Origin of the sequence: Acinetobacter chinensis (assembly GCF_002165375.2) — a bacterium.
GTDB lineage: Bacteria > Pseudomonadota > Gammaproteobacteria > Pseudomonadales > Moraxellaceae > Acinetobacter > Acinetobacter chinensis.
Genome location: NZ_CP032134.1, coordinates 403,701 through 461,371, shown reverse-complemented (window position 1 = coordinate 461,371; position 57,671 = coordinate 403,701). Strand labels below are relative to the sequence as shown.

The window sequence follows — 57,671 nt, the reverse complement described above, 5'->3', positions numbered from 1 at the left end:
AGAATTTATAAGTGTAGGTTGTTGCTACACGGTATTCTCTTAAATCAGACTTCCAGTCAAAATTGGTATCAATGAACATACCCTGCACACCCAGACCTTTCAGTTTCCCTTCTGGAACGATGTAATTCACAATCACATTCCATTCATCAGACTTCTGATCTTTTTTCCCAGCCACTTCTGCATCGTAGCCTGTGAAATAAATAGCAGTTGCATTCAGACCTTTTGCACCCAGTTCAGAGAAATCATAACCATAAGTAAAGCCCCATGATTTTTCATCCACATTGGTAAATGTCGCAATGCCCCAGTTCACCAGATAAGGCTGTGGCACCCATCCACCAATGGTTGGGAAGGTATTATCACCCATCATCTGCTGATAACCCAGACCCAGTGTATGTGCGCCATGTGTCAGTTTTGCACCCAGTGAAACGGCCTGATTATCAATTTTTCCGTACAGTTTGTCGCCAGATTCTGAATTATCAAAATAACGTGCATGGGTATTCAGCTTAGTCTTCTGTCCAAACTGATGGTTGTAGTTCAGCCCGACATAATGCTGCTGATAAATATCACGCACATCTGCATACCAGTAACTTGCACCGATATCTTTAGTAAACTGGTGATCCACACCCGCAATATACATGCCGTCTGCTTCTGCACCATTGTCATAGGCCGGCGGAGCAAACTTCGTCAGATCACGGAACTGGTTATCATAACGGTTGTTGATCCCATCAATATAAGCCAGAGTCAGCTTGGTATCTTTCAGATCTTTAGACTCCAGCCATGCGCCACTGTATGTAGTCAACAGCTGACGTGATGGGTCGAACACCAGCACAGGTGAAACAGGAAGTAACTCACCTACTTTTAATTCAGTCTGAGCTACTTTGGCTTTTAAAGTCGCACCGACTTTACCGAAATTGTCTTTAGATTCTTTACCATCATGAGGCAGAACCCAGTCTGGATTCTTATCACGACCATTCAGTTTGAAGGCATGCTGTACCAGTACATCTGCACCGACCTGAATGCCCGCACCGATATCCTGATAACCGGATTTGGCATCCAGTGTAATGCCTTGTGACCAGCTTCCCCAGTTATTCTGTGGAGCAGAATCATACTGACGGTCCAGATAAAAGTTTTTCAGTTTTAGCTGTACCTGGCTATCGTCAACAAAGTCTGCATAAGTTGCAGATGTTCCTAATGTTGCTGTCGCAGCAAGAATTGCTATCCATAAATTTTGACGACGCATGGCTTATTCCCAGTGATCAAATTAAGCTATAACGCCATCATGCTGAACTATAAAGTTAAAAAAAATCCGACCACAGTATTAAGGATTCTGTTAAATACTGAACCTGACTGTAAAAATAATCCCGGACTCAGAAATCTTAATATTTTTTAACAATAAGACATGATATGAAACGACTGCGGTTTATTGCATATTATGATTAAAGCTCAGATATTATGATGAATTGATTTATGTTTTTATATTTCCCTTAAGAGGCTATTAGCGTTTTTTTGTTTAAATCTTTTTTAAAATAATAAAATCCACACAACCGACTTATAAGTGAAAGATTGTTTATGACATTTTTTTTCTATAATTCTGCTTCAGTTATTTTAAAGCTGATTATCTTATTTAAAACAGCAGCATTTAAATAGCCACATAACAGCATTGATACAGCCCTGACTCAAACTGTCTATTTACTGTTTTTTATCCCGCAGAACTTAATATACTGCGCTCCTGCAATTAAAATGAAAAATGACTTCACACCATAACAGTTCCAAGGTGGTTGATTTCCCCATATAAAAAAGCGCCCTTTCGGACGCTTTCATTACTTTCATTTTCAATGCAATGACTGAAAATCAGGCATTGGCTTCTTTGGCTTTAGACATGGTCAAAGCTAAATCTTCGATCATATCTTCCTGACCGCCCACTGTACCACGGCGACCCAATTCAAGAAGAATTTCACGAGCCGATACGCCATATTTTGCTTCAGCACGTTTCGCAAATAATAAGAATGAAGAATACACGCCAGCATAACCCAAAGTCGCTGCATCACGATCCGCACGAATCGGTTGTTGCATCATCGGTACAATCAATTCTTCAGCAATATCCTGTACTTTGAACAGATCCACACCTGTTTCCATCTGCATACGGTTCGCCACAGCAACAAACAGCTCAAGTGGTGTATTACCCGCACCTGCACCTAAACCTGCAGAAGCCAAATCGACACGTTTTGCGCCTACATCAACTGCAGCCACAGAGTTTGCCACACCCATACCTAAGTTATGGTGACCGTGGAAACCAATTTCGATTTCTGCTGCTAAGTTTGCACGTAAAATTCCAACACGATCAGTTACGTCTTGCGGAAGCATATAACCTGCTGAGTCAGTCACGTAAATACAGTTTGCACCGTAAGACACCATTTTCTGTGCTTCTTCGAGTAATTTCTCAGGAGAAGCCATGTGTGCCATCATCAGGAAGCCCACAGTGTCCATACCGAGTTTACGTGCAGCAGTAATATGCTGTTCAGAAACATCCGCTTCAGTTGAATGCGTTGCCACACGAATGGTTGCGACACCTACATCATGTGCCATTTTTAAATGATCAACCGTACCAATACCTGGTAACAGTAAAGCTGAAACTTTGGCTTGTTTAAGGTTTGGAATCACCGCTTTTAAATATTCTTCATCTGTTGCAGCAGCAAAACCATAGTTAACCGAGTTACCACCTAGACCATCGCCATGTGTCACTTCGATTAACGGCACACCCGCATCATCCAGTGCCGTTGCAATCGCAACCATTTGTTCAGGTGTGGTTTGATGGCGCATTGGGTGCATACCATCACGTAAAGTCATATCATTAATAATAATCTTAGACATGAAAATGCTCCTTATGCTTCTATTTGGTTAGCGATCAGACGTTCTGCAAACATTTCTGCGGTACGTGCCGCAGCTGCAGTCATGATGTCAAGGTTGCCGGCATATTTAGGTAAATAGTCACCCAGACCTTCAACTTCCAGGAACATAGATACACGGTTACCATCAAATACAGGACCATTTACCAGTTTATAACCTGGGACGTATTTCTGAACTTCCTTAATCATGGCATGCACAGATTCAGTAATCGCTGCTTGATCAGGCTCACCTTCCACTAAGCAATGCACTGTGTCACGCATCATCAGTGGTGGCTCAGCTGGGTTAATGATAATGATCGCTTTACCCGCTTTTGCACCGCCTACCTGCTCAATTGCGCCCGCAGTCGTACGGGTAAATTCATCAATATTTTTACGTGTACCTGGACCGACTGATTTGGTCGATACAGTGGCAATAATTTCACCATACTCAACCGCCTGTACACGTGAAATCGCAGCCACCATTGGAATGGTTGCCTGACCACCACAAGTCACCATGTTCACGTTTGGCAAATCACCTGCTTCAAGCAAAGCTTCAAGATTCACAGGTGGAACACAGAATGGACCAATTGCCGCAGGCGTTAAGTCGATCATCTGTACGCCAAGTTCATTCAGTTTACGGCTATTTTCAGCATGTACGTATGCAGACGTTGCATCAAAAGCAATTTTAATGTCGTCAGCAATCACATGAGGAAGCAGACCATCAACACCTTCAGCAGTGGTTTTAATGCCCATTTTTGCAGCACGTGCCAGACCTTCAGATGTTGGGTCAATCCCCACCATCCATACAGGTTCTAAAAACTCACTGCGTTGTAATTTATAAAGTAAATCAGTACCAATATTCCCTGGACCGATCAATGCACATTTAATCTTTTTCATGAACAATATCTCTTAACGCTACGTTGTAAAATGCAAGGCACTGTAAAATTCAAAACCTGGTAAAATGCAGATTTATTCAGCTGCAAAAGCAGCAGTCACGGAACCAAAACCTTCTATTTCCACAACAAATTCATCACCTGCATGTGCCACAACCATTGGACCCAATGCACCAGTTAAAATAATGTCACCTGCCAGAAGTGGACGACCACGACGTACCATTTCATCGGCTAACCAAACAGCTGCATTCAATGGGTTAGAAAGACATGCTTTACCCACACCTTGAGAAACCACTTCACCACTACGCGTCATGGTCATTTTGCAATTTACAAGATCAAGACTTTCAAGTTTTACAGGCTTAGAGCCGAGGACATACGCCGCAGAAGACGCATTATCGGCAACAGTATCTATCAAACTGATTTTCCAGTTTTCGATACGGCTATCGACTACTTCAACCGCAGGCAAGGCATATTCAGTCGCACTGATAATGTCTGCATAGGTGTGTTTTTCCTGGGTTAGATCTTTATTGATTACTAACGCAATTTCAGCTTCAACTTTCGGTTGAATCAGTAATCCCGCAGGAATGGCTTCACCATCACCAAATGCCATATCTGCAAACAGCATTCCAAAATCTGGAGAATCAACACCTAACTGCTTTTGTACTGCAATCGACGTCAGACCAATTTTGCGCCCTACTAAACGACGACCCTCAGCAATCGCACGTTTAGTGTTTTCTTCCTGAACGGCATAGGCGATATCTACATCGGCACTTTCACCCCCAAGTTGTGGACGAACAGGCGCAATCGCCGTTTTTGATAATTCAGCTTCTCTTAAAGCCAAAGCAACCGTTTCAACAACAGCAGAATTCGACATCATGTTTCCTTAAACTGCAAAATGGACTGAATACCGTTTTAGATGGCTGAACCCCAGCATCAGCGAATGTGGGATTTTGCTTTGTATGAATCAGATCAATCTTTGCAGTTTCACTGCATCTGACCATGTATTTAAAACGTGTACTTTTATGAACAGTTTAAGCATCAATAAATTGCTGTTTTTGTGCCAATACTTATTTTATTTATGACAATAGTTAGAACCTATAAATTCACCGCAGTTTTTTATACCCATTTCACAAGACTTATAAATCAACAACAAACAAGACTGTTTCACTCAGAATTAGGAATATGGCTTTTTTTCAGGAAAACAGTATCTACGACTAAAAGCTAATACGAGGCTAAAAGAGCAACCCATTTTTTTAATTCAGATACAGGATGTGAATACAATGTTTCAGATATAAAAAAAAGAGCAAAACAAGTGGCTTTGCCCTTTTCAATGAGATGACAGATTGATCATTTCCAATACTTAAATCACTTGTTTAAGCTGGACCTGTTTAAGCAAAAAATCATGCAGTGCTTCGACATCATGAGCAATACTGAGCGGATTGAAACGCTGCAGAACTTCAATGCTATGCACCCCATAACTCACGCCGACACGTGGCATGGCAATATTTTTCGCCATTTCCAGATCATAGGAAGTATCACCGACCATAATCGCACGATCTGCCTGAATCCCTGTGTGCTGTAAAATTTCAGCTAACATCAACGGATCAGGTTTAGATTTAGTCTCACTTGCCGCACGGGTCACAGCGAACAGATCACGACTGTTCGTTTGCCCTAAAACACGATCTAAACCTTTACGGCTTTTACCTGTTGCCACTGCCAGTTTGATGTTTTTCGCATTCAGATCATTCAGCATTTCTGACACGCCTGCGAACCACTGATCTTCTGTAGAATGTGCAACATAATGATCGCCATAGGTTTTTAAAATTTCCGTATGCAGTTCAGGTACAGCTGGAAATAAAACCTGAGCCACTTCAGGTAAACCTAAACCAATAATACTTTTTGCAGCGTCATCCGTTAAAGGCTGTTCAAATTGCTGTGCTGCAAATTTCAGACTCGCCACAATCTGCCCGACAGAATCAAACAGTGTCCCATCCCAGTCAAAAATAATCAGTTCTACAGGTTTTTGCATGTTTATTTCCAATAAGTTCCCTCTCCTCTCAGGAGAGGGTTAGGGAGAGGTGAAGCCTAAATTTGACTCTTTCTTACATCCCTTCCCATCAGGAAGATAAAGAGTTCTCCTTTAAAAAAAGGAGAGAGGACCTTTCATTATTCGACAAATACTATCAATTTTAAAATTGAAATCCCCTCTCCTGAGCAAGTTTTAAAGCACTGCTTTAAAACGAAGTGCAAGTAAGGGTTCGGGAGAGGTAAAAAGCTATTAATTAAACAACAGGCTTATCCGCTTTCTGCGATCTTAACTGCGCCACCAGACTCTGCATATCTTCAGGCAAAGGCGCTTCAATCGTTTCATAACCCGGAATTTCCAGACGCATCGCATGCAAACACAAACGACGTGGATTAGGTCCACGATACTCAGTTTCATGACCATACTTATCATCCCCAACCAGCGGATGACCAATACTCAAACCATGTACACGAATCTGATGGGTACGCCCAGAAAGCGGTGAAGCATACACCAGCGTCGCATGCATAAAGCGTTCAGTAACTTTCCATTGTGTCTTAGAATCTTTACCGTCTTTTGACACACGTACACGACGTTCACCATTGGCCAGTTCATAACGTAGCAATGGCTGATCGATCAGCTGATTATCCAGACTGACCTGACCTTTAACGATTGCAGCATAGGTTTTCTGAATTTTGTGCTCACGCAGCAAATCCTGTAAGGTTTTTAAAGTACTACGCTTTTTAGAAATCATCACCAGACCTGAAGTATCACGGTCAATACGGTGAATCAATTCTAAATATTTTTTACCTGTCGCAGCACGCAAGCCTTCAATCAGACCATACGCCACACCACTGCCACCATGTACAGCAATGCCTGAAGGTTTATTGACCACCATCAGACCTTCATCCTCATAAACCACACGGGTTAACAGACTTTGTGCCACTTTATCTGACACCGGTACAGCACTTTCATCTTTCTGTTCAAAGCGGATCGGCGCAACACGGATCTGATCACCAATGGCAAGCTTCGTTTCAGCTTTAACGCGCTTTTTATTGACCCGAACCTGACCTTCACGGATCAGTCGGTAAATACGGCTTTTCGGCACACCTTTAAGACGGGAAAACAGAAAATTATCAATCCGTTGCCCTTCCTGGTGTTCATCCACTTCAAACCAGGTGACACTTTGCCAATCTTGCGTAGAATTCATACAGTTATGATGACCCAATAAAACGAAATTTTGATTAAAAAATGACCATTTAGACTATACTTTTCATACAAATTCACGGTATAGCCCATAGGCAGATGATGCAAGGTTTGCTATAGTCAGCGCACGGAAACCACCGAAGTGTAAAAATTTAATGCTGCCTGTGAAACAGGAACAACCGCTTAAATTTAAAACCCACCCAGAATCGGAAAGGTCCTTAAAGAATTATGCCGACGCCGAAGGCTTATTATATCGGCAAAAAAGCAGACTGTTGCGTTTAATTGTACCTCAGGTACATAAATCAGTCTGCCCAGAAAAATATGTCGCCAGTCTCAGACTGGTTTTAAACGTAAACTGATACAGAACAGATCAGTCGCTCCCTGACGTTACATTCAGGCTACGGCGTTGATGTACTGGAACTGCACAGATTGTAAAGATACGACGATAATTCCGTATCAAGATACTCTATCAGTTCATGAAGAGATGATCTTCGAGCATTGTGACAGTGAAAGTTGCATTACATCCAGTACACCGCCAGTCCGCCAGTGAATCACGCAGGAACTTTAACCGTTTAAAGGTGAAGTGCGCAAAGTCATCATCAGAACGTCAATCATGTACCAGACCCATAACTTAAGGCTGGTCGTTCTGTTCAGACATCTACAGTCATACTGTAAGTAGTCTGCACAGCTGATCCGTATATCTGATGTCCTCTGCGTAAAAGGCGGATCGTCTGTTGTGTATCACTATTAGGTGTTACACCCATGAAACGTATGTTGATTAATGCAACACATGCCGAAGAGATTCGCGTTGCACTTGTCACTGGTCAGCGTCTTTACGATTTCGATCTTGAAAATCGTACCCGTGAACAAAAAAAATCCAATATCTATAAAGGTCATGTGACCCGTGTAGAGCCTTCTCTTGAAGCCGTATTCGTTGAATATGGAGCACAGCGCCAGGGCTTCCTGTCCATGCGTGAGATTGCAAATTCTTACTTCAAGGCAGATCCACGTCAGACTTCAAACATCCGTGAACTGATCACTGAAGGTACTGAACTGCTGGTTCAGGTCGAAAAAGAAGAACGTGGCAACAAAGGTGCTGCCCTGTCCACGTTTATTTCTCTTGCTGGCCGTTATCTGGTTCTTATGCCAAACAACCCGAAAGGTGGCGGTATCAGCCGTCAGATTTCAGGTTCTGTCCGTGAAGAACTCAAAGAAATGCTGGCAGCACTGAATGTACCCCGCGGTATGAGCGTGATTGTCCGTACAGCAGGTATCGGTCGTTCTCAGGAAGAACTTCAGCTCGATCTTCAGCATCTGCTGGACTTATGGGCTCAGATTCAGAGCACTTCATCTTCAGGTCCATCTCCGATGCTGGTTCACCAGGAAGCCGGCGTTGTGACCCGTGCAATCCGTGATTATCTGCGTGATGATGTTGCTGAAATCCTGATTGACTCTGAGCAGGCTTATAACGAAGCATATAACTTTGTTAAAGCAGTCATGCCAAGTCAGTTGGACAAACTGAAAACTTACACGCTGAATGAGCCGCTATTTGCTCACTTTGGTATTGAAAGTCAGATTCAGACTGCCTATGAACGTGAAGTAAAACTTCCTTCAGGTGGTTCTATTGTCATTGACCAGACAGAAGCACTGGTTTCAATTGACATCAACTCTGCAAAATCCACACGTGGTCATGACGTAGAAGAAACTGCGCTGAACACCAACCTGGAAGCAGCAGAAGAAATTGCACGTCAGTTACGTCTACGTGATATCGGTGGTCTGGTTGTCATTGACTTTATTGATATGACCAAAGACCGTAACCAGCGTATGGTTGAAGCCAAACTTCGTGAAGCGACCCAGAGTGACCGCGCACGTATTCAGTTCGGTCAGCTGTCACGTTTTGGTTTAATGGAAATGAGCCGTCAGCGCTTACGCCCATCGCTTGAAGAAGCGACCGGTTATGTCTGCCCTCGCTGTCATGGCACAGGCATGGTTCGTGACCTGCGTTCTCTGTCCCTTTCCATCATGCGTAAAGTAGAAGAAATTGCACTTCGTGAACGTCATGGTGAAGTTCAGGTGGAAGTACCGGTTGAAATCGCTGCATTCCTCCTGAATGAAAAGCGTCACAGCCTTGTTTACCTGGAACAGACTTCAAATGTTCGTGTGACTGTATTACCACACCCACATTTAGAAACACCGCATTACGAAATTTCGTATAACCCTGAAGGTTTTGCTCCAACCAGTTACGAGCGTACAGAAGCAACCCGTTCAAGCGAAAAAGAACTGGGTTATGAAGCATCTGAATGGCACCTGGAAGAAGAACAGCATTTTGCTCAGACCGCTGCACCTCAGACTGAAAAAGGGCAAAAGAAAAAGCCTGCTCAGCAACAGTCTGCAGCAGCTGCATCTGTACAGCCATCAGCTGCTGCACAGTCTGCAAGCCCATGTGCATGGCTTGAAAATCTGTTCGTTCAGAAACAGGCTGCAACTGTAGATCAGTCCCGTACAGCAAACAATGCTGCGGCTGCGATTGAGCAGATGGTAAATAACGGCTCTGTCAGCCGTGGTCAGATGGGACAGATCAGTACTGCTCCTGCCCAGACAGCCGCGGCTGCACCTTCTGCAGGAAATGCCTACCTGGTACCAAGCACTGTTCAGAAGCCTGAACAGCGTGAGCAACCTGAAAAGCATGCTGACAAAGACGAAAGAAGTCAGCGTAACAATAAAAAACAGCGTAACAACAAGCACAGAGAATCACGTGAGCAACAGACTGAACAGAATACAGTCGTTGAAGAAGTGGTTCAGGTAACCCGTCAGGAGCAACGCCAAGAACAGCGTCAGGAAGCCCGTGACAACCGTCGTCAGGCTCGCCGTCAGCAAAACGACCAACAGCCACAGGCTGCTGAACAGAACGAACAGCAGAATGCCGTTCCCCGTCGTGACCGTCGCCAGCAGCGCCCTGAGCGTCCAAACCGTCACCGTGACCAGAGTGTTCTGAATGAGCCGCAAAATGCAGCTCCTGCAGCACAACCAGCTGACAACCAGCTGCCTAAAGTAGAAGTATTTGACGCACCTAAGCAGGATGTCATTTCTACTGCACTCGTGGTCAATGTTGAACAGGCTAAAAGTGAAATTATTGCACTGAACAGTAACGTTCAGGTCACTGAAACACCTGAGGTACAACAGGCCATTCAGGCAATGGCTGTTGCCAAAGCTGCTGAAATTCAGCCTGAAGAACCGCAGAATCAACCTGAAACAGCTCAGGCTCATGAAGAGCAGAAACCTCGTCAGCCTGTAAAACGCGCAAGCAATGACCCTCGTCAACGCCAGCGTCAACAGCGCCAGGCTCAGAACCAGAAAGCTGCTCCTGCACCACAACTGCGTCCTTCTCAGGTACCAACCCTGGGTCTGTACACCATCAGCAGTCTGATCCGCCATGTTTATGGTGATGACTGTGCGGTACTGATTGAACAGTTCGGTTTAATCCCAACATTCAATCGTGCATTGGAGAAGTTTACTTCTGAATATGCAGCAAGTCTGAGTGCTCAGCCTGAAGCAACTGCTGAAGCTGAGAGAAAACCGGTCACCCGTGATGCAAGCATCACTAAGGCTGCACCAGAAGCTGAACCAGCACCTGTACTTGATCTGACACCACCTAAACCGGAGTCAGACAAACGTGTAGCCAACGATCCTCGTGAACGTCGTCGTCTGGCTAAACAGGCTGCCGAACAGGCACGTAAAGCACAGACTGAGGAGACAGCAGCACCTGCAGCTGAATCCGTTGAACCCCCTGTTCAGGAAGTCGCTGAACCTGCTCCTGCTTTAGAAACACCGGTTGCAGCAGTGACTGAGCCTGAAGTTTCTGCAACTACTGAGACTGTGGAAGCATCAACTCCTGCTGAACCTGTTCAGGCAGAGCTTGAAGTGGAAGCTCCAGCAGAGGTCGCACTAGCTCCTGAAGCTGTGGTTGAAGCTGAAACAGCATCTGCTGATGCAGCAAGCGAAGAAAAAGCGAAAGACGATAAAGACAAACAGGCTCGCCCTCGTCGCCCTCGTGGTCGTCCACCAAAGAAAGCAACACCTGCTGCTGAGTAATTCATTTGCTCAATTGCAGCTGAATAAAAAAACCCGGTCATTCATATGATCGGGTTTTTTTGATATTTTTTGTCAGATTAGGTTGATTGCACTGGACTGAAACGATTAAAAGAACAAGTGTATATTCACTATGCCCAATGACCGTACGGACTACGCAAAAATAAACAGGATTCACATGAGTCAAACAACACAAAATGATCTTATCGGTATCGCAGACGTTGCTGCAAAAATACCAGGCCTTATCCGCAAAGTTCCTAACTTATTAAATGGTCTGAAACAGGCCTATCTGCGTACGCCTGCCACACCGGCAGGTTTGGGGCTGGCGTTTGAAAAGACCGCGAAACATAATCCTCATGGTATTGCACTGCTGTTTGAAGATCAAAAATATACCTACCAGGATCTGAACAGCTGGGCTAACCAGATTGGTCATTTTTATCTTTCCATGGGTGCCCGCCGAGGCGATGTCATTGCCGTCATTATTGAAAACAGACCTGAGCTGATTGCAACAGTCATTGCCCTGGCTAAAATTGGCGTGACGGTTGCACTTGTAAACACCTCTCAGGTCGGAAAAGTACTGGCTCACAGCATTAACCTGGTCAAACCGATTGCTGTGATTACCGGTGAAGAATGCCGTACCGCTGTGGATGATGTCCGCTCTGAACTGCTGATTGCAGCGGATCGCTTCTTCTGGGTTGCCGACCAGGATACTCTGAACAATCCTGGCAAAGCACCCAAAGGCTACATTAACCTTGCAGAAAAAGCCGATCAGTTTCCAAAATTCAACACCCCGACCACGCACAGCGTGCAGGGTAAAGATGGTCTTTTCTATATTTATACATCGGGTACAACCGGTCTGCCTAAAGCGGTTGTTTTCTCCAACAGCCGATGGACACTGGCGTATGGAACCTATGGGCACGTACTGAATCTGAATGAAAATGATGTCATGTACTGCACCCTGCCGCTTTACCACGCAACAGGCATGGTCGTGTGCTGGTGTGGTGTGATTGCAGGCGGTGCGACACTTGCCATCCGACGTAAATATTCAACCTCAGGTTTCTGGAGCGATGTTCAGAAATTTGATGCCTCGGCTATCGGCTATGTGGGTGAACTGTGCCGCTACCTGATGGATGCCCCTCCATCAGACCTGGATCACAGCCATCGTGTCAGAAAAATGATTGGTAATGGCATGCGCCCGAATATCTGGGGCAAGTTCAAAGAACGCTTTGGCGTGGAAGAAATTCTTGAACTCTATGCATCCAGCGAAGGCAACGTCGGTTTCAGTAATATTTTCAACTTTGACAATACCGTGGGTTTCTCTCCGACACCGTATGCGATTATTGAGTTTGATAAAGAAAAAAATGAAGCTGTACACGACCCGAAAGGCTACTGTAAAAAGGTCAAAAAAGGCGAAGTAGGCTTACTGGTCGGAAAAATCACCAGCCGCTCTCCATTTGATGGTTATACCGATCCTGAAAAAAACAAATCGGTCATCATGAAGGATGTCTTTAAAAAAGGCGATTCTTACTTCATTACAGGTGATCTGGTTCGTGATATCGGCTTCCGTCATGCACAGTTTGTTGACCGTTTAGGAGATACATTCCGCTGGAAAGGTGAAAATGTCTCCACCACTGAAGTGGAAAACATGGTCAGTGAATACGATAAGATTGCAGAAGCAGTCGTATATGGTGTGGAAATTCCTGAAACCAATGGTCGCGCAGGTATGGCAGCCATCACGCTGGCGGATGGTGCAGAACTGGATGAACAGGATCTGAGTCAGATGCTGTCAGAGTTCAAAAAACATCTGCCTGCTTATGCCGTCCCAGTGTTTTTAAGAGTTCAGAAACAGGTTGAAACAACAGGTACCTTTAAGTATCAGAAAAACAAACTGAAAGAACAGGCTTATGACCCAGAAAAAACAGATGAACGGTTACTGGTTCTTCTGCCGGGTGCTACAGCTTACTGCGATATCAACCCTGAAATTTATGCCAGCATTCAGGCATATAAATACCGTTTCTAAAAAAATGGCGCACATTTTTTGAGTTCACGGCACAAAGTTGTTGTATTTATAATCAAACATCAACAACTTTGTGATTTTTTACTTGCGCTCAAACCATATCTTGCTACAATACGCTCCATCAAATAGATGGGTCGTTAGCTCAGCTGGTAGAGCAGCGGACTTTTAATCCGTTGGTCCCGCGTTCGAATCGCGGACGACCCACCATTTATTTGTTTAGGCTTTCCTGAAAGCAGTTAGATTGCATATGTTATCTAACATCCAAGACTACGCGCTTCGCTTGTCTTGCAAAAATTTTAAAATGTTATTTTAAAATTTTCTCAGGGTCGTTAGCTCAGCTGGTAGAGCAGCGGACTTTTAATCCGTTGGTCCCGCGTTCGAATCGCGGACGACCCACCATTTATTTGTAAAATCTAATTTTACAATGCCTGTTTAGGATATTAATCCGAAATTGCAAATGTAGGAATATTTCATATCCCTATAGAAAATCACAGATTTTCTCTTGCGTTCGGGTGAAACGTTGTTTCACACATCCTCACTCAGGGTCGTTAGCTCAGCTGGTAGAGCAGCGGACTTTTAATCCGTTGGTCCCGCGTTCGAATCGCGGACGACCCACCATTCTTTCTTAGGGCTTCTTTCTGTACTGCTTCAGTACGACAATAGAAATGAAACCTGCAAGTTCCGACCACGACCAAACATCTCCTTTCAGATGCTTCGCCATTCTCGAAATTTTGCTACATCGATGTTGCAGAGTATTGTGTTTAATGCACTTTGAAAAATCACTGATTTTTTCACCTGAAACAGAATACAACCTTTGCATACAACGATAGAAAATCATGGATTTTCTCTTGCGTTCGGACAAAACGTTGTTTTGTTTATCCTCACTCAGGGTTGTTAGCTCAGTTGGTAGAGCAGTAGACTCTTAATCTATTGGTCGTGGGTTCGAACCCCACACAACCCACCAGATGATTCTTCTCCATCCATCTGTCACATTTGCGTTTTAAAATGTGCAGGTGAATTATTTTTTATCCTTGATCAGTACATAATATTCCGAAGGCTGAGGATAGCCCCTGGCAAACAGTTCACGGTTCATAATATTTTCAGGGTTATTGATTTTATCCAGATTCATGATCAGGTTGCCTGACGGATCTATTTTAAAATAGAAATTTGCCCCTTCCACAAGATGTACAACCACTTCCTGTTCTGTTTCATTGACAAACCAGCTGTCTTTTCTGTAATTGATTGCAGAGTTATTTATTGTTTCATTCTGAGCATCAGCTACAATTTTCCCATAATGAATAATTGTTCTGTGCGCTGTTCCATCAGGCAACAGATTTAAAATGTATTCAGCACTGCCTTTATCACATCTTGCAAAATCATCATGGCAGGACATCCTGCCCATATAGCGACCTGCCAAAGGTTGCTCATAAGCTTTTATATCTCGCCCTGATACCCTGCCCTCATCCATAGGAACCAATGCCTTACCCGCCACATCTGTCAGCTTATGTGCATTTTCAGCATCCTGCCTCAGGGCGGATTCTGTATTATCCTGCCCTGCATTGTCACCAGTCGCAGTTTCCTGGTGCTGTGATGGACTGCACGCGATCAATCCCCAGCAAGCCAGGATCAGACACCCTGAATGGATATACTTCACACAATGCACATCAGGCACCTCAAAAGACAAATAAAAAATTTAAACCGTTAAAAAACTGATAAATACTCAATTTCAGGCTTTTCAATATATGTTACTCGTTACATATGATACTGAACCCTGCTTATTTTTATCATTTTCTGCCTGATTATTTTAATTTGAGTCTCCAGCTCAGAAAATGGGCTGTTACATAACAACACGTTTTTCGCATCACCCTCCCTTTAAAAAGAAGAAAAGTATCTCCATATAAAAAGTATGGCAGTTGACTGCCGATGACTGATTTCTCAAGAGGAGGCCTGCATGGCCAATATTGGTTTATATCGCTCTTATCGACAAAATATGGTTGCCGGTGTGATGGGAGGTATTGCTGAACGTTTTGGCTGGAATGCAAATTTACTGCGCATTATTTTTGTTCTGATTTCCATTATGAGCGCAGCTTTTCCAGGTATTCTGGTTTATCTCATTTTATGGTTGGTTATCCCGAAACAGAATGGATCAGATGCGCAAAATAATGGCTATGCACGACCTATTCGTACTGTTCAGAATGAATCAGGCTCAGACAGATACTGATCTACACTTACTTTTATTGATCCTTTTTACAGCTGTGCCTCCCTCCCCCGGGTGCACAGCTTCTTTTTGACTACTGTTTCAGTAATGTACTCAGCTGACGGTCAAGTACAGCAATCATATCTGCACGACTGATAATCCCCACCAGACGCTGCTGTTCCACCACCGGTATATAATTAAATGAACGTTCCACAAAATATGGAATCAGATCATGTACGGGCTGCATTGGCTGAACCGTAACGACCTTTTTACTCATGATATGCCTGACTTTATGTTCCCATCCTGCCTTAGGATCGGCTGCACGCTTAAACCACTCCACAACCTCGTACAATGCCAGTGTTCCCACCAGTCCCCCTTCAGCATTGATCACAGGCAGACTCATCAGATTCATATCTTTAAACTTGTTCAGCGCCAGGTGAATATCATCTTCAGCATGCAAACTGATCACATCACGGCTCATAATATCCTGACAGCAGAACTGACTGACCGCTCTGGCACTGGCTTTTTCCTGCGCCTGTAAAATGATTTTCTGTAAATCATATTCACTGATATCGAGCAGCTCTGTCTGCTGATCCAGGACCTCCTGAATGTCTTTAGGCTGAATACTGACTTTCTGCGTTGGTGTCGGATCTTTGGAGCGGGTATTGACCTGAGCCACCTGGGGATACTGTTTGCCGAGCATACGATTAAAAATAATCGCGACAACCAGCAGTAAAACTGAATTTAACAGAACGGGATAGAAAATAAAGGCATAACCCAGCTGATGCACAGGCTCTCCACCCAGTACGGCTGTTATTGCCACCGCACCACTGGGTGGATGCAGTGAATCTGTAGTCATCATCAGAAAAATGGACAGAGCAACCGCTATACTGAATGCTTCTGTCTGACCTGGAATGTACATGGCACAGGTCACGCCAATCACTCCAGCAATGACATTGCCTACCACCATGTTCCAGGGCTGAGCCAAAGGACTGGCAGGTACAGCAAACAACAATACGGATGATGCACCCATTGGAGCGATATACCATGCATTGAAACCACCCAGCACATACCAGCTGATGAATGATGATATTGCCAGTCCCAGTAATGCCCCGATTCCACACAGCAATCGTTCTTTCAGCGGTAAAACTTTAAAATTGGGTTTTAAGGTATTTAACCATTCAAGCTGAGTATGAAACACGGTATTCCTTTGTTTTACACATTTGAGCCGCAATTATACGGTGTTGTTCCCATAAGATATATTTAATATCCATCTTCATTTTAAAATGACTGATATATCAGGACTATTCACCTAAATATTCCTGCAGTTGATCCACTCTGTTCTTATATTCGACCATCGGGCAGAACTCGTACATGGGAGAACCCACATAAGCCCCTGCATTTCTGCATTCCTGATCAATATAACTTTTCCATAAGCGTTGCGATTTTAAAATATCTGTGTAACGCTCAGGTTGCTGATATTCCTGACTTTGCTTTTTAATCCGATCCAGCAGACTGACGATCTGCTTTTCATAAATGCTGCGACTGTGATTACTGCATGCGCTCACCACACCGTTATTGATTCCCTGTAACTTCATTTTATCAATCATGCTGTCTACACACTGGCTGTAAACATCATCATCCTTATCAGTCTGCGCCAGCACCATCTGACTGAAAAACAGACTGGTGATCATGATTATTTTCAAGCATACTCTTTTCATACTGACCCTTTTTATAATTTTTCCATGCCTGACTATAGCAAAGAAACCATCATCAAATCGCTGTTGCTGGCTCCCTGCGCTCTGCTCATTCTTCTGACTTTGTCTTTTATGTATCTGAATAATGAATTCAGATTTCAGTCCATTCCGTTTATTCTGGCAGCGAATGCACTGATTTATTGCATTTACTGTGTTTTTACTGTCCCGATCAGCTATACCTGCTCCATGCTGCTGGCAGGAAAAAATCAGTTGAATATCGTCACGATTATCCCTGGTTCATTGCTGACCTGCTTTCTGATTACCTTCATGGGTTATCTGATTTTTACACACAGCCTGCCAGAACCATTGTCCCGACTGTTTACAGACTAGTTTTTTTACAGTTTTGCTGTTTTACCGGTTTTTGTTACTGGGGCTTGCTGCACTATTTTCAACGGAAGTCCTCACAGGCTCCAAACGCATAAATCTAATCCACCCAATATGTTCGCCAGCTTTATTATGCGGTGAATAAAATTCGGCTGTTACTTCCCTATACCCTTTGCCACTCTCCCCCAAAATCCTTATACTTAGAACCAATTTTTCTAATACTTATAGTGGATGCTGCATGAGTCGCGCCATATCGCATATTGATACATTCCAGGGCTTAATTCTTGCCTTACAAAACTATTGGGCTGAACAAGGTTGTGTAGTGTTACAACCTTACGATATGGAAATGGGTGCAGGGACATTCCACACTGCAACATTCTTACGTGCACTGGGTCCTGAAACATGGAACGCAGCATATGTTCAACCCTCACGTCGTCCTAAAGACGGCCGTTATGGTGAAAACCCGAACCGTTTACAGCACTATTACCAGTTCCAGGTCGTACTTAAGCCAAACCCTGACAACATTCAACAATTGTACCTGGACTCTTTAGAAGCGATTGGTATTGATACACTGACTCACGACATCCGTTTCGTAGAAGACAACTGGGAATCTCCAACACTTGGGGCTTGGGGCTTAGGTTGGGAAGTTTGGCTTAACGGTATGGAAGTGACTCAGTTCACTTACTTCCAGCAAGTCGGTGGTGTTGAATGCTACCCTGTCACAGGTGAAATCACTTACGGTCTTGAACGTTTGGCAATGTACCTGCAAGGTGTAGATTCAGTTTATGACCTCGTTTGGACCAAAGGTCAGTTCGGTACAGTGACTTACGGTGACGTATTCCATCAAAATGAAGTTGAACAATCAACTTATAACTTTGAATATGCCAACGTCGAAAAAATGTTTGAGCTGTTCGATTTCTACGAAGCTGAAGCAACTCGCTTAATGGAAGCTGAACTTCCACTTCCTGCATACGAACAAGTCATCAAAGCATCACACAGCTTTAACTTGCTCGATGCTCGTGGTGCAATTTCTGTAACTGAACGTCAACGCTATATTTTACGTGTTCGTACTTTGGCACGTTCTATTGCACAAAGTTATGTGGCTGCACGTGCAAAACTTGGTTTCCCAATGGCTGAACCACATTTACGTGATGAAGTATTGGCACAGTTAAAAGCACAAGTCGAAAGCGACGCAAAAGCTGAGCAAGTTGAATCTAAGGAGAGCAAATAATGTCTAAACATACAGTATTGTTCGAATTAGGCTGTGAAGAACTTCCACCTAAAAGCTTAAAAACTTTACGTGATGCATTACAAGCTGAAACTGTAAAAGGTTTAAACGAAGCAGGCTTGGCGTTCGATTCTATCGAAGCCTATGCTGCACCACGTCGTTTGGCATTGAAAATTGTCAATGTGGACGGCGCTCAAGCAGATACACAAAAACGTTTCGATGGTCCTGCAAAACAAGCGGCGTTTGATGCTGAAGGCAAACCAACCAAAGCACTTGAAGGCTTTATGCGTGGTCAAGGCATCACGGTTGATCAAGTCACCACTTTCCAAGCAGGTAAAGTTGAAAAAGTTTGTTATTTAAAAGATGTTCAAGGTCAAAGCCTTGACGTTTTATTGCCACAAATTTTACAAACAGCGTTGGACAATCTTCCAATTGCAAAACGTATGCGTTCAGCGGCAAGCCGTACTGAATTCGTTCGCCCTGTAAAATGGGTTGTATTGTTAAAAGATAATGATGTTGTTGATGCAACGATTCAGGATCACAAAGCAGGCAATGTGACTTATGGACATCGTTTCCATGCGCCTGAAGCGATTACTTTGGCAAATGCAGAAGACTATTTACCGAAATTAAAAGCAGCGCATGTTGTGGCTTCTTTTGAAGAACGCCAAGCCATCATTGACCAACAAGTCAAAGCACTTGCGGATGAAGTGAATGCAATTGCGATCGTACCAAGTGACTTACGTGACGAAGTGACTGCATTGGTTGAATGGCCTGTTGCACTTCGTGCAAGTTTTGAAGAGCGTTTCCTTGCTGTTCCGCAAGAAGCGTTAATCACAACAATGCAAGACAACCAAAAGTATTTCTGTTTGGTGAATGCGGACAATAAACTTCAGCCTTATTTCATTACCGTTTCAAATATTGAGTCTAAAGATCCGACCCAAATCATTGAAGGGAATGAGAAAGTTGTACGTCCTCGTTTATCTGATGCTGAGTTCTTCTTCTTACAGGATCAAAAGCAACCGCTTGCATCTCGTAAAGAAAAATTAGCCAATATGGTGTTTCAAGCTCAATTGGGTACGTTGTGGAATAAATCTGAACGTATTGCAAAACTGGCTGTGGCTTTATCTGCAATCACAGGTGCAAACCCTGCTGATGCTGAAAAAGCAGCTTTACTTGCTAAATGCGATTTAACTTCTGAACTGGTGGGTGAATTCCCAGAACTTCAAGGGATTGCGGGTACTTACTACGCACGTATTGAAGGCGAAAATGATGAAGTTGCGGAAGCTTTAGGTGAACAATATTTACCTAAGTTTGCAGGTGATGTTTTACCACAGACTAAGACAGGTACTACGATTGCTCTTGCGGATCGTTTAGATACCCTCACAGGTATTTTCGGGATCGGTCAAGCACCGACAGGTTCTAAAGATCCGTTTGCTTTACGTCGTTCTGCGATTGGTATCTTGCGTCTGGTGACTGAAAACAATCTTGATGTTTCGATTGAAGAATTGATCAAGCTTGCTCTAACTGCGTATGGCGATGTGATCAAAGATCATGACAAGACTCTGGCGGATGCAGTTGCATTCCTTGAAGGTCGCTATCGTGCCAAGTATGAAGACCAAGGTGTTGCGGTTGATGTGATTCAAGCGGTTCAAGCGCTTTCTCCAAAATCTCCTTTAGATTTTGATAAGCGTGTGAATGCGGTAAATCATTTCCGTGACTTGCCTGAAGCTGCTGCACTTGCTGCTGCAAATAAGCGTGTTGCGAATATCTTAGCGAAAGAAGCTGCGCCTACAGGTGAAATCGTTGAATCCAAGTTAGTTGAAGATGCTGAAAAGGCACTTTATGCAGAAATTCAAAAATTGCTTCCTGTGGTTCAACCGCTTTTGGCTGCTAAAGATTATACAGAAGCGCTGTCTAAACTTGCTGCTTTACGTGCGCCGATTGATGCATTCTTTGATAGTGTGATGGTCATGGCTGAAGATGCTGAGTTGAAAGCAAACCGTTTGCGTATTCTTGCGCAGTTGCGTGATCTGTTTACAAGTGTTGCTGATATTTCGGTGTTGCAGCACTAAGCTGAATATTTGAAATAAAAATAAAACCCTACTTTAATAAGTGGGGTTTTTATTTGCATTATATCCAGTGAATCCCTCAAAACTCGCTGTAATCATAAAAATTCCATACCCCTACCCTATACATCACAGCAATCTGCTGAAACAGGATTTCTTCCTTATAAACAACAGGAACAATTCAGCAAAATTTCCCTCAGCTTTGGAAAAACTATAGGCATTTTTATCGCAATTTCATATACTCAATGCAACAACACTCAACAAGAATGATCGCCATGAAATTAAACAGACTTATTATGGCTGGACTGATTGGTTCAGCATTAACCGCATGTGCAACGACACCAAAAATTCCACAGTTAACCGCAGGTGTCCTTCAGGAAGTTCAGAATCTTGATGTGTATCCAGATACAACCAACAACAAAGCAAAACTGACCAAATTCAGCGATAAATGCGTCATTGAATTTTCTGGCAACATGAAAGGCGGTAAAGCTGTAGAACAGTGGTCTTTTAAAGGCAATTCACTGATTTCTGGTGGTTCAGCTGTATTTGCAAAAGACGGTACAAGTAAAGCAACCAGTTTTGATCTGAACGATGCAACCGTACAGCAGAACTTCCTGTTACTGCGTAAAAATTTTGCGAAAGAAGCGATTGCTCAGTGTGACTGATTCAGCAATACCACTTAAAAAAGCAACCACATGAGTTGCTTTTTTATTTCTGAAAATAAAGCACCATGCCAGAAACAATGCTCTGCTGAAAGAACAGCTTTTGTATCCTGAAAATACAGGCTAAAAATTAAACCATATAAAAACAAAATCTTATAAATATTCCTTTGTAATCCATCTTCACAATTTCTTAATATTTGTAAAACTGCTGTTATTTCCGTGTGTGACTTTCATGACAAAATCAGTTTTATCCCATTTTTTCTTTATGATGAAAAAGTCTTAATTTAACCGGAAAAAATTCCTGTGCTGTTCAGACAGGATCAAAATGATATGAAAACAATCAAAACAGTTTTAATCACTACCGCTCTTTTAGCGACGTCTCCTTTATTTGCCAACACTGCAGTAAATGCAAGTGCAAATGCTGAAGTCAAAACAGGTGAACAAGGTGTATTGCACAGTATTACCAGTGGTGTAAGCAACACAGCGCATAAAGCAGGTGAAGGCATTCAGCATACCGCTGAAAAAGTCGATCAGGGTGTAGCCGTGGGTGTAGATAAAACACGTTCCACAAGCAAAAAAGTCTGGGATGGTACAAAAACATTTACTGCAGAAACAACAGATGCTGTGAAAGATAAAGCTGAAGATGCAAAAGACTTTACTGTTGAAAAAACCAGAGACACCAAATCTTATGTTGGAGGTAAAACAGATAAAGTCAAAAGCTTCAGCAAAGAAAAATGGCAGAAAACCAAAGATGCTCTGACACCTGCATCAGGAAGCACGGGTATTCAGGGTGGTGCTCAGGCAGAAGTCAGCACTCCAGTTGCTAAAGCCTCTTTGGGAACAAATGTAGAAGCTTCTACAGCTCAATAAAAGCACCCCATGTTTTAAAAGCCCACTTCTGTGGGCTTTTTTAATGCTCAACAAAAATTCTGTACAAATCCTGATGAAGATTACATTCTCTCCCATGCAATTTCTGCCTCATTTCTTATAATGCATATAGAGATTGATAAGACTGAGAAATTCTGACCATGAAACTGATAAAAACTGTACTGGGCATCAGTCTTCTGGTGACTGCTCCCACGCTTTGGGCGCAACCTGAAGATACATCTGGGCAAAATCAAGGGACTCAGAAACCGATTGCTGCTTATGGTGATAATCCAAATATCTTTCACGTATGGGCTTATAAAGCTCAGGAAGGAGTCATTGGAGCTGCAAAAAATGCAGGTGCACTGACCGAAAAGGGTGTCGCCAAAGTTAAACCTTCTGTGGATCAGGCATGGAACAATTCGAAAGAACTGGCTTCATCTACAGTACAACAGGTCGATCAGTCTGCTCAGCATGCAACACAGCAGGTCAATGCAAAAATTCAGGAAACCCGTGAAGTGATGGGTGGAAAACCTCAGCAGTCAGCTCCGATTATTCAGGGTTCGCTGAGTGACGAAAGCCCTGCCCAAATCCAGCAATCATCACCATCTGTTCAGCATGCTCCAGCTCGACCTACTGCAACTCAGACACCTGTACCTGCTGAGCCTGAAGAAGAAATTAAAGTAACACGTCTTTAAGCACTGCGTCAGGTAAGTCAAAGCTTACAAAGCCTGTCTCTGACAGGCTTTTCATTTGCACACAAAATCAATTAAACTCGCTGAATTCTTCTTCATTCAACTAAAAAAATAATGAAAATAATATTTGGGCTGCTGGTCGGCTTAATTGTGGGATTTTTTACTGCCCAATTGATTGTGTCATCTCAAGGACAGAGCGCCCAGGCAAAAACTCCACCTCTCACCTTAACTGATACCCCTGTCATTGCTGAAAAAAAGCAGGAACATCATTACATTCATGGAAAAGAAGGACAGTATCTGCAAATGGTGGAAAAACTGTCCAGTGAACAGTATCTTTCAACTGAGGGGAATGAAGCCACGCTGTTCAGACTGAATGACAGCTGCAAAATCACGATCAGCGTGGTGGGTGAAACCTACTATATGCATCGTACTTTCTTTTTCCATGATGGGAAACTTCTGCATGTCATGGAAAGTACCTATCAGTATCCGAATGGTGGACTGACCAATCCGGAAGGTAAAGACCCTTTTAAACAGGAACTGTATTCTGAAACCACTTTCAATACACACTCCAGATCCATTCAACAGGAATTTACCGAGCTGCTGAAAAACTTTAACTCTGAACTGACCAAAGGATGCTGACTGTTTCAGCTGAACAGAATAATCAGTTCACCTGACGCAGGGACTGACCCTGTTTAAAAGCCTGAGTATTCTGCACCATCTGCTGAACGATCCGCTGTCTTGCATCAACACTGCCCCAGGCACTGTGCGGTGTAATCAGCAGATTGGGAATATCCGCATTCAGCAATATATTTCCATCAACAGGTGGTTCTACAGTCAGGACATCAGTTGCTGCACCTGCAATTTCGCCATTCAGTAATGCCTGCGCCAGTGCCTGTTCATTGACGATACCACCTCTTGCACAATTGATCAGAAATGCTGATCGCTTCATCAAATCAAAAGCTTGCTGATCTATTAGATCGCGGGTTTCATCAGTCAATGGACAATGTAAACTGAGAAAATCCACCTGAGGCAATAATTGCTTAAATGGGATGCGATCTGCACTTTGCGGACGATTCGGCAAAGTACCTACCAAGACATTCATACCAAAAGCTTCTGCTAACTTGGCAACCGCTTTGCCCAATTCACCATAGCCAATGATGCCCAAAGTTTTCCCTGACAGTTCGACAATAGGAAAATCAAGCAAACAGAAAATTGGAGATGTGTTCCACTGCCCTGCTTTCACTGCACGATCATATTTCAAAAGTGAAGTCGCTAAAGTCAGCATCAAGGTCAGTGTATGTTGTGCAACTGCAGACGTGCCATATCCTTGACAATTACAGACCACAACACCCTTAGATTTAGCAGCGACCAGATCGACACTATTCGTTCCCGTCGCAGAGATCAAGATCAACTTAAGATTTTGACATTGTTCAATTATCGATGCATCGACAACGACTTTATTGGTGATAATCACATCAGCATTTTGCACCTGTGCCAACACCTGATCTGAGCTTGTCGCAGGATAAAGTTCAAGATCATCAAAAGCTGATTTTAGCCCACTAAAATCCAGATCATTTTTATCTAAAGATTCATAATCTAAAAATACAGCTTTCATTTACATTCCTTGTTCGGCTAAGCATACAAAACGATAGTTTTTAAATATATCAGTTATTTATCAAAAGCTACTGAACTGTTGTAGGAATAAAGTTAAATGATTTATTTTTTAATGCGGTTAAATAGGCAATTGCCATCCGATAGGCTTCCTGAATAATCGCTTCAGAAATATAACTTTCATTGTAATAGCCATGTTTCATACAGGTGAAAATCAGCTCCATGAGAATGGTTAATGTATCGGGTTGTTGTGGCACATAATTATCCACTTTGATCATTTCTAAAGCTTTACGAACACCCTCACTGACCTTTTTCAATTCAATCTGATATTCCAGATAGGCTTGTCGCGTAAAAGGTCCACTGAGAATCAATAAACTGGCAATTTCAGATTCATTAAAAAACTTTGCCGTGGTTCGGATCATACTTTCCGTGAGTAATCGACCATACTCATCAATACTGGCATTCGGGTTTTCAATCAAAATACGTACAGCAGCTTGCCCTAGTTGTTTAACCAAACCATTCAAATGTGCCAGTGCAATATGACGAAAAATATCGTATTTCGTCGGAAAAAATTGATAAATACTGGTTCGAGGCACACCTGAAGCATTGGCAATCTCAGGAATAGAAACTTTTTCAATTCCAATAGATAACAGCAACTTCTCAGTGGTTTCCAACATCGTTTCCATACGTTTTTGTGAACGTTCCTGCTTAGGCTTGTTCACCTTTTTCGTCACTTTTTTTAATACAGATGTTGACGGTATTTTGATCATTCAGCTATTCTCTTTAAAAATCCAACAAATGTTGGTTTTATTTCTTCCTTGTAGTCATACAAAAAAATATAGAGGAAAACGGAAATGAATTTACCCCTTTCCGATGTAAAAATGTCAAAACAAAGCAAAATTAAACTTTTTGCAGATCCAGAAGATGAATTACGCAATCAAAGAATCCGTAAAGGGATTATTGACGTGGGTAATCAATTACGTGAGCGTCATCCGTGGTTAGTTCAACACCAGGATCAAATTGGTCTCGGTATTTTAGCAACCGCAGTCACTGGAATTATTTTCAATATAACACAGTACTCCAGAGGGAAAATGCCGTGGTATGTGGCAGTTCCGCTCTCTGCATTCTGGATGTCGATCCTGCATGAACTTGAGCATGATTTGATCCACCAGATGTATTTCCGTAAAAATAAAAATATGCATAATTTGATGATGGGTGCGGTCTATATGTTCCGTCCAAGCACCATCAGCCCATGGGTTCGTCGTGATATTCATTTGCATCATCACAAGTCATCAGGCACGAAAAGCGATCTTGAAGAACGTGGTATTAACAATGGTGACAAATGGGGTTTAAAACGCCTGCTCATGACGGGTGACAATATGTTGGCGGTTTATCTACGCCCGATCACCATGATGAAAACTACCCAACGTTTTATCAATGCACAGAAGAATTTAACGCTAAAAGAAAAAGTAAAATTAAGAGCTAAAGTTTCAGCGGATTATACACCTTTGGGACATATTCACTATGCTTTATGGCATGGTTTTATCCTGATGTCTGTCGCAAAGCTTTTGATGAAAGCAGTCGGTATGCAACAGCCAACAAATAAGCTGTGGAAACAGGCAGATAAAAGCACAAAATTTTATGCTGTCAGTATCGCTGCACCGAATTTCCTCAGAACGCTGAGTCTACATTTCACCAGTTCAAATATGCATTATTACGGTGATGTTGAAGATGGCAATATCGTTCAGCAATGCCAGGTGTGGACAGACTGGCGCATGAAACCTTTACAGGCATTCTGTTTTAACTTTGCAGGTACACATGCGATCCATCACTTTGTGGTACGTGATCCGTTCTATATTCGTCAAGCGATTGCACAGGATTGCTACCCTGTGATGAAAGAAAATGGCGTGCGTTTTAATGACTTCGGTACATTCAAACGTGCTAACCGTAGATTTGAATCAGGAAAATGATGAGAGATAACAACAATAAATAAAAATGTAAGGAACTTTCCAATTCATGAGGGCTCGTGCATGTGCCCTCTTTTTTATTTGATCTTAGTTCAATTCAATTTATAGTAAGCAAAATAAATTGCGACTCAATATCCATAATGACATTAAAAATATTCAGACAATTAACAATTCTAATCTTCTGCTTTTGCACAATTTCAACAACTGTCAGTGCTGCTGAAAAAATACTACAATCCTTAAGCAATCTCGAAGAATACCAGACACATGAAGGTAATACCTTCAAACTCATCAAAATAGAACAAGGTTGTCGTATTGAAGCACATTTCTTTTTATCGTTTGAACAGAAAATCTGTAACTACTATTTCAACACCCAAACTTTATACAAAGCGACTGAAAAAACATTACGTTATGAATATAAAAAAGATCTTGAAGGGTCTTTAGACGCTGTCACTAAAATCTATCCCGCTTCAAGTGCTGTCTACTCACTTAAAGATTCAGAGATGCAACAGGATTTTAATGAATACAAAGCCCTCTTTCCTAAAGCACAGTTAAAGAAATGTACTTAACTGTGCAATATTGATTTAAACATTTTAAATCCAGGAAAATGAATCGTGATCAATCAATCTAAGCTATCTTAAAATGACAGAACTCATTCAGACTTTCATCATCAAAGCTGACTTGACCTTGAATATCACAACTCATATAAAAGTTTTTATAACTCAGCACATAAAAGTCAGGCGTCTTTTTAATCACAATCGGATTCATATCCAGAGACAGTGCTTCATCCTGTTTAAATAACTTGGTCACACGGCGGTCATTCATACAGATCAGATAATTCTGCTTTTTAATTTCCACCTGTGCCAGACCACTGTTTTCCACATGCAATGGAATAATATATTTTCCATTGACATCAATGACCTGCTGATCATAACTTTCCAGTTTCTGAGTAATGACATTGAAAACCAGAATATTGCCAAAGCTATCTTTGAGCTGCATTCTGTCTTCAAAAGCAAAATTGACCTGAATGCCCAGTTTCTGTAAATCCTGTTCATCCACCCGTTTATTGGTCAGCAGAATACGGGTGATGGTCTGTTTCAGACTTGCATCAAAAAAGTTACTATCCAGCTGAATATCAGTCCCTTTTAGAATTTTCCCGAGGGCTTCGTTATGTGTCCCCAGTAAATGGGCAATCACACTGCGGTAATAAAACTTGCTGTTTTTCTTCACCTCACGGATCTGCTTATAAAAATAGGTCTGATCGTAAGGATGTTCAATAAAGTCATGCAGCAACGCAGAGTTTGCCAGCACAGCAATGACATCATGCCCTGTATAAGGCAGATGCAGTGTGTGTAACTGAGGAATCAGCGGTTTGATTTTTAAATAATGCTCTTTATCATTTTCAAAATAAGGATCATAAACAATGATGTATTCACAATCACTCACAATGTCCTGAGCCTGAATCCGCATGTCTGCATTAAGCGTTTCATCATAGAAATCGGTATAGCGTTTATCATCCACTTCAGCAGGATTAATGGAATACTGTGGCACCATCGCAACCACACGGTTCATTTTCAGGACACGTGCATACTTAATTGCAGCATATCCACCCATGGAGCCACCATATCCGACGATATTTTTAAACTGGCTCAGAATCGGGCTCAAATGTTCCATCAGTGCCGATATACTGGATGCAGGAAACCATGATTTCTGCTTAGGCATAATACCCACCACAGCATAATCATATTTCATCAAAGACTTTTCTGCGTTAATCGAAAGCCCTTTAGCACGTGTAATCAGGTCACCAAAGGACAGGACTAAGGTGTCAGAGTTTCCCTGTAAATAGATTGCTCTGATATGTTCGTCTTCAAAAATAATGTGTTTTTCCATACCCACACCGACTATAAGCGGCCCTTTAATTTTCCTTTTCGATTGAACAAATAGACCACGGTCTATTTATCAGAACTGAATGTGCTATTTTATAGATGCCCCGGAGATAAAAAAGCGCAAAATATGACACAATCACTCCACCCTGCTGCTCAAAAAGGCTTCAGTTCTGCTGCAGAACTCTATCAACAGGCGCGTCCAGGCTATCCTCAGGACATTGTCAGCTGGCTGAAAGACCAGCTTCATCTGAATAAAAATTCATCAGTTGTAGACCTGGGTGCCGGTACTGGCAAGTTCTTAAGCTCTCTGCAACAGATCACAACACAGATCACAGCGGTGGAACCTGTTGCAGAAATGCTGACACAGCTGAAACAGGCTTTCCCTGATGTTAACACTTTACAGGCTTTCAGCAATGATTTGCCCTTAGCATCCGGAACGATTGATGCTGTTGTGTGCGCTCAGTCATTTCACTGGTTTGCCAGTATGGACACACTGACTGAAATTCACCGCATACTGAAATCCAAAGGTCAGCTGGGGCTGATCTGGAATCAACGGGATACCCGTGTTGACTGGGTTCAGGCACTTGCCGAACTGATTGCACCAATGGAGCAGGACACTCCAAGATTTCACAGTGGACTATGGCAAAATGTATTTTCAGATCAGACTCTGTTCCATGCTGAGCCGCTTCATCAGTTTGAACACCACCAGACAGGAACGGTGGAACAGGTGGTTTCAAAACGTCTGTTGTCCACAAGTTTTATTGCTGCCATGCCACAGGAACAACAAAGTCAGCTGAAAGCTCAGTTTGAAGACATTGTGTTTCAGCACTGCGGTAAAAGACCTCAGGACGAAATTTCGTTTCCTTACGTGACTTATGCTTATAATTTTACAAAGATTGATTAAAAATAAGGACTGGAATATATATGACCATCAAGCATTTATCTCTTGCTGTCATCATGGCGAGCATGATCGCACTGAGTGCCTGCGGTAAAAAAAATTCAGAACCCACAGAGGATATTCGACCTGAAGATAAAGTCATGCAGGAACTGGCTTCCGGCCCTGTGAAAGAGTTTCCACAGACCACTGATGATCAGCATGATATTGCCCAGCTCAGCGACTATGATGACCGTTTCACCCAGATGAGTGATGAAATGGAAGATGAGATCATGAAAATGAAGGATGCCGGTACGCTGACACCTGAATTTGCATATGAACGCAAGCGTGATAATGTCCGTTCCGCACTGAGCATGCTCAAGGAGCTTGAGCTGAAAACTGAACAGGGACGATATATTCAGGGCTTAATGGCAAACTACTGGGAAAATCAGTCCCGCATTGTGGAACAGCACAAAAATGACGCTGAAACCACCACAGTAAAAGACGAAGAAAAAGTGAAAGGACTGGGGGACTTTATTCAGGCACAGGAACAACTTGAAGCCTGGCGTGCAAAATATCCTGAAACTGCCCAGAATCCTTCATAAACCCTCAAAACTCCATCAAAAAAGGATGCATCAGCATCCTTTTTTTAATTCTGTGAATATCGAACAGCCAGACTTAAGGACGCTCTTCATACTGAGGCAAGTCATCACAGATGCTTTCCCACTCTGCTTTATATGCCGTGAAAATATGCATCACAGGTTTCTGCTCAAGAGGTGTATCCAGTGTTCCCAGACGAAGTCTGTAGGTGCCCGGTGTTTCAGCTTTGATACTGATAATTGGTGAAGCACATTCTGCACAGAAACAGCGGGTCGTTGTCGGTGTCGATTCAAATTTTTTCAGTAAATGCTCACCCTGCACAATTTTAAAATCGGCTTTGTTAATCGGGGCATTAGTTGCATAAGCCGTGCCATTTGCTTTACGGCAACGCTTACAGTGACACTGAACCATTTCACCAATTTCGCCATGAATTTCATAGCGCAAGCCACCGCACAGACAGCTTCCTGCATACACTTTTTCTTCAGACATCTTTCGCTTCCCGTGATTTATGTAGCAATCAATTTAGCACAGCACTTCACACTTAATAAAAACTTAATCTTTATTCTGATGATTCATAAACAAAGCCTGCTGTACACCATGCCCTGCTGCCCGTCCAGTTGCAAAACAGGCTGTCAGCAGATATCCACCTGTCGGTGCGTCCCAGTTCAGCATTTCACCACAGCAGAATACAAATGGACTGGACTTTAACTGCAGGTGCTCTGTCAGCGCTTCAGAGCGGACTCCACCTGCACAGCTGATGGCTTCTTCAATGGGACGGAAACCCTGTAAAGGAAGCTGCAGATTTTTAATCTGTTTTGCCATAACTTCAGGCTGATGCCACAGACTTTTATCCACCAGTTCGCGTACCAGACTGGCTTTTACCGTGTCCAGTCCTGCTTTGCGCCATACATTACTCAATGACTGTTTCTTTGAGGGCTGAAGTTTTTTCTGTAACTGTGCCACACTCTGATCAGGCAACAGATCCATAAACAGCTGCAGGTCGAGTCCATTTTTCTGCATGTTACGCAGTGCCCGTCCCTGTTTGTAAATCAGTCCGCTTTCCATGCCATAGTGACTGATAATCACATCACCCTGAGTTTTCAGCCGTGGATCAGTCCAGACATCCACCCGCTTCAAAGGCTGACCAAAGACACTCTGCATATAGTCAGACCAGTCATGTAACACCCCAGCATTGCTTGCCTGAAAATCTTCAGTTTCATCTGCAGACAGCCATTTCTGCCATGCACCATCACTGCCCAGGCGTGACCAGGACACGGCACCACACGCCAGAATAATGGCATCAAAAAGCTGTGAGGTCTGCACGCCATCTTTGAGATTTTCTATGGTCAGAGTCTGCTGTTTTAAATCCCGGACTGCATGACGGTAATGAAACTGCACACCTGCTGTATTCAGGCGTTGTAACCATACCCGCAGTAACGGCGCTGCCTTCATTTCATTGGGGAAAATACGACCAGATGTACCCGTATAGGAGGCTATACCCAGTCCTGCCATCCACTGCTGTATCCAGTCGGCATCCCAGCGTCTGACCCACGGCGCCAGCCATTCAGGACAGTCATAGCGCTGAATAAACTGCTCAATATTTTCAGCATGAGAGATATTCAGTCCTGTCTTTCCAGCCATTAAAAATTTACGGGCAGCTGAAGGCTTCTGTTCAAAAATATGAATCTCAACAGCTTCACCAGACTGACTCAGTACTTCAGCAGCCATTAACCCTGCTGGACCTGCCCCAATAATGGCGACCTTTTTACTGGTCATCTGCTGGCTCTGCATTCTGCCCGTTTAAAGGCTGAAAACTGTCAAAACGGGTGCTGTAACTTTCAGGTTTGCAGATGACCAGCTGCTGGCACAACTCACCACGCTCCAGATATTTAATCTCAAAATGCGTCCGTGCTGAGTCACTCGCAATGATCTGTTTTTCATAAGGCAGTTTCCAGACTGCTTTCAACTGCTGCTCTGCCTCCTCAATATATTCAGGAATATTACTGGCCAGTGTCACCGTGCCATTTGCCTGTAAACGGGATAATAAAAATTCAAAAAAAGGCATATTTAACCAGCGCTGTGCCGGATTATGCGGCTCCGGATTTGGATACAGAATAAACAGCTGCTGCACCTGAGTCGGATATAAAGCATGCACCACCCATGGCAATGCATCTGCATGTACAGGTGTCAGATTCTGCTGCCCTTCAAGCCCATGCTGTTTCTGCATTGCCACAAATTTTTCGCGGGTTCGTTCCACGGCTATCAGTTTCAGTTCAGGATGCTGACCCGAAAAAAGCAAGGCATGTTTCCCCTTACCTGCTCCAATTTCCACACAGACTGGCGCATTTTCTACAGGCTGAAAATTACGTGGAGCCTGCATACGCTGGGCTTGAAATTGACGAATCGGCATAATCAGATCAAACTTGTTAAAATCGGCACAAGTTTAGCAATTCCTGAATGGATTTGCTGTTCAATTTAAGGATTTCAGCATGTCGCACACATTCCCTTGTCCACGTTGTGGCGAACTGTCCCAATGGGAAAACAATGAATTCAGACCTTTCTGTTCTGAGCGCTGTAAAATGATTGACCTGGGTGCATGGGCAAATGAAGAATATAAAATGCCCACACAGGATGCTCCTCAGGCAGATGGCGGTGATGAGCGGGAATTTTTCTGACAGCAGTAGTGCATCTGCAAACATTCCGGCAATAAAAAAATCTGCACAAAAGCAGATTTTTTAACACAGCTGACTTATCCCGCTTTACCTGCGACAAAGGGGTTATGCAGCTTTTCAAAACCAATGGTACTCAGCGGTCCATGTCCAGAAATAAACTGCGTTTCATCTGGCAGACTGAAACATTCTCTGTGAATGGAATCAATCAGCTGCTGATGGTTCCCTCGAGGAAAGTCTGTGCGTCCGATTGAACCTTTAAACAGTACATCTCCGGTCCAAAGCAGACCATAGTTTTTATTATAAAACATGACATGACCAGGCGTATGTCCTGGCGCAAAACGGACTTCAAACGCTTCACTGCCCAGTTTCAGTACCTCACCACCCTCAAGCCACTGTGTGACATGAACAGGTTCTGGTACAGGAAAACCATAACGTGCAGAGACTTCCTGAATCATATCCAGCCAGAACTGATCTTCTTTATGCGGACCAATCACAGGTACATTCCACGCCTGCGTCAAAGCACCTACCGCTCCTGCATGATCCAGATGCCCATGCGTCAGCCACAGCGCTTTAACGGTCAGTCCCAGCGCTTCCACCTCAGCTTTAAGTTTTTCAGGCTCCCCACCCGCATCAATCAGGACTGCCTCTTTTGTTTCTGCATCCCAGACTATGGAACAGTTTTGCTGAAATGCCGTAACAGGCACAATTTTCACTTGCAGCATCTGGCTAAACCTCAGGGTTTTAATTGGCTAATGTGTGCTTTAAGGCTTCAAGATTAGCCTGAAGTAATGAATTGAGCAATTGCAGATGATCTTCCCGGGCATTCAATGCAGGAATATAGTCATACTGCTTACCCCCTGCATTCAGAAACAGCTCTTTATTCTGAATTGCTAGCTCTTCAAGGGTTTCAAGGCAGTCTGCGGAAAATGCCGGACTCATAATCTGAACCGATTGAACGCCCTGTTCAGCCCATTCTGCCAACAGCTGATCTGTATAGGGTTTGACCCATTCCTGCTTGCCAAATCTGGACTGAAAACTGATTGCCCATTCATTGTCCTGCAAATTCAGTGCTTCCGCCAGTTTCTGTGCAGTGACTCTGCAACGGTCTGCATAAGGATCGCCCTTGTCTGCATAAGGCTGAGGAATACCATGAAATGACATCAGCAGTTTTTCCGCCTGCCCATGTTCAGCCCAGTATTCCCTGACACTCTGAGCCAGAGAGTCTATATAAAGCGGATGCTGAAAATAATCACGGATCAGGGTTAAACCTGGCAGATTTCGCTGTTTCAGCGTCCATCGTGCAAAAGCATCATATAAAGGTGCCGTTGAAGTTGCAGAATACTGTGGAAATAAAGGCAGTAAAACAATGTGATCCTGAGGATGCTGTGCAAGCTGTTCAAGCACATCCTGAATACCAGGATTTCCATACGTCATGGCTGGAACGACATTCAGTTCAAATTCAGGAAATGCAGCAGTCAGATTCTGTCTCACAGCATCGGTCTGTGCATAAATAATTTCACGCATAGGTGAGTCATCAGACCAGATGGATGCATACGCATGTGCCACTCTGCGGGGTCTGAATGGAAGAATGAACAGCCTTAAAATAATCTGCCAGAGCGGGACAGGGATTTCAATCACCCGATGATCGGAAAGAAACTGTTTCAGAAATTTTCTTACCGCAGGAACCTCAGGTGTATCTGGCGTTCCCAGGTTGGCAAGAACAACGGTTACTTTCGGTTTGGATGCAGAAAACATTCAGTCCTCTCAGATCTGTTCAGTATCCTTACTTTAACAGTTTTCTGCACTTCCGCTAAACAAGTTAATACGTTGACTTCAATTGTAGAACCCGATCAGCATCCAGCAGATTGCTTTCCAGCAGCTTCTGTCCTTTTGGAGTCAGTTGCCACAGCATTCTCTGGCGCTCATCACGCCCAGACTGAATAATCCATTCATTCTGCCGCATCTGCATTTTAATACTGTGCAAAGCACGGATATTGATCTGAGAACGGGCAACAGCATGTGCTCTTGGCATTTCTCTGCGTGCATCATTCAGTCCGGTATCATTCAGATATTCATTCATCCTTTTGGAGAAATATTCTTCAGGCGTTGGATGAATAAATGTCGCACCCAGTATGCCCAGCAACTGTGCCCAGGTCATCTTTTTCTGGATTTTCAGTTCTTTAAAATTACCATCCTGATAGGCATGCATTCTGTATTCAAAACCAAAGTCTTCGTGCATGGCGACTTTAGGCAGGCTCAGGAATGGATCCACTTCACGCTTACCTGCTTCCGTTTCCAGCTGTTCAAGTTTTGCTTTCAGGCTGTCAATCTCATCATGCAGCGCCTGAGTATTCTGCGGACGCACCCAACCCTGTACAGGATAACGCTCAAGCATCTGTGGCATATTAAAACGTACTGCCATTTCCAGATCACGCATGCTCCGGTAGGTAAAAACCTGATCCACTTCCTGCTGTAAAAGCTTTCGGAATTCCTGAAATCTTTCTCTGAGTTCAGGCTTCGAATCCTGTAAAGAAATATCCCGTGACAGTGGATCTTCATGCATGAATACAATCATGGGCTTCTGCTTGGTCACCGCATAAATATATTCAAGATGCATATAGCCCACACCTGAGACAGACTGTTCCCCATACTGACTGCCCAGAAGAATCACGACATAATCACAGTCGTCCACCTGTCTGCGGGCAAAAGCCGTGCTGAGTGGTGTACGCTGTTCAAGTCCCCATGAAAAAAAGCCCATACCTACTAAAGTCTGGGCAAGAATCATACGCTCAGGCTGCATTTCACTGCCTGATGTAGAAATAAAAACCTGATAACGCTTATCGAGCATTGGTTATCCTCATTATATCTTTGAGCACTGCAACGAATGCAGAATCCCGTCGCGGCTACAGTGCCCCACCCCAATGATAAAAATCAAAAAATAAATAAATTCAGTTCTCAGGACTGTTTTAACCCATGAAGTCACACAACCGCAATATTTGCAATACTCCAGGAGATATTTCCCTGAATCATGTGTTCCAGTACGGGTTTTAACTGATCTGCATTATTGCCACTGACAAAACACTGCAGTCTCAGACTGTCCTTTCTGCTTTGTTCAAATAATAACTCATTTTTTATTAAAATGCGGGCTGTTTGACGCGCAACGGCAACCCCAGAGTCAATTAATGTCAGTTTATGACCAAAAATATGATGAATGGCGGGTTTTAAAAACGGATAATGCGTACATCCAAGCACCAGATAATCGGCATTCTGATCCACGACAGGCTGTAAAATATCTTTCAGCACCTGCAGACAGACAGGACTCATCTGCGCACCACTCTCAACAAAAGGCACAAGATCCAGACTAGTGACGGGAATCACCTTAACATTTGCAGGCTGAGCAAAACGCAGCATGACATCCTTGATCAGCTTGCCACGAAAGGTTGCCGGTGTTGCAAGGACGGCAACAGTACCGGTTTTTGTCTGAAGCACAGCAGGTTTCAGTGCAGGCACCAATCCAATAATGGGAAATTTTTCACCATAATGCTCACGCAGATAATCCAGACTGAATGCCGAGGCCGTATTACAGGCAACCACAGCCACTTTACAGCCTTTTCGGTACAGCCACTCAATTGCCCTGGCTGTCAGTTCCCTGATTTCCTGATCCGATCTTGGACCATACGGCACATGCGCTGTATCGGCAAAATAAACAAACTGTTCATCCGGCAGATAGTTTGCAAGTTCCTGCGCAACAGACAGCCCACCAATTCCTGAGTCAAATATCCCGATCGGTGCTTCCGGTCGGGCTTCAGGCATTGGATCAGTCAATGGGCTGGCAGGCAGAATGGCGGTCATGAGGTCTCTTTTGGCAGTTCTTAAAACAGATCTTTTAAGATTAAACCTCAGGTGCTTAATTGCAAGTGAAAATCACCGCTCTGTAAGCTTAAAACAGTTTCACCCTGTGCATTTTCAACCAGATGACCCATTTCCACCAGATGAAAAAACACATGCCGCTGAATCAGGGCATTCAGTCCCAGACGTACATGAACATAAGGGCGCAGCTGCCCTGCAAATTCACGCATAAACACCGGATGCTCAGCATCGACAATCACCAGATCCTGACTGGTGGTCTGTAACTGCAAAAACAGCTGACCACCAATTTCCACCTGATCCACCTGATTGATCAGCAGCGGTTCATCCTCAACTTCTATTTCAATCTGCTCGACGGGTGTTTTCAGATAAAATTTATTGTCTTCTTTCCAGAGAACGCTGGAAAACAGATCAATCATTGCCTGCCGCCGGATCAGTTGACCTTCGTGCCACCATTCTCCATTGGCTTTTATCGCCAGATTCATTTTGCCACAATGCTTTGGATGCCATAGCTCCAGTGGGGGTATTGACCTTTTGTGACCGGACTGTGCATCTTTTAAGTATTGTGCAATGTCCATTAAATTCCTATCATTTCCATATGATTTTTTTTTCGTCGAATTTTCGGAGTTATTCTGACTGACCATGGTGGAATACCTTACTGACGGAAAAATAATATGATTCAGCCAATTGGCTGGATCAGCGTTTAAAACTATACTAGCCCACAATATAAAAGGCACAACAGTAAAATTTGTGTCTGGAATCCAGAACACTCATGGCAGCACCGTAATTCAGAGTCCATCGGTTGCCACCTTTAAGTCATATGAGGAGTCCTACATGGAACACATCGAACGTGAATCGATGGAGTTTGACGTAGTTATCGTCGGCGCAGGCCCTGCTGGTCTGTCAGCTGCAATCAAGATCCGTCAACTTGCGATTGAAAACAATTTACCTGATCTCTCTGTCTGTGTGGTAGAGAAAGGTTCCGAAGTCGGTGCGCATATCCTTTCTGGTGCTGTACTTGAGCCACGTGCCATGAATGAACTTTTCCCGAACTGGAAAGAAGAAGGCGCACCATTAAATGTACCAGTAACGGAAGACAAGACTTTCTTCCTGATGTCTCCTGAAAAAGCTCAGGAAGCACCACACTGGATGGTTCCTAAAACCATGCATAACGATGGCAACTATGTTATTTCATTAGGTAACGTTGTCCGCTGGTTAGGAACAAAAGCTGAAGAACTTGAAGTTTCAATTTTCCCGGGCTTTGCTGCTTCAGAAATTCTGTATCATGCTGATGGTTCTGTAAAAGGCATCCAGACCGGTGATATGGGAATCGGTAAAGATGGCGAACCGACGCACAACTTTACCCCTGGCTATGAACTGCATGCAAAATACACAATTTTTGCAGAAGGTTGTCGTGGTCACTTAGGTAAGCGTCTGCTTGCTAAATTTAACTTAGACAAAGATGCTGATCCGCAACATTACGGTATCGGTATTAAAGAACTATGGGAAATTGATCCTGCTAAACACAAGCCAGGTCTTGTGATGCATGGTTCAGGCTGGCCGTTGTCTGAAACAGGTTCTTCAGGTGGCTGGTGGTTATACCACGCTGAAAACAATCAGGTGACTTTAGGTCTGATCGTAGATTTATCTTACGAAAATCCAAATATGTACCCATTTGCAGAAATGCAGCGCTGGAAAACCCATCCACTGATCAAACAGTATCTTGAGGGTGGTAAGCGTATTTCCTATGGTGCACGTGCAATCACCAAAGGTGGTATCAACGCTTTACCTAAACTGACTTTCCCAGGTGGCTGTCTGGTGGGTGATGATGCAGGTTTCTTAAACTTTGCAAAAATCAAAGGCTCTCATACTGCAATGAAGTCAGGCATGCTGTGTGGTGAAGCGGTATTTGAAGCGATTGCTGCCGGTGTTGAAAAAGGCGGTGATCTGGCTGTTGCCCGCGTAACTGAAGGTGAAGACTTCTTTGCTAAAGAACTGACGGCTTATACCGACAAGTTCAACAACAGCTGGCTGAAAGAAGAGTTACACCGTTCACGTAACTTCGGTCCAGCAATGCATAAATTCGGTTTATGGTTAGGTGGTGCATTTAACTTTATTGATCAGAACATCTTTAAAGTACCATTCACATTACATGACCTGATGCCAGACTTCAGCGCATTAAAAGCAGTGGATGCATCTACATTCAAGCCGAACTATCCAAAACCAGACGGTAAAATCACATTTGACCGTTTATCTTCTGTATTTGTATCCAATACTGTACATGAAGAAAATCAGCCTGCTCACCTGAAACTGACTGATGCAAGCATTCCTGTAAATGTAAACTTACCAAAATGGGATGAGCCTGCTCAGCGTTACTGCCCTGCCGGTGTTTACGAAATCATGGAAAATGATGACGGTTCAAAACGCTTCCAGATTAACGCAGCAAACTGTGTTCACTGTAAAACCTGTGATATTAAAGACCCATCACAGAACATCACCTGGGTAACACCTGAGGGTGGCGGTGGTCCAAACTATCCAAATATGTAACTTAAGACATATAAAAAATCCCCTGAATATTCAGGGGATTTTTTATTTTTAAATACTTCAATCTTTTCAGAGATGAATATCATCTGAAAGCAGATACACACTTCTGGACTCAGCCTTTCTTCACCAGATAATGAAATTCTTTATTACCTGCTTCATCCAGTTTTTCTTCCTGTAATAACAGCTCGTGTCCAAGGTGCATACAGAATTTTGGAATATCCCAGGAGGTGGAGTTGTCTGTTGCAAAGACTTCAACGACATCACCTGATTTTGACTTACGGATTGCCTGATGCAGCATCATCACAGGTTCAGGACAACGCAGACCACGGGTGTTCAACTGAATGGATGGAGTCATGCTGGATTCGGACATCGTGGATTTCCCTGGAAAAATTCCAGCTATTTTAACATATTTTAAAGTCCGCCAGAAATCAGTGAGATAAACCGTCTCAGATGACCGACCGTTTCATCCAATATCACCATTTAATAGATAGACATCTGTATTTTCTTCGGTATGATAAATTTACATTTTTGATATTAAGAGTCTTCAGGAAAGATCATGCACGAGGAATCAGGCACGTCGTGGGGTATGCGTGGCTTACGTAAATGGCTGGGAACAGCACCCGAAACCCGCGATGAACTGCTAAAATTAGTACAGGATTCACGTCGTTTTTTAGAACCGGATACCGTTGCCATGCTTGAGGGTGTTCTTGACCTTCCGGCAACAAAAATACGTGAAGTCATGACTCCACGTACCGCTATGATCAGTTTACAGGAAGATGATCAGTTACTCGATATTCTGCATGTGCTGATTGAGTCAGCTCACTCCCGTTTCCCCGTATTTTCCGCTGATCAGCCGGACAATGTCGTCGGCATTCTGCTGGCGAAAGATCTGCTGCCGTTTCTGACTGAAAAAACAGCCCATGTCGATATCCGCGCTCTGATGCGCCAGCCTTTGTTTGTCCCTGAAAGTGCCCGTTCCGATCAGGTTCTGCGCATGCTGAAAAACACACAGACCCATATTGCTGTTGTGATTGATGAATATGGCACAACCTCGGGACTGGTCACACTTGAAGATATTTTAGAAGAAATTGTCGGTGAAATCGAAGATGAACATGACAATGTAGATGAAGAAGCTGAATATATCGTTCCAGACCAGGATCCTGCCACATTAAATACATGGATTGTTCAGGCACTTACACCAATCGAACACTTTAACAATGTACTTGATGCAGACTTTCCAGAAGATGAAGTTGAAACTATGGGCGGACTTCTGCTTCAGGATATTGGTCTGGTCAGCGACTTACAGGGACAGGTGATTGCACTGGATAACTGGGAGTTCACCATACTTGAAGCAGATGCGCGCACTATTCATCTGATTCGAGCTGTACGTAAATGAGGACTTACTTCGACAAACTGCTGAATACTAAAGAACAGAAGCAGTTACCTGTCATTTTTCCCTTACTGATTTCACTGTTCTCAGGGGCAATTTTCAGTTTCGCACTTGCCCCATACCACTGGTGGTGGCTTGCTATTCTTTCGCCTGCACTGCTGTACGCTTCGTTACGCAAGCGTTCGGCTAAACAGGCATTTTTTATCGGATGGTCTTATGGCATAGGACTGTGGTTTGTCGGAGCATTCTGGCTGTACACCTCCATCCATGTCTATGGCGACACCAATGCAGTGCTCAGCGTACTCATGATTGCCATTATGGCACTGCTCATGGGGCTGTTTACCGCCGTTCAGACCTGGCTTTACCGTCGGTTTTTCCCTGAAACCCCATTAACCTTTGCACCGCTGTGGGTGTTGTTTGAATGGTCCAAAACCTGGGTTTTCACAGGTTTTCCATGGCTGTTTGCAGGCTATGCATTCACCGAACGCTTCATTGACGGTTACGCCCCTCTGTTTGGTATTTTTGGCGTATCTTTTGTCGTCATTGTACTTGCCTGTGCTGTTGTCGAAATATTAAACCGACGCCTGTTCTGGGCTATCCCGTCTGCCCTTTTATTACTGGGTGCATGGGGTGCATCTCAGCTTTCATTCGTGCAAGCTAAAAATGAACGTCCACTGGAAGTCTCGCTGATTCAGGGAAATATTCCTCAGGACTTAAAATGGCTGACTGAATACCAGATCAAGACACTGGAAATCTATGCAAATCTGACCCGTACTGAATGGGGACGTGATCTGATTGTTTGGCCTGAATCATCCATTCCGATGTTTCAGACCGATATTGAACCTTTCCTTGAAGCCATGAAAGTTCAGGCTGATAAAACAGGATCAGCATGGGTCACCGGTATTCCCTACTGGGATTTAAAACAGTCTCAGGCTGAAGGCTATCCAATGTATTACAATACCTTGATGGCAACTGGCTTTGAGTCTGAAGGTCTGTATAAAAAGCAGCGTCTGGTGCCCTTTGGTGAATATATTCCCCTTTCAGGATTACTGAGCTGGGTACTGCCCGCATTGCAGAATGATCCTTCCATGAGTGGTTTTTCCCGTGGTGAAAAAGATCAGAAACCACTTTCAATCCGTCATCACCGTCTAGGTTCAGCGATCTGTTATGAAGTGGCCTATCCTAATCTGACACGCCGTAATGCGGCTCAAAGTGACTTTCTGGTGACGGTATCCAACGATGCCTGGTTTACAGGAACTGCCGGACCACAGCAGCACCTGCAAATGGTTCAGATGCGTGCCAAAGAAAACGGTAGATGGTTTATCCGTGCAACCAACACGGGCGTCACAGCAATCATTGACCATCAGGGGCATATCGTGAAGCAGGCACCTATGGATCAGCCTGCGGTATTACGAGGCAACCTGCCAGCCATGCAGGGTGAAACGCTGTATACACGCTTAAGTGACTGGCCTGTACTCGGCTTCTCTTTATTGCTGCTGATTTTAGGATGGCTTTATCGTCCACGGAAAGTGGATGTCAGCTTCAAATCCCGCAGATAACCGACAGTATCCCTTCATTTCAATGAGGGGATATTTTTTCAGCGCCTTCCATGTGCCCTGCCAGACCATTTCAGTCATTGCCCGTACCTGTTCCATTTTCCTTGCTCATCATGCTATTTTTCAATCACTGAAATCTGATCACTCAGATCAAAAGCTGAAAATACGAACCTGCACATATATGGATATCAGATCATGCTGAACGGGCAATGCTTATGCGGCGAAATAAAATTTCAACTGCACCAGAAAATTAAAACAGTTTATCAGTGCCATTGCAGCTTATGCAGAAAACAGTCCGGTACGCATGCCAATCATGCAACCATGATTAATCAACAGTATTTTGAATGGTTACAGGGGATATCACTGATTCAGACCTACAGAAAAGCATCAGGATTCTGTTCCTGCTTCTGTACCCAGTGCGGCTCACCTGTTCCAAATCAGATTGGAAGCAGTGTTTATATGTGGATTCCACTGGGACTGCTTGAATCTGTAACAACACCCGAACAAAGAGTGAATTTTTGTCTGTCTTCAAAAGCTGACTGGGAAGTCTCAGGCTTTGCCAGCACGACAACGGATTATATGGAACTTCCCTCATGGACTGAACTCAGCTTACTGTTTGATGCTGAATAAAACACAAAAAAACCGGGAAAGACCCGGTTTTCACTGAAACTGTTTTAAAGCTGTATAGCGAGATAAGACAGTATCGAGGAAAGGAACAGCATTGGGATATAACGGTAAACCTTTACCGCATACTGCTCCATCAGGGATGCATATTCAGATTTGAGCTGCATCACGGTTGCATTCAAAGCACTATAAAAACTGATAATTGACAATGCACTGAACATACTGATGGCAAGAAAACCAATCATGATCTGACTGCTTGCATCTGCGCCTTGCCAGATGTTCATAAAAAACTGGCTGACAGGCAATAAGCTTAAAATCAGCAATACCGATTTCAATACAGTCCAATGGAACAGATTGACTTCATCTGAAAAAATTAATGTTTTCATTCTGCTCCCCTATATCAAATCAGTTGCTGTTATTTACATTATGCAAAGTTTGAACAAAATAAAAAGCTTATTTCTCTCCATATTTTAAATGAATTGTAAGTATCACATATGGGAATAATTCTTATTATATCTCTCAAGTATCAATAAATAATTATATTGATACTTTTCAGTATCTTAGTATTGCTTTAAATACTGAGATTTATTATCACTTCACTTTTCATGGGTAAAACCAATTCTGTGAAGTGATATATTCCATCAGCTGTTTTTATTTTATCTGGATTATTTTTCTATAAAACATGAGTATGGATGGATAAAACCAGAATGATATTAAATCTCCTGCGAAAGTCGATGAACCATAAAATCAGTTCAGTCACGAATATGCCCACTCCTTTCAGGATGAGAAACATCGTTTCACAAGAGGGAGAGGCTTTGATGACAGAAGCCCCTCTGCCTGACCTTCTCCATGAGCCTTATATGGCGCAAGAGAAAGAACTTTCAGCATTAAATTAATACCATTCATGATTATTTTTTGACTTTTACAGGAACTCTGTTTTCAATCAAGGCTGATAATAAATATCTGCATCATTTCCTTCGCCACCTTCTTTACCGTCAGCGCCAAAAGAATACAGGTCAAATGCACGTCCTTCCTGTCCAGGAACAACATACTGAAGATCGTTATCCCAGCTGTCTTTTGGATATCCACCTTTGACATAACCGCCAGGCATCCAGTTTTTTGCAGATGCAGGCTGATTCACCAGGGCATCAAGACCGCCATCCTGCATGGATGGGTATTTACTGTTATCGAGTTTGTACTGATCAAGCGCACCAGCAACCCCTTTGAGGGTAATCACTGTCGTATCCACTTTGGCTTTTTCACCACGTCCCATGACATTTGGAACGATCAGCGCAGCAAGCACTCCCAGAATAACAATAACCACCATGACTTCAATCAGTGTGAAACCGGTCTGTCTGGTCTGATACATTTTCCGTTGCATTGAATTTTCTCTCATCAAAATCATGTTCTTTTCAAAGTTTATGGGACAGTTAAATCATATTATTCATATTTACAATCGGCAGCATGACTGCAATCACAATCACCAGCACAATACTTGCCATGAACACCAGCATCAGCGGTTCAAGCAAAGCAAGCAGGGTGGAAATAAATGCTGTCACTTCTCTGTCCTGCATACCGGATGCCCGCTCGAGCATGCGGTCCAGCTCACCGGAAGCCTCTCCACTTTTGATCATTTGTACCATCATTGGTGGGAAATAACCACTTCGCTCCAGCTGAGTTGCAAGGTTGCCACCTTCTGTCACTTTTTCTGCTGCTGCATTGACTGAATCGCGTATGACCCAGTTACTGCTGACTGCAGCGCCAATTTTCAGCGCATCCACCAGTGGAACACCTGATCGGGTCAGAATGGACAGTGTACTGGCAAATCTGGCTGCATTTATACCACGGGATAATTTACCAAATAATGGCAGTCTGAGTGTTAAACGATCAAAGGCATAATGTCCTGCTGTGGTGTTCAGAAAGCGGATCAGCAGAAACATCCCCACCACACTGCCAACCAGCAGAAAAGGCCAGGCAACCCGAATGAAATCACTAGCTTTCATTAAAGCAACCGTAATCCAGGGTAAGGCATCTTTGCTCTGATCAAATGTTTTGACAATATCCGGTACGACATAGGTCATCAGTCCCATCACAATGGCAAAAGACATCAGCATCAGAATGACAGGATAGATCATCGCGCCCTGTACTTTTTTCTGCATGGCAAAACGGTTTTCGGTATAGTCAGAAAGCTGATCCAGGATCAGATCCAGATGTCCTGAGCGTTCTCCTGCTGCGATTGTTGCCGTATAAAGTTCTGGAAAACGTCCAGCCTGTTGCAGTGCGCTGGCCAGTGAATGTCCTTCCAGGACTTTTGAACGGACAGACATCAGTAAATTCTGAACATGCGGTTTTTCAGTCTGTTTTCCGACAGCCCGAATGGCTTCTTCAAGCGGAATGGATGCAGCCACCAGTACTGAAAGCTGACGGGTCAGCAGAGCAAGATCGTAAGCTGTGATTTTTTTCTGAAACCATTTGCTTCCTGTCTGCCTGTCTTTCTGCTCTACAGGTTCAACAGCAACCGGTATCAGTGCCCTGTCACGCAACTGCTGACGGATCTGACGTGCTGAATCACCTTCCAGCACTCCTTTTTGCTGCTTTCCTGAAGCATCAATGGCAGTAAATTGATATGCAGGCATTGTAATGCTCTAATTGTCCACTATTTTCTTCAGCGCTGTTGCGTCTGACCACCAAAATCATTCATATTCTTGGATATAAACTTTTCGTTCACTCTAACATAACTCCAGTGACTGCACGACGAAATTTAATCAGGACGACTTGACCATTTTATGCCAGACCTAACTTCCGCCTCTGCTCCAGTTTTTCGCATTCGGGTTGCTGTACCAGTTTACCTGTATGACTGTTTTGACTATATGCTCAGTGAACAGGACTATCAGAAAGCCCAGCCAGGTGCCAGGGTGCTTGTGTCATTTGGAAGACAGAATCTGACGGGGATTGTGACTGAAAAAATTGCGCCTGATGCTCCACTCAGTTCAGAGTTTAAACTGAAATACATTACTGAACTGCTGGATGATGAACCACTGCTGGATACTCAGACCTTAAATTTACTGACATGGTCGGCACAGTACTATCAGTTCCCTATCGGTGAGGTCATGCACACTGCATTACCTGCACTGCTGCGCCAGGGTAAACCCTATAATCTGCTCGCCAGGATGTGGAAACTGCTGGACGAACATGCAGATGCCCGTCTGAAACGCTCTGAAAGACAGCAGGAAGCCTATAAAATTCTTAAACTGCACCCGTCTGGAACAGCAGAAAATATTCTGAATCTGGCAGGCGTTGAAACCGCCACACTCAAAGCTCTGGAAAAAAAAGGTATCTGTGAATGTGTGCTAGAAGCACAGAATTTCAGTCCTCAGGCTGTCAGCCTGGCTCAGATGCCTCTGACTGCCAACGAAGATCAGAAAAAAGCGGTTCAGGGTATTCTGAAAGCACAAAAAAAATATCAGGCATTTCTGCTCGATGGTTTAACAGGCAGCGGTAAAACTGAAGTGTATCTTCAGGTGATGCAGGAAGTACTGAAACAGGGTAAACAGGTGCTGGTACTGGTACCTGAAATCGGTCTGACACCTCAGACCATCAGCCGCTTTCAGTCACGTTTTCATTGTGATATTGCCATGCTTCATTCGGGTCTGAATGATTCCAGACGTCTTCAGGCATGGCAGGCAGCTCAGACAGGTAAAGCCTCAATTATACTGGGGACACGTTCAGCCATTTTTACCCCACTGCCTCGACTGGGGCTGATTGTGCTGGATGAAGAACATGACCTTTCCTTCAAGCAGCAGGAAGGTTTCCGCTACCATGCCCGTGATGTCGCTCTGTATAGAGCACATCTTCAGAACTGTCCTGTGATTCTGGGAAGTGCCACACCAAGTATAGACAGCTATGCCCTTGTGGATCAGGGTAAAATGACTGTGCTGGAGCTGAATCAGCGGGCAGGTTCTGCTCAGATGCCTAAAATTCATATTCTTGATTTAAAAATTGCACAGAAAGAGCATGGCATCAGTAAAATTCTGCTGGCTGAAATGAAAAAACGGCTGGATAAAAAAGAACAGGTACTGGTGTTTCTGAACCGTCGGGGCTACGCTCCTGTACTGATCTGTGAAAGCTGTGCCTGGCAAGCCCGATGTCCGCACTGTGATGCCAATTTTACGGTTCACTATCAGCCGTATTCACATCTGCACTGCCATCACTGCGGTACCATACACCGTTTACCCGATCACTGCCCTGCCTGTCAGCACACTGAGCTGAAATCCATTGGAATGGGCACAGCCAAAGTAGAGGAAAGCCTGAACAGCTTATTCCCTGATCATGAGGTGATTCGGGTCGATCGGGATTCGACCAGCCGTGTCGGCAGCTGGCAAAAAATTTATGACAAAATTCATAAAAGTGAACCCGTCATTTTGCTCGGAACACAGATGCTTGCCAAAGGGCATCATTTCCCTTATGTGACCCTGGTTGCTGTACTGGATATAGATGCCGGACTGCTGAGTGTTGATTTTCGTGCACCTGAACGCACAGCTCAATTGATTGTTCAGGTTTCAGGACGTGCAGGACGCGGTGAACACAAAGGTGATGTTTATTTACAGACGCTCAGACCTGATCATCCTTTACTGCTGACTCTGGTCAATGAAAACTACAGAGCTTTTGCACAGCAGACACTGATAGAACGTAAAAATGCTTTACTGCCACCCTATCGCTATGCAGCTCTGATCCGCTGTGAATCATCCAGTCAGCAGCAGAATCAGGATTTTTTACAGGAACATGCAGGGCTGTTACGTCAGCGCAGTGACCTGAATGCAGATATCTGGGGACCCATTCCTGCACCAATGGAACGTAAAGCAGGACGCTGGCAGGCACATATGGTACTGTTATCACAGGATCGGGCACGACTGCATTATCATATGCGCAGCTGGTGGCAGAACATGCTGCATCAGAAACCCTCCACGATGAAACTGACACTGGATATTGACCCTCAGGAACTCAGCTGAGTCAGCAAATACAGAATAACTGGAACAGCAACATGTCTTTATTACTGCAGATCACCATTTTTATTGGTGCCTCACTTTTGCTGGTACCACTGGCCAAACGCTTCGGTATTGCCACAGTACTGGGGTATCTGTTTACGGGTATTGTACTGGGTCCCAGTGTGCTGAATATTGCCAGTGATCCTGAAGCCATTCAGGAACTTGCCGAATTTGGTGTCATTCTGCTGATGTTCATAATTGGACTGGAACTGCGTCCACAGCGTCTATGGGAAATGCGTAAATCCATCTTTGTGATCGGCAGTGTGCAGGTAGGTGTCAGCGCACTGTTTCTTGCCATTGCGGTCTTTTTCGCCCTTCAGCAATCTGTGACCGCCAGCCTGATTATCGGTTCAGCACTGGCACTGTCATCCACCGCATTTGTCCTGCAGCTGCTCAGTGAAAAACAGCAACTGAACACCACCTTCGGTCAGCAGTCATTTTCCATTCTGCTTTTCCAGGATATTGCTGCTATTCCACTGATTGCCGTGATTCCACTGCTCGCAGGAACGGAATCCACCCATCACGGCATTGCCTATTTCGCAGCAATTATTGCAACCTTTACCGGACTGTTTCTGTTCAGTCGTTATCTGATGCGCCCGTTTTTCCGCTTTGTTGCAAAAAGTGGTGCATATGAGCTGATTACGGCCGTAGGGCTGTTTATTGTACTGGGCGTGGTTGTACTGATGGATGTACTCGGCATCAGTACCACGCTTGGGGCTTTTCTGACCGGTGTACTGCTTGCAGACTCCGAATTCCGTCATGAGCTTGAAGCCAGTATTGCCCCTTTTAAAGGATTGCTGCTGGGTCTGTTTTTTATGACCGTAGGCATGACCACAGAACTGTCACTGATTGTGGAGTCTCCAGGACTGATCATTGGTGGAGCACTGGTTCTGCTGCTGATCAAATTATTATCCTTAACTACCATTGCCCGTTATTTTCAGTACTCCTTGCGCAACAGTCTGTTACTGGCGACCTGCCTGGCACAGGGCGGTGAATTTGCCTTTGTCGTACTGAATGTCGCACTCAGTGAACAGGTCATCACAAAGGCTGTGCTGGAACCTGTCAATCTGATGGTAACCCTTTCCATGGTGCTGACACCATTGCTGTACTGGGTGGTTACCAGATGGGTGCTGCCATTGTTTGAAAAAGAAAGTACGCCTGAATACGATGACATTCCCGATGAGCACAGTTCAATCATCATTGCCGGTTTTGGACGTTTCGGACAGATTATTGCCCGTGTTGCCCATTTACAGCACCAGTCCTTTACCGCCATCGACAGCAACCTGGAAAAAGTGGATTTTGTCAGAAACTATGGCGGTAAACTTTATTATGGCGATGCCACTCAACCGGAAATTTTACGCGCAGCTGGCATTGAGCATGCCCGCATTTTCATCCTGGCTATTGATGACATAGAAGACTCCATGAATGTTGCCCGGCATATCCGTCTGAATTATCCCGAACTGAAACTGCTGGTCCGTGCCAGAGACCGCCATCATGTCCATCTGTTACGTGACCTTGGGGTTGAGCATATCTGGCGTGAAACCTATCTGTCTTCATTGGGCATGGCTTACAGAGCGCTCTGTGAACTGGGGATTGAGGAAGAAGATGCTTACCGCAGCATTGAGCTGTTCCGTGACTATGATGAAAAACTGCTGACTCAGCAGCAGCGGGTCTATACCGATGAACAGAAAATTTATGAAACACACCGTAACGCTTTAGCCGAACTTGAACACCTGTTTGAAAGTGATGCACAGGCGCGTGAAGTCCCAGCTGGCGTCAATCTGAAGCGCGGACTGGAACATCAGCGGATAGATGTTACTAGGGATGAATCTGAGTGACTTGTGTTTTACAATATAGTCACCATTAAGACAGGGTTTGGAGAATTTTATGTCTGATTTACGTCAACGTTTTTATATTGAAGATAGCCCTGTTCGTGGTGAGGTTGTGCATCTTGAAAATGCGCTGCAAACAATTCTGCAACAGCGCGACTACGCACCCGCCATCAGAGTTCTGTTGGGTGAAATGCTCAGTGCAACCGCTTTACTGGCAAGTACACTGAAAATCCGTGGACGGATCAGCCTGCAGATTCAGGCAACAGGTACACTGAAATGGGCAATGGCTGAATGTAACCACAATGGTGAAGTCCGCGCCCTGGCAGATTACGAAGCCGATCCCCGTTTTGAAGAAGCAACCAGCAGCAGTACTGTGCTGAAAAATCTGTTGAATCCAGTTCTGTTCATTAACATTGAGCCTGAACAGGGTGAACGCTATCAGGGGATTGTGCCGCTGGACAAACCCGATCTTGCCAGCTGCCTGATGCAGTACTACGACCTTTCTGCTCAGATTCCAACACGGATTGTCCTGGCGAGCGATACACAGCGCTCAGGTGGCTTACTGATTCAATTGTTACCCCGTAACAGTGAAGAAGAACAGCGCTGGGTCGATGAAGATCTGTGGCCTCGTCTGACCATGCTGACTGAAACACTCAAACCTGAAGAGCTGATCGGACTGGATGCCAACGAAATTCTTTACCGTTTATACAATGAAGAAGAAGTCCGTCTACCTGAAACAGAACAGCTGAAATTTGGCTGTACCTGCTCCAAAGAACGCTGTTCGCTTGCACTGATTCAGATTGGTTCAGTCGCTGTACGTGAAACCCTGGAACACCAGAACCCACTGACCATGGACTGCCAGTTCTGCAACACCCAGTACAGCTTTACTGCTGAAGAAGCACTGGCGCTGTTTGGTGAACATCTCAGCTGAATATAAAATGCAGCTCAGGGTGACCACGGTCACCCTTTTTTATGCACTGAAAATGGCTCAGTCCTCTGTATTGTAAAGTTTTAAAATTCGAGTAGAATGCCGGTTTTCCAGCCGATGCTGGAACATAAAAATAACTGAATAAAGACCGGAAAACTAAAATGAAAACAATAATGCGCCTCGCGCTGATCCCCCTGTTCCACTGCTCTCTACTGCATGCTCAGGATCTTTCTGGCACATGGAAAACCATAGATGACAAAACAGGTTATGCACGTGCAGAAGTTCAGATCAGTAAACAGAAAAATGGGCAATACACAGGAAAAATCATAAAAGTTCATGCCATTCCCAACCGACCTGCAATCAGCCACTGTGAAAAGTGTTCAGGAACACTGAAAAATGCACCCTTACTTGGACCGCCCATACTGTCAGGTTTTCAGCAAAATCCTGATAAAGAAGGTGAGTTTATTCATGGTCAGGTGCTCGATCCATTAACAGGAAATATTTACAGTGGTAAAGGTCGGTTAAATGCCCGCGGAAATGTTCTGACTTTACGTGGTTATATCGGGACAACGCTGCTTGGCAGGACAGTTTCCTGGATCAAAGTGGAATAATTCACCACTGCCGGTTTCGGAATATTTTTTAACCACTCATTCGCATCCCTTTCCATGCACAAATTCCGAGTGCATGAATCGGTTATTCCATCACCAGAACACCCTCCTAAAGTTGCAGTTCTTTTGAACATTTTTGCCTATTCAACTTCCGTTTTTTCCATGTATAAGTTATTCCAAAGTTTTAATAAGTATTTAACATTATTCCTGTGTTTCAGGTATTTACATCATGTTTTAGGGAAAGCTTCATGAATAAACTACTGCTGACCGCAATTTTTACAGCAACAATAATCAGCCAGACGGTATTTGCAGCAACAGATCCACTTGTAGGGAAATGGAAAACGATTGATGACCGTACTGGATTCTCTCTTTCCGACGTTACAATCACCAAAAACAAAGCCAATCAGTATACTGCAACCATTGTTGATGTACGTTCATCTCCAGGTGGAATCAAACAGGTACAGTGTGTGAAATGTACTGGAGACAACAAAGGTAAACCACTGATCGGTTTGACAACTCTTGCAGGACTGACCACGAATCCTGAAAAGAAAGATGAATTTATCAATGGAACACTGCTTGATCCGCACACTGGAAATATTTATCCAGCCCGTGCCCGCTTAGGCAGTAATGGCAAACATCTGGTGATCCGCGGTCTTATTGATGGGACTTCTGTCGGTCGTAATATGACCTGGATCAAATACTGAAATCCACATCAGTTTATGCAGTCCACATCGCAGTGGACTGCAAATATCTCCTGCACATCTCACAACACACTACACAATTCACTCTTTAAGAGATTAAAGTCACACTTTATAGCGTTGATTTCACTTGATTTTTAGACTTTGTTTTAGGTATTTTACTCTAAAATTAAAATGGCATACTTTTATCAAGGGAAGGCCCGAATGAATAAACGTTATAAAGGGATTATTGCTGGACTGTTTCTGGCAACTTTATCTTCGATGAGCTTTGCTGACAGCGATCCACTGGTTGGAAAATGGAAGACCATTGACGACCGTACCGGCTATTCACGTGCCGATGTCGAGATCCGTAAAAAACCTGACGGCACCTATGAGGGAATCATTGTTGAAACCCGCAGTATTCCAGGTGCAGAAAAAGCGGTCATCTGCACCAACTGCCCAGGCGCACTGAAAGGAAAGCCATTTTTAGGACTGCCTTTCATCTGGGGTTTTAAACAGAATCCGGATAACCCTAAAGAGTTTATTGATGGTCGGGTACTTGATCCGATTGGTGGCAAAATTTACAAAGGCAAAGCGCGTCTGAGCAGCAATGAAAAACGTCTGACCATGCGTGGCTATGTCGGTGTATCCGTTATTGGACGCAGTGTGACCTGGGTTAAATATTAATCTCGCCCCACCGCTGCCAGAGCCTTCCTTTTCAGGAAGGCTTTTTTATTGAGGCTGAAACAATTAGCTACAGTTCAGGGCTGTTATAAGTCACTTAAAAGACTTAATAATAAATAAAAGATAATGACTCTGAAATTCAGGAAATATGCCTAAAAATCACTACGAAATTCTGGGCGTTTCACGCGATGCCACAGCAGACCAGATCAAAAAAGCGTACCGTAAGCTGGCAAGAAAATACCATCCCGACGTCAGTAAAGAAGCTGATGCAGAAAGCCGGATGCAGGAAGTCAATGTTGCTTATGACACCTTAAGCAATGAAGAAAAAAAGAAAGAATATGATTTTCAGCTGGATCATCCAGAAGGTTTCAGCAATTACGGGCAGTCCGCGGGTGCAGGTGGGTTTGATAATGCACAATTTTACCGACAGCATACTGGTCAGGGTAATGCCTCAGATTTTTCCGGTTTTGAAGATCTGTTTGGGCGCTTTGGCTCAGGCTTTGGTGGGGAAAACTATCAGTACCAGCGCAGTCAGAAACAGCAGTCGCGCAGTTATAAAGGTGAAGATCAGCATGCGAGCCTGGAAGTTGATCCTGAAATTGCTTTTCACGGAGCAAGCCAGCAGATCAGCCTGCAGATTCCATCACTGAATGCCTATGGTGAGCCTGAAGTTCAGCGGAAAACCCTGCAGGTGAAAATTCCAGCCGGCATGAAAGAAGGTCAGCAGATCAGACTTTCAGGACAGGGGCAAAGTGGTGTCAATGGCGGAGAAAATGGCGACCTGTATATTGAAATCCGATATAAGGATAACGATCAGATCCGCATAGAAGGTGCTGATGTCTATTTCACTCTGAAGATCAGCCCGTGGGAAGCGGCCTTAGGTCAGAGTGTTGAATTTACTGCACCAGGAGGCAATAAACTCCAGGTCAATATTCCTGAAAATGCACAGAATGGACAGCAGCTTCGCCTGAAAGAAAAAGGAATTCCCCATAAAACACCAGGGCATTTGTACCTGATTTTAAAGATTGTTAATCCACCTGTTCAGAATGAAACGGAACAGCAAGCGTACAAAGCATTTGCTGAAGCCTTTAAGCACTTTAAACCTCGCCAGGGTTAAGGAGAACGCCATGACAACAATTCATTATCGTGAAATTATTTGTGAAGGCAGTAATCAGTCCGAATCTGTAGATGATTATCGCAGTTTTGATCTGAAAAATTTTGCTGCCACCTGTGGGCAAAGCCCTGAATGGGTATTGCAGTTACTGGAATACGATATTCTGCCCAACCGCCCCGATGAGCGTATTCATCAGTTTTTCAGTGATGATGTCACCCGTGCCCGTAAAGCCTATCGTCTGCAGCGTGACTTCGATGCCAGTTTTTCCGCAGTCGCCATGATGCTGGATCTGATTGATGAAGTACAGAAGCTCAGACGTGAAGTACGCCACCTGCATTTGCCAGAATCCTGAGATTTAAGATTTGAGCACACCGTAATCCCTGAAGATTGCGGTGTATTTTTTTTTAAGACCAGTGACTATGGGGAGCCATACCCGATATGAAAGTTAAGGAATGTAATAAGAAAATTAAAAATATGTTTCCAGAGCATAAGGATTTAATTCCTGGATTACGTGAAAAAAATCCTCACTTTGCCAAAATTTTCGAAGATCATGAGCAGCTTGATCAGAGAATTATTCAGCTTGAACTCAATCCAGTTCATCTGATCAATGATGATATTGAAGCGCTGAAACGCAAAAAACTGCATCTGAAAGATGAAATCTATCATCTGCTGCAACAGCATTCAAAACAGCTGGATTAAACCCGAGCACTGAATAGCCGAGCTGAAAACCTGCGCTGCCTGTGGTCATTTCATCCGGGTTATTTTTTCCATTTCTTTCATGGTCTGTTTGATCGGCTCATAATCCAGAAACCATAGAAGATTGACATGCTGATTTTTATGTTGCTGTGCCAGCATGTCCATCACACTGCGCTCTCCCCGTCCAACGAGATGACGGCGATAGAAATAAATGAGCAGTGCAATGGTACACAGCAGCATTGCACTCAGCATAATCCAGAAGCCCACAGGACTTTTCAGACCCGGAATAAATTCAAAATTCATTCCATATACGCCTGTCAATAAAGTCAGAGGGGCAAAAACTGCGGTAATAATCGCAAGAATACGCATGTTTTCATTGGTCTGATTCGATATTGCAGAGAAATGCAGATCTATGGCTGACTGAATGGCTGTACTGAGTCGCGCAGTGTATTTCTGGATCCGTTCAACATGGCTGACCAGATCATCCACCCGAACCAGAATCAGATCCTGCTTTTCAGCTTTTTTTCTTGGCTTTAAATGCCCAAAGTTTTCAACAATCTCATCACGCAGTTCCTGCAGGGCGTCAATCTGTTCTTCACACAGATTTTCCATCTGCTGCAAAGCCATATTTTCCTGAAACAACTGCTGCCATTTGGTAAAACGACGGTTTCCCTGCAACAGTTCCTGTTGCCAGAACTCAACACGGCGGGTCAAAGGCATACGCAGATCAAGATATCCATCAATCATGGTATTTAACAGACGTAACTGTAAATCCAGTGAGGTGCTCGCCAGTTTTCGGGGTTTATTCTGCTCATCAAAGGGTTTCTGCACGACATTCTGAATGCGGTTGATATAGCTCTCCACCGCATGATTGCCCCGCTCCCTTATGGTGATGAGCACCTGATCGGTGGAGATGAAACTGATCGGGGATGTTGCCAGACCAAAGACCCGTTCATGCTGTTCAATCGCATTTTCACCACTGCTGATATGGTCATCAGGAGTAATCAGTTTTCTAAAAATCAGCAGATCATATTCATCCATCGCATCAAAAGCACAGGGATGTTCCAGATTCAGAATATCCCTGACATGATATTCATTCATCAGAAGACCTGTCTGCTCAAAAATTTCTTTTTGCCACTCTTCTGCTCTGTTCACCACATCTTCACGGGTACAGTCAATCCAGGTAAACTGCTGCTCCGTTTCGCTGACAGGCATTTTCTGGACGCAGATATTCTGATGATCTGGATGATGAAAAAAATAAAAAGTCTGCATACGGTCAATTATTCTGATTATCCCTGCCTGCATCATGCCCATAAAAAAAGCCCTGAGCAAGCCAAAGTCACGACTTTGGCACACACAGGGCTTTTTAAAAAAACTGAACCGACAGATTAAGCCTGTTCTACATCTTTCATTGTCAGTTTAATACGACCACGGTTATCTACATCTGCAACCTGAACGTTAATCGCCTGACCTTCAGTCAGAACGTCAGTTACGTTTGCAACACGCTCATTTGAAATCTGAGAAATGTGCAGCAGACCGTCAGTACCTGGCAGAATGTTTACGAAAGCACCGAATTCAACGATACGGATAACTTTACCTGCATAGATTGTGCCTGGTTCGATTTCAGCAGTCAGTGCCTGAATTTTCGCAACAGCAGCAGAAGCAGCAGCTTTAGTTTCACCAAATACGCGAACTGTACCGTTGTCTTCAATATCAATCGCAGCTTTCGTTTCTTCAGTAATTGCACGGATGGTTGCACCGCCTTTACCGATGACATCACGAATCTTGTCTGGGTTGATGTTGATCACCTGGAATGTAGGCGCGTGCATGGAGATTTCTGGACGTGCACGTGAAATCACCTGGTTCATTTCATTCAGGATGTGCATACGACCCGCATAAGCCTGATTCAATGCAGCTTCCATGATTTCTTCAGTGATACCTTCGATTTTGATATCCATCTGAAGTGCAGTAATACCGTTCGCAGAACCTGCTACTTTAAAGTCCATGTCGCCAAGGTGATCTTCGTCACCCAGGATGTCAGAAAGAACAGCGAAACGCTCGCCTTCTTTCACAAGACCCATTGCGATACCTGCAACCGGTGCTTTAAGTGGAACACCTGCATCCATAAGAGACAATGAAGCACCACATACAGAAGCCATTGAAGACGAACCGTTGGATTCAGTGATGTCAGATACAATACGGATTACGTACGGGAAGCGGTCAGCTGCAGGAAGAACTGCCTGAACACCACGGCGAGCCAGACGACCGTGACCGATTTCACGACGTTTAGGACCTGATTCACGACCAGTTTCACCTACAGAGTATGCAGGGAAGTTGTAGTGCAACATGAAGTTGTCAGTTTTAGTGCCCGCAAGCGTATCAACCATCAACGCATCACGTGTATTACCCAGTGTAGTTGTCACCAGTGCCTGAGTTTCACCACGTGTGAACAGTGCAGAACCGTGCGCACGACCCAGTACACCAACCTGTACATCGATTGCACGTACAGTTTTAGTATCACGACCGTCAATACGTGGTTTACCTGAAAGGATGTTGTCACGTACTGTACGGTATTTAAGATCTTCGAATAACTCGTCAACTTCTGCAGCAATGCCAGTTTCATCATTTTCAGGAACAAACTGAGCTACAGCTTCTGCGTGAAGTGCATCCAGAGCCGCATAACGGTCCTGCTTAACAGCAATCGTATATGCTTCAGAGATTTTCGCTTCGAAAGCTTCTTTTAATTTTCCAAGAAGTTCTTCATTTTTAACTGGAGCAACCCAGGTTGATTCAACTGCACCAGCAGCTGCAGCAAATTCTTTGATCGCCTGAATTGCAATCTGCATTTCATCATGACCGAAAAGCACAGCACCCAGCATCTGGTCTTCTGAAAGTTCTTTCGCTTCAGATTCAACCATAAGTACAGCAGCTTCCGTACCTGCAACCACAAGGTCAAGATCAGATTGAGCAAGTTGTTCATTGTTCGGGTTCAGGATGTATTCACCGTTGATCAAACCAACACGTGCACCTGCGATTGGACCTGCAAATGGAACACCTGCAATCGACATTGCAGCTGAAGCACCAATCATTGCAGCAATATCTGCATCCATAGTTTTGTCAGAGGAAACAACCGTAGCTGTTACCTGGATTTCGTTGTAGAAACCTTCTGGGAACAATGGACGGATTGGACGGTCAATCAGACGTGAAATTAAAGTTTCAGCTTCAGATTGACGACCTTCGCGCTTACCGTAACCACCTGGGATACGACCCGCAGCATATTGTTTTTCCTGGTAGTTCACAGTCAGTGGGAAAAAGTCCTGACCCGCTTTTGCTTTTGGTTGAGCAACAATTGCAACCAGTACTGTTACGCCGCCCATAGTAACTACTACAGTATTTGCCTGACGCGCAACACGACCTGTTTCAAGAACAACCTGATGCTGACCGTACTGGAATTCTTTACGAATAATATTAAACATCGACATGTATTTTTCTTTCCTGATTTTTCTTCTGGTGGAGACCCCTAAGGTTTGGCATTCATATCAACAACATAAATGACAAAGCTTAGAAGCCGACCTCACCAGATATTCAAAACA

At 43.9% G+C, this 57,671-nt stretch carries 56 protein-coding genes and 4 tRNA genes (1 of these 60 only partly in view); 34 read left to right on the top strand and 26 right to left on the bottom strand.

Annotated elements, in window-relative coordinates; translation table 11 throughout:
• The 6 genes from CDG60_RS02970 to CDG60_RS02945 all read right to left on the bottom strand — a co-directional run.
• Positions 1 to 1,240: the 5' portion of an OprD family outer membrane porin gene (locus tag CDG60_RS02970; protein ID WP_087512704.1), read on the bottom strand. The gene continues 2 nt to the left of window position 1, outside the view; 1,240 of the gene's 1,242 nt are visible here — the first part of the coding sequence; it begins with the start codon at positions 1,238 to 1,240; the stop codon is cut by the window's left edge — 1 of its three bases falls inside, at position 1.
• A gap of 611 nt (positions 1,241 to 1,851) precedes the next feature.
• Positions 1,852 to 2,871, bottom strand: coding sequence for a 4-hydroxy-2-oxovalerate aldolase (gene dmpG, locus CDG60_RS02965; protein ID WP_087512703.1), 1,020 nt, complete (start codon positions 2,869 to 2,871; stop codon positions 1,852 to 1,854).
• Positions 2,872 to 2,882: 11 nt separating this feature from the next.
• Positions 2,883 to 3,782, bottom strand: coding sequence for an acetaldehyde dehydrogenase (acetylating) (locus CDG60_RS02960; RefSeq protein WP_087512702.1), 900 nt, complete (start codon positions 3,780 to 3,782; stop codon positions 2,883 to 2,885).
• 72 nt (positions 3,783 to 3,854) lie between these two features.
• The gene (locus tag CDG60_RS02955) at positions 3,855 to 4,652 is read right to left on the bottom strand and encodes a 2-keto-4-pentenoate hydratase (RefSeq protein WP_087512701.1); all 798 of its coding nucleotides are present in this window, start codon (positions 4,650 to 4,652) and stop codon (positions 3,855 to 3,857) included.
• Between the two features lie 486 nt (positions 4,653 to 5,138).
• Positions 5,139 to 5,807, bottom strand: a complete 669-nt coding sequence (locus tag CDG60_RS02950; RefSeq protein ID WP_087512700.1) for an HAD-IA family hydrolase — start codon at positions 5,805 to 5,807, stop codon at positions 5,139 to 5,141.
• A 253-nt stretch (positions 5,808 to 6,060) separates the two neighbouring features.
• Entirely contained in the window at positions 6,061 to 7,011 is a 951-nt protein-coding gene (locus tag CDG60_RS02945; protein WP_087512699.1) for an RluA family pseudouridine synthase, read from the bottom strand.
• Positions 7,012 to 7,769: 758 nt separating this feature from the next.
• On the opposite strand from CDG60_RS02945, the gene CDG60_RS02935 reads away from it, so the two are divergent.
• From CDG60_RS02935 to CDG60_RS02910, 6 genes are all read left to right on the top strand, one after another.
• Complete coding sequence (locus CDG60_RS02935) at positions 7,770 to 11,099, top strand: Rne/Rng family ribonuclease (protein ID WP_087512698.1); 3,330 nt, start codon at positions 7,770 to 7,772, stop codon at positions 11,097 to 11,099.
• A gap of 175 nt (positions 11,100 to 11,274) precedes the next feature.
• Positions 11,275 to 13,116, top strand: coding sequence for a long-chain-acyl-CoA synthetase (locus CDG60_RS02930; protein ID WP_087512697.1), 1,842 nt, complete (start codon positions 11,275 to 11,277; stop codon positions 13,114 to 13,116).
• Positions 13,117 to 13,244: 128 nt separating this feature from the next.
• Positions 13,245 to 13,320, top strand: a tRNA-Lys gene (locus CDG60_RS02925).
• 116 nt (positions 13,321 to 13,436) lie between these two features.
• Positions 13,437 to 13,512 (top strand) — tRNA-Lys (locus tag CDG60_RS02920).
• A 143-nt stretch (positions 13,513 to 13,655) separates the two neighbouring features.
• Positions 13,656 to 13,731 (top strand) — tRNA-Lys (locus tag CDG60_RS02915).
• Positions 13,732 to 14,001: 270 nt separating this feature from the next.
• Positions 14,002 to 14,077 (top strand) — tRNA-Lys (locus tag CDG60_RS02910).
• A 54-nt stretch (positions 14,078 to 14,131) separates the two neighbouring features.
• Here the strand turns inward: CDG60_RS02910 and CDG60_RS02905 are convergent.
• A complete protein-coding gene (locus CDG60_RS02905; RefSeq protein ID WP_160116957.1) occupies positions 14,132 to 14,767 on the bottom strand; it encodes a hypothetical protein in 636 nt (211 codons plus the stop codon).
• A 297-nt stretch (positions 14,768 to 15,064) separates the two neighbouring features.
• On the opposite strand from CDG60_RS02905, the gene CDG60_RS02900 reads away from it, so the two are divergent.
• Entirely contained in the window at positions 15,065 to 15,334 is a 270-nt protein-coding gene (locus tag CDG60_RS02900) for a PspC domain-containing protein (protein ID WP_087512695.1), read from the top strand.
• Positions 15,335 to 15,404: 70 nt separating this feature from the next.
• On the opposite strand, the gene CDG60_RS02895 is transcribed toward CDG60_RS02900, so the two are convergent.
• Together CDG60_RS02895 and CDG60_RS02890 are read right to left on the bottom strand one after the other, a co-directional pair.
• Positions 15,405 to 16,511: an HPP family protein gene (locus tag CDG60_RS02895; protein WP_087512694.1), complete on the bottom strand. Its 1,107-nt coding sequence runs from the start codon at positions 16,509 to 16,511 to the stop codon at positions 15,405 to 15,407.
• A 103-nt stretch (positions 16,512 to 16,614) separates the two neighbouring features.
• Complete coding sequence (locus CDG60_RS02890; protein ID WP_087512693.1) at positions 16,615 to 17,031, bottom strand: lysozyme inhibitor LprI family protein; 417 nt, start codon at positions 17,029 to 17,031, stop codon at positions 16,615 to 16,617.
• A 24-nt stretch (positions 17,032 to 17,055) separates the two neighbouring features.
• On the opposite strand from CDG60_RS02890, the gene CDG60_RS02885 reads away from it, so the two are divergent.
• The 7 genes from CDG60_RS02885 to CDG60_RS02855 all read left to right on the top strand — a co-directional run bounded on the left by CDG60_RS02885 (position 17,056) and on the right by CDG60_RS02855 (position 23,545).
• Positions 17,056 to 17,397, top strand: coding sequence for a hypothetical protein (locus CDG60_RS02885; RefSeq protein ID WP_087512692.1), 342 nt, complete (start codon positions 17,056 to 17,058; stop codon positions 17,395 to 17,397).
• 232 nt (positions 17,398 to 17,629) lie between these two features.
• A complete protein-coding gene (glyQ, locus tag CDG60_RS02880; RefSeq protein ID WP_087512691.1) occupies positions 17,630 to 18,622 on the top strand; it encodes a glycine--tRNA ligase subunit alpha in 993 nt (330 codons plus the stop codon).
• On the top strand, positions 18,622 to 20,691 hold the full coding sequence (gene glyS / locus CDG60_RS02875) for a glycine--tRNA ligase subunit beta (protein ID WP_087512690.1): 2,070 nt from the start codon (positions 18,622 to 18,624) through the stop codon (positions 20,689 to 20,691). The genes glyQ and glyS overlap by 1 nt, the downstream gene beginning before the upstream one ends.
• Positions 20,692 to 20,960: 269 nt before the next feature.
• Entirely contained in the window at positions 20,961 to 21,350 is a 390-nt protein-coding gene (locus CDG60_RS02870) for a hypothetical protein (protein WP_087512689.1), read from the top strand.
• Positions 21,351 to 21,677: 327 nt separating this feature from the next.
• A complete protein-coding gene (locus CDG60_RS02865; RefSeq protein WP_087512688.1) occupies positions 21,678 to 22,217 on the top strand; it encodes a hypothetical protein in 540 nt (179 codons plus the stop codon).
• A gap of 158 nt (positions 22,218 to 22,375) precedes the next feature.
• Positions 22,376 to 22,909, top strand: a complete 534-nt coding sequence (locus CDG60_RS02860) for a hypothetical protein (protein ID WP_193853165.1) — start codon at positions 22,376 to 22,378, stop codon at positions 22,907 to 22,909.
• Between the two features lie 111 nt (positions 22,910 to 23,020).
• A complete protein-coding gene (locus CDG60_RS02855) occupies positions 23,021 to 23,545 on the top strand; it encodes a hypothetical protein (RefSeq protein ID WP_087512687.1) in 525 nt (174 codons plus the stop codon).
• A 22-nt stretch (positions 23,546 to 23,567) separates the two neighbouring features.
• Here the strand turns inward: CDG60_RS02855 and CDG60_RS02850 are convergent, their stop codons facing one another.
• Positions 23,568 to 24,521, bottom strand: coding sequence for a 2-hydroxyacid dehydrogenase (locus tag CDG60_RS02850; RefSeq protein WP_087512686.1), 954 nt, complete (start codon positions 24,519 to 24,521; stop codon positions 23,568 to 23,570).
• A gap of 67 nt (positions 24,522 to 24,588) precedes the next feature.
• Complete coding sequence (locus CDG60_RS02845; protein WP_087512685.1) at positions 24,589 to 25,287, bottom strand: TetR/AcrR family transcriptional regulator; 699 nt, start codon at positions 25,285 to 25,287, stop codon at positions 24,589 to 24,591.
• A gap of 84 nt (positions 25,288 to 25,371) precedes the next feature.
• Between CDG60_RS02845 and CDG60_RS02840 the strand changes: the two genes are divergently transcribed.
• Both CDG60_RS02840 and CDG60_RS02835 read left to right on the top strand, forming a co-directional pair.
• Positions 25,372 to 26,487: a fatty acid desaturase gene (locus CDG60_RS02840; RefSeq protein ID WP_087512684.1), complete on the top strand. Its 1,116-nt coding sequence runs from the start codon at positions 25,372 to 25,374 to the stop codon at positions 26,485 to 26,487.
• A 137-nt stretch (positions 26,488 to 26,624) separates the two neighbouring features.
• Positions 26,625 to 27,050 carry a hypothetical protein gene (locus CDG60_RS02835; protein WP_087512683.1) on the top strand — a complete coding sequence of 142 codons (426 nt, stop codon included), beginning with the start codon at positions 26,625 to 26,627 and terminating at the stop codon, positions 27,048 to 27,050.
• A gap of 58 nt (positions 27,051 to 27,108) precedes the next feature.
• Here CDG60_RS02835 and CDG60_RS02830 read toward each other — a convergent pair whose 3' ends face one another.
• The gene (locus CDG60_RS02830; RefSeq protein ID WP_087512682.1) at positions 27,109 to 28,371 is read right to left on the bottom strand and encodes a hypothetical protein; all 1,263 of its coding nucleotides are present in this window, start codon (positions 28,369 to 28,371) and stop codon (positions 27,109 to 27,111) included.
• Between the two features lie 123 nt (positions 28,372 to 28,494).
• On the opposite strand from CDG60_RS02830, the gene CDG60_RS02825 reads away from it, so the two are divergent.
• Entirely contained in the window at positions 28,495 to 29,271 is a 777-nt protein-coding gene (locus tag CDG60_RS02825) for a class I SAM-dependent methyltransferase (protein ID WP_087512681.1), read from the top strand.
• Positions 29,272 to 29,291: 20 nt separating this feature from the next.
• Entirely contained in the window at positions 29,292 to 29,846 is a 555-nt protein-coding gene (locus CDG60_RS02820) for a hypothetical protein (protein ID WP_087512680.1), read from the top strand.
• Positions 29,847 to 29,919: 73 nt separating this feature from the next.
• On the opposite strand, the gene CDG60_RS02815 is transcribed toward CDG60_RS02820, so the two are convergent.
• The 3 genes from CDG60_RS02815 to CDG60_RS02805 form a co-directional block, all read right to left on the bottom strand.
• On the bottom strand, positions 29,920 to 30,330 hold the full coding sequence (locus tag CDG60_RS02815; RefSeq protein ID WP_087512679.1) for a GFA family protein: 411 nt from the start codon (positions 30,328 to 30,330) through the stop codon (positions 29,920 to 29,922).
• A 63-nt stretch (positions 30,331 to 30,393) separates the two neighbouring features.
• On the bottom strand, positions 30,394 to 31,617 hold the full coding sequence (locus tag CDG60_RS02810; RefSeq protein WP_087512729.1) for a TIGR03862 family flavoprotein: 1,224 nt from the start codon (positions 31,615 to 31,617) through the stop codon (positions 30,394 to 30,396).
• Positions 31,607 to 32,257, bottom strand: coding sequence for a class I SAM-dependent methyltransferase (locus tag CDG60_RS02805; RefSeq protein WP_171405481.1), 651 nt, complete (start codon positions 32,255 to 32,257; stop codon positions 31,607 to 31,609). Before CDG60_RS02805 ends, CDG60_RS02810 begins: the two co-directional genes overlap by 11 nt.
• Positions 32,258 to 32,330: 73 nt before the next feature.
• On the opposite strand from CDG60_RS02805, the gene CDG60_RS02800 reads away from it, so the two are divergent.
• Positions 32,331 to 32,516, top strand: coding sequence for a DNA gyrase inhibitor YacG (locus tag CDG60_RS02800; RefSeq protein WP_087512677.1), 186 nt, complete (start codon positions 32,331 to 32,333; stop codon positions 32,514 to 32,516).
• Between the two features lie 74 nt (positions 32,517 to 32,590).
• Here CDG60_RS02800 and CDG60_RS02795 read toward each other — a convergent pair whose 3' ends face one another.
• The 5 genes from CDG60_RS02795 to CDG60_RS02775 form a co-directional block, all read right to left on the bottom strand.
• Entirely contained in the window at positions 32,591 to 33,235 is a 645-nt protein-coding gene (locus CDG60_RS02795) for an MBL fold metallo-hydrolase (protein ID WP_087512676.1), read from the bottom strand.
• Between the two features lie 19 nt (positions 33,236 to 33,254).
• Positions 33,255 to 34,268 (bottom strand): ferrochelatase, encoded by a 1,014-nt coding sequence (gene hemH, locus CDG60_RS02790; RefSeq protein WP_087512675.1) that lies wholly within the window; start codon positions 34,266 to 34,268, stop codon positions 33,255 to 33,257.
• A 64-nt stretch (positions 34,269 to 34,332) separates the two neighbouring features.
• Entirely contained in the window at positions 34,333 to 35,361 is a 1,029-nt protein-coding gene (locus tag CDG60_RS02785) for a DUF4062 domain-containing protein (protein WP_087512674.1), read from the bottom strand.
• 131 nt (positions 35,362 to 35,492) lie between these two features.
• Positions 35,493 to 36,365, bottom strand: coding sequence for a glutamate racemase (gene murI, locus CDG60_RS02780; protein ID WP_087512673.1), 873 nt, complete (start codon positions 36,363 to 36,365; stop codon positions 35,493 to 35,495).
• A gap of 47 nt (positions 36,366 to 36,412) precedes the next feature.
• Complete coding sequence (locus CDG60_RS02775; RefSeq protein ID WP_087512672.1) at positions 36,413 to 37,024, bottom strand: DUF1285 domain-containing protein; 612 nt, start codon at positions 37,022 to 37,024, stop codon at positions 36,413 to 36,415.
• 190 nt (positions 37,025 to 37,214) lie between these two features.
• Between CDG60_RS02775 and CDG60_RS02770 the strand changes: the two genes are divergently transcribed.
• Positions 37,215 to 38,927, top strand: a complete 1,713-nt coding sequence (locus CDG60_RS02770; RefSeq protein WP_087512671.1) for an electron transfer flavoprotein-ubiquinone oxidoreductase — start codon at positions 37,215 to 37,217, stop codon at positions 38,925 to 38,927.
• Between the two features lie 109 nt (positions 38,928 to 39,036).
• On the opposite strand, the gene tusA is transcribed toward CDG60_RS02770, so the two are convergent.
• The gene (tusA, locus tag CDG60_RS02765) at positions 39,037 to 39,294 is read right to left on the bottom strand and encodes a sulfurtransferase TusA (RefSeq protein ID WP_087512670.1); all 258 of its coding nucleotides are present in this window, start codon (positions 39,292 to 39,294) and stop codon (positions 39,037 to 39,039) included.
• 186 nt (positions 39,295 to 39,480) lie between these two features.
• Here tusA and CDG60_RS02760 point away from each other — a divergent pair, with 186 nt between their 5' ends.
• The 3 genes from CDG60_RS02760 to CDG60_RS02750 all read left to right on the top strand — a co-directional run bounded on the left by CDG60_RS02760 (position 39,481) and on the right by CDG60_RS02750 (position 42,500).
• Positions 39,481 to 40,320, top strand: coding sequence for a CorC family transporter (locus CDG60_RS02760; protein WP_087512669.1), 840 nt, complete (start codon positions 39,481 to 39,483; stop codon positions 40,318 to 40,320).
• Positions 40,317 to 41,873: an apolipoprotein N-acyltransferase gene (gene lnt, locus CDG60_RS02755; RefSeq protein WP_087512668.1), complete on the top strand. Its 1,557-nt coding sequence runs from the start codon at positions 40,317 to 40,319 to the stop codon at positions 41,871 to 41,873. Before CDG60_RS02760 ends, lnt begins: the two co-directional genes overlap by 4 nt.
• 192 nt (positions 41,874 to 42,065) lie before the next feature.
• Positions 42,066 to 42,500 (top strand): GFA family protein, encoded by a 435-nt coding sequence (locus tag CDG60_RS02750; RefSeq protein WP_087512667.1) that lies wholly within the window; start codon positions 42,066 to 42,068, stop codon positions 42,498 to 42,500.
• A 44-nt stretch (positions 42,501 to 42,544) separates the two neighbouring features.
• On the opposite strand, the gene CDG60_RS02745 is transcribed toward CDG60_RS02750, so the two are convergent.
• Positions 42,545 to 42,880, bottom strand: a complete 336-nt coding sequence (locus tag CDG60_RS02745; protein WP_087512666.1) for a hypothetical protein — start codon at positions 42,878 to 42,880, stop codon at positions 42,545 to 42,547.
• Positions 42,881 to 43,186: 306 nt separating this feature from the next.
• On the opposite strand from CDG60_RS02745, the gene CDG60_RS18370 reads away from it, so the two are divergent.
• On the top strand, positions 43,187 to 43,390 hold the full coding sequence (locus CDG60_RS18370; RefSeq protein WP_087512665.1) for a hypothetical protein: 204 nt from the start codon (positions 43,187 to 43,189) through the stop codon (positions 43,388 to 43,390).
• Between the two features lie 47 nt (positions 43,391 to 43,437).
• Here the strand turns inward: CDG60_RS18370 and gspG are convergent, their stop codons facing one another.
• Complete coding sequence (gspG, locus tag CDG60_RS02735; protein WP_087512664.1) at positions 43,438 to 43,875, bottom strand: type II secretion system major pseudopilin GspG; 438 nt, start codon at positions 43,873 to 43,875, stop codon at positions 43,438 to 43,440.
• A gap of 49 nt (positions 43,876 to 43,924) precedes the next feature.
• Positions 43,925 to 45,130: a type II secretion system inner membrane protein GspF gene (gspF, locus tag CDG60_RS02730; protein ID WP_087512663.1), complete on the bottom strand. Its 1,206-nt coding sequence runs from the start codon at positions 45,128 to 45,130 to the stop codon at positions 43,925 to 43,927.
• A gap of 150 nt (positions 45,131 to 45,280) precedes the next feature.
• On the opposite strand from gspF, the gene CDG60_RS02725 reads away from it, so the two are divergent.
• The 9 genes from CDG60_RS02725 to CDG60_RS02685 all read left to right on the top strand — a co-directional run bounded on the left by CDG60_RS02725 (position 45,281) and on the right by CDG60_RS02685 (position 54,081).
• Positions 45,281 to 47,503, top strand: coding sequence for a primosomal protein N' (locus CDG60_RS02725; protein ID WP_087512662.1), 2,223 nt, complete (start codon positions 45,281 to 45,283; stop codon positions 47,501 to 47,503).
• A 32-nt stretch (positions 47,504 to 47,535) separates the two neighbouring features.
• Positions 47,536 to 49,377: a monovalent cation:proton antiporter-2 (CPA2) family protein gene (locus tag CDG60_RS02720; RefSeq protein ID WP_087512661.1), complete on the top strand. Its 1,842-nt coding sequence runs from the start codon at positions 47,536 to 47,538 to the stop codon at positions 49,375 to 49,377.
• 49 nt (positions 49,378 to 49,426) lie between these two features.
• Positions 49,427 to 50,302 carry an Hsp33 family molecular chaperone HslO gene (gene hslO, locus CDG60_RS02715; RefSeq protein WP_087512660.1) on the top strand — a complete coding sequence of 292 codons (876 nt, stop codon included), beginning with the start codon at positions 49,427 to 49,429 and terminating at the stop codon, positions 50,300 to 50,302.
• A gap of 158 nt (positions 50,303 to 50,460) precedes the next feature.
• Positions 50,461 to 50,910 (top strand): DUF2147 domain-containing protein, encoded by a 450-nt coding sequence (locus tag CDG60_RS02710; protein WP_227542913.1) that lies wholly within the window; start codon positions 50,461 to 50,463, stop codon positions 50,908 to 50,910.
• A 245-nt stretch (positions 50,911 to 51,155) separates the two neighbouring features.
• Positions 51,156 to 51,611 (top strand): DUF2147 domain-containing protein, encoded by a 456-nt coding sequence (locus CDG60_RS02705; RefSeq protein ID WP_087512658.1) that lies wholly within the window; start codon positions 51,156 to 51,158, stop codon positions 51,609 to 51,611.
• Positions 51,612 to 51,809: 198 nt separating this feature from the next.
• Positions 51,810 to 52,271, top strand: a complete 462-nt coding sequence (locus CDG60_RS02700) for a DUF2147 domain-containing protein (protein ID WP_087512657.1) — start codon at positions 51,810 to 51,812, stop codon at positions 52,269 to 52,271.
• Between the two features lie 145 nt (positions 52,272 to 52,416).
• Positions 52,417 to 53,385 (top strand): DnaJ C-terminal domain-containing protein, encoded by a 969-nt coding sequence (locus CDG60_RS02695; protein ID WP_087512656.1) that lies wholly within the window; start codon positions 52,417 to 52,419, stop codon positions 53,383 to 53,385.
• 10 nt (positions 53,386 to 53,395) lie between these two features.
• On the top strand, positions 53,396 to 53,734 hold the full coding sequence (locus tag CDG60_RS02690) for a chaperone modulator CbpM (RefSeq protein WP_087512655.1): 339 nt from the start codon (positions 53,396 to 53,398) through the stop codon (positions 53,732 to 53,734).
• Between the two features lie 86 nt (positions 53,735 to 53,820).
• Positions 53,821 to 54,081 (top strand): HP1242/YdcH family protein, encoded by a 261-nt coding sequence (locus tag CDG60_RS02685; protein ID WP_087512654.1) that lies wholly within the window; start codon positions 53,821 to 53,823, stop codon positions 54,079 to 54,081.
• A gap of 45 nt (positions 54,082 to 54,126) precedes the next feature.
• Here CDG60_RS02685 and CDG60_RS02680 read toward each other — a convergent pair whose 3' ends face one another.
• Positions 54,127 to 55,350 (bottom strand): magnesium transporter CorA family protein, encoded by a 1,224-nt coding sequence (locus CDG60_RS02680; RefSeq protein WP_087512728.1) that lies wholly within the window; start codon positions 55,348 to 55,350, stop codon positions 54,127 to 54,129.
• Between CDG60_RS02680 and CDG60_RS18275 the strand changes: the two genes are divergently transcribed.
• On the top strand, positions 55,324 to 55,470 hold the full coding sequence (locus tag CDG60_RS18275) for a hypothetical protein (protein ID WP_171405418.1): 147 nt from the start codon (positions 55,324 to 55,326) through the stop codon (positions 55,468 to 55,470). The genes CDG60_RS02680 and CDG60_RS18275 overlap by 27 nt on opposite strands.
• Here CDG60_RS18275 and pnp read toward each other — a convergent pair.
• Positions 55,467 to 57,554 (bottom strand): polyribonucleotide nucleotidyltransferase, encoded by a 2,088-nt coding sequence (pnp, locus tag CDG60_RS02675; RefSeq protein WP_171405479.1) that lies wholly within the window; start codon positions 57,552 to 57,554, stop codon positions 55,467 to 55,469. The genes CDG60_RS18275 and pnp overlap by 4 nt on opposite strands.
• Between the last annotated feature and the right edge of the window lie 117 nt (positions 57,555 to 57,671).

Excerpts from the sequence above, each read along its gene's own strand:
- dmpG (WP_087512703.1), bottom strand. The coding sequence starts at position 2,871 with ATGTCTAAGATTATTATTAATGATATGACTTTACGTGATGGTATGCAC.
- CDG60_RS02960 (WP_087512702.1), bottom strand. The coding sequence starts at position 3,782 with ATGAAAAAGATTAAATGTGCATTGATCGGTCCAGGGAATATTGGTACT.
- CDG60_RS02955 (WP_087512701.1), bottom strand. The coding sequence starts at position 4,652 with ATGTCGAATTCTGCTGTTGTTGAAACGGTTGCTTTGGCTTTAAGAGAA.
- CDG60_RS02950 (WP_087512700.1), bottom strand. The coding sequence starts at position 5,807 with ATGCAAAAACCTGTAGAACTGATTATTTTTGACTGGGATGGGACACTG.
- CDG60_RS02945 (WP_087512699.1), bottom strand. The coding sequence starts at position 7,011 with ATGAATTCTACGCAAGATTGGCAAAGTGTCACCTGGTTTGAAGTGGAT.
- CDG60_RS02935 (WP_087512698.1), top strand. The coding sequence starts at position 7,770 with ATGAAACGTATGTTGATTAATGCAACACATGCCGAAGAGATTCGCGTT.
- CDG60_RS02930 (WP_087512697.1), top strand. The coding sequence starts at position 11,275 with ATGAGTCAAACAACACAAAATGATCTTATCGGTATCGCAGACGTTGCT.
- CDG60_RS02900 (WP_087512695.1), top strand. The coding sequence starts at position 15,065 with ATGGCCAATATTGGTTTATATCGCTCTTATCGACAAAATATGGTTGCC.
- CDG60_RS02890 (WP_087512693.1), bottom strand. The coding sequence starts at position 17,031 with ATGAAAAGAGTATGCTTGAAAATAATCATGATCACCAGTCTGTTTTTC.
- CDG60_RS02885 (WP_087512692.1), top strand. The coding sequence starts at position 17,056 with ATGCCTGACTATAGCAAAGAAACCATCATCAAATCGCTGTTGCTGGCT.
- glyQ (WP_087512691.1), top strand. The coding sequence starts at position 17,630 with ATGAGTCGCGCCATATCGCATATTGATACATTCCAGGGCTTAATTCTT.
- glyS (WP_087512690.1), top strand. The coding sequence starts at position 18,622 with ATGTCTAAACATACAGTATTGTTCGAATTAGGCTGTGAAGAACTTCCA.
- CDG60_RS02870 (WP_087512689.1), top strand. The coding sequence starts at position 20,961 with ATGAAATTAAACAGACTTATTATGGCTGGACTGATTGGTTCAGCATTA.
- CDG60_RS02865 (WP_087512688.1), top strand. The coding sequence starts at position 21,678 with ATGAAAACAATCAAAACAGTTTTAATCACTACCGCTCTTTTAGCGACG.
- CDG60_RS02860 (WP_193853165.1), top strand. The coding sequence starts at position 22,376 with ATGAAACTGATAAAAACTGTACTGGGCATCAGTCTTCTGGTGACTGCT.
- CDG60_RS02855 (WP_087512687.1), top strand. The coding sequence starts at position 23,021 with ATGAAAATAATATTTGGGCTGCTGGTCGGCTTAATTGTGGGATTTTTT.
- CDG60_RS02850 (WP_087512686.1), bottom strand. The coding sequence starts at position 24,521 with ATGAAAGCTGTATTTTTAGATTATGAATCTTTAGATAAAAATGATCTG.
- CDG60_RS02845 (WP_087512685.1), bottom strand. The coding sequence starts at position 25,287 with ATGATCAAAATACCGTCAACATCTGTATTAAAAAAAGTGACGAAAAAG.
- CDG60_RS02840 (WP_087512684.1), top strand. The coding sequence starts at position 25,372 with ATGAATTTACCCCTTTCCGATGTAAAAATGTCAAAACAAAGCAAAATT.
- CDG60_RS02835 (WP_087512683.1), top strand. The coding sequence starts at position 26,625 with ATGACATTAAAAATATTCAGACAATTAACAATTCTAATCTTCTGCTTT.
- CDG60_RS02830 (WP_087512682.1), bottom strand. The coding sequence starts at position 28,371 with ATGGAAAAACACATTATTTTTGAAGACGAACATATCAGAGCAATCTAT.
- CDG60_RS02825 (WP_087512681.1), top strand. The coding sequence starts at position 28,495 with ATGACACAATCACTCCACCCTGCTGCTCAAAAAGGCTTCAGTTCTGCT.
- CDG60_RS02820 (WP_087512680.1), top strand. The coding sequence starts at position 29,292 with ATGACCATCAAGCATTTATCTCTTGCTGTCATCATGGCGAGCATGATC.
- CDG60_RS02815 (WP_087512679.1), bottom strand. The coding sequence starts at position 30,330 with ATGTCTGAAGAAAAAGTGTATGCAGGAAGCTGTCTGTGCGGTGGCTTG.
- CDG60_RS02810 (WP_087512729.1), bottom strand. The coding sequence starts at position 31,617 with ATGACCAGTAAAAAGGTCGCCATTATTGGGGCAGGTCCAGCAGGGTTA.
- CDG60_RS02800 (WP_087512677.1), top strand. The coding sequence starts at position 32,331 with ATGTCGCACACATTCCCTTGTCCACGTTGTGGCGAACTGTCCCAATGG.
- CDG60_RS02795 (WP_087512676.1), bottom strand. The coding sequence starts at position 33,235 with ATGCTGCAAGTGAAAATTGTGCCTGTTACGGCATTTCAGCAAAACTGT.
- hemH (WP_087512675.1), bottom strand. The coding sequence starts at position 34,268 with ATGTTTTCTGCATCCAAACCGAAAGTAACCGTTGTTCTTGCCAACCTG.
- CDG60_RS02785 (WP_087512674.1), bottom strand. The coding sequence starts at position 35,361 with ATGCTCGATAAGCGTTATCAGGTTTTTATTTCTACATCAGGCAGTGAA.
- murI (WP_087512673.1), bottom strand. The coding sequence starts at position 36,365 with ATGACCGCCATTCTGCCTGCCAGCCCATTGACTGATCCAATGCCTGAA.
- CDG60_RS02775 (WP_087512672.1), bottom strand. The coding sequence starts at position 37,024 with ATGGTCAGTCAGAATAACTCCGAAAATTCGACGAAAAAAAAATCATAT.
- CDG60_RS02770 (WP_087512671.1), top strand. The coding sequence starts at position 37,215 with ATGGAACACATCGAACGTGAATCGATGGAGTTTGACGTAGTTATCGTC.
- tusA (WP_087512670.1), bottom strand. The coding sequence starts at position 39,294 with ATGTCCGAATCCAGCATGACTCCATCCATTCAGTTGAACACCCGTGGT.
- CDG60_RS02760 (WP_087512669.1), top strand. The coding sequence starts at position 39,481 with ATGCACGAGGAATCAGGCACGTCGTGGGGTATGCGTGGCTTACGTAAA.
- lnt (WP_087512668.1), top strand. The coding sequence starts at position 40,317 with ATGAGGACTTACTTCGACAAACTGCTGAATACTAAAGAACAGAAGCAG.
- CDG60_RS02750 (WP_087512667.1), top strand. The coding sequence starts at position 42,066 with ATGCTGAACGGGCAATGCTTATGCGGCGAAATAAAATTTCAACTGCAC.
- CDG60_RS02745 (WP_087512666.1), bottom strand. The coding sequence starts at position 42,880 with ATGAAAACATTAATTTTTTCAGATGAAGTCAATCTGTTCCATTGGACT.
- CDG60_RS18370 (WP_087512665.1), top strand. The coding sequence starts at position 43,187 with ATGGATAAAACCAGAATGATATTAAATCTCCTGCGAAAGTCGATGAAC.
- gspG (WP_087512664.1), bottom strand. The coding sequence starts at position 43,875 with ATGCAACGGAAAATGTATCAGACCAGACAGACCGGTTTCACACTGATT.
- gspF (WP_087512663.1), bottom strand. The coding sequence starts at position 45,130 with ATGCCTGCATATCAATTTACTGCCATTGATGCTTCAGGAAAGCAGCAA.
- CDG60_RS02725 (WP_087512662.1), top strand. The coding sequence starts at position 45,281 with ATGCCAGACCTAACTTCCGCCTCTGCTCCAGTTTTTCGCATTCGGGTT.
- CDG60_RS02720 (WP_087512661.1), top strand. The coding sequence starts at position 47,536 with ATGTCTTTATTACTGCAGATCACCATTTTTATTGGTGCCTCACTTTTG.
- hslO (WP_087512660.1), top strand. The coding sequence starts at position 49,427 with ATGTCTGATTTACGTCAACGTTTTTATATTGAAGATAGCCCTGTTCGT.
- CDG60_RS02710 (WP_227542913.1), top strand. The coding sequence starts at position 50,461 with ATGAAAACAATAATGCGCCTCGCGCTGATCCCCCTGTTCCACTGCTCT.
- CDG60_RS02705 (WP_087512658.1), top strand. The coding sequence starts at position 51,156 with ATGAATAAACTACTGCTGACCGCAATTTTTACAGCAACAATAATCAGC.
- CDG60_RS02700 (WP_087512657.1), top strand. The coding sequence starts at position 51,810 with ATGAATAAACGTTATAAAGGGATTATTGCTGGACTGTTTCTGGCAACT.
- CDG60_RS02695 (WP_087512656.1), top strand. The coding sequence starts at position 52,417 with ATGCCTAAAAATCACTACGAAATTCTGGGCGTTTCACGCGATGCCACA.
- CDG60_RS02690 (WP_087512655.1), top strand. The coding sequence starts at position 53,396 with ATGACAACAATTCATTATCGTGAAATTATTTGTGAAGGCAGTAATCAG.
- CDG60_RS02685 (WP_087512654.1), top strand. The coding sequence starts at position 53,821 with ATGAAAGTTAAGGAATGTAATAAGAAAATTAAAAATATGTTTCCAGAG.
- CDG60_RS18275 (WP_171405418.1), top strand. The coding sequence starts at position 55,324 with ATGATGAAAAAAATAAAAAGTCTGCATACGGTCAATTATTCTGATTAT.
- CDG60_RS02680 (WP_087512728.1), bottom strand. The coding sequence starts at position 55,350 with ATGCAGACTTTTTATTTTTTTCATCATCCAGATCATCAGAATATCTGC.
- pnp (WP_171405479.1), bottom strand. The coding sequence starts at position 57,554 with ATGTTTAATATTATTCGTAAAGAATTCCAGTACGGTCAGCATCAGGTT.